Annotated in this window: 50 protein-coding genes and 1 pseudogene (1 of these 51 only partly in view); 24 read left to right on the top strand and 27 right to left on the bottom strand. The window is 66.2% G+C overall.

Going from position 1 to position 57,264, the window contains the following annotated elements:
- On the top strand, positions 1-528 hold the 3' end of the coding sequence (locus O9281_RS09980) for a PQQ-dependent dehydrogenase, methanol/ethanol family (RefSeq protein ID WP_298185156.1). It extends 1,572 nt beyond the left edge of the window; the window shows 528 of its 2,100 coding nt (coding positions 1,573-2,100); the start codon falls outside the window, past its left edge; its stop codon occupies positions 526-528.
- Positions 529-590: 62 nt separating this feature from the next.
- Here the strand turns inward: O9281_RS09980 and O9281_RS09975 are convergent, their stop codons facing one another.
- Positions 591-836 (bottom strand): DUF6356 family protein, encoded by a 246-nt coding sequence (locus O9281_RS09975; RefSeq protein ID WP_298185154.1) that lies wholly within the window; start codon positions 834-836, stop codon positions 591-593.
- A gap of 102 nt (positions 837-938) precedes the next feature.
- Between O9281_RS09975 and O9281_RS09970 the strand changes: the two genes are divergently transcribed.
- A complete protein-coding gene (locus tag O9281_RS09970; protein ID WP_298185151.1) occupies positions 939-1,415 on the top strand; it encodes an Lrp/AsnC family transcriptional regulator in 477 nt (158 codons plus the stop codon).
- Between the two features lie 6 nt (positions 1,416-1,421).
- On the opposite strand, the gene O9281_RS09965 is transcribed toward O9281_RS09970, so the two are convergent.
- From O9281_RS09965 to O9281_RS09935, 7 genes are all read right to left on the bottom strand, one after another.
- Positions 1,422-2,339, bottom strand: coding sequence for an alpha/beta hydrolase-fold protein (locus O9281_RS09965; protein ID WP_298185149.1), 918 nt, complete (start codon positions 2,337-2,339; stop codon positions 1,422-1,424).
- On the bottom strand, positions 2,339-4,387 hold the full coding sequence (locus O9281_RS09960; protein ID WP_298185147.1) for a glycoside hydrolase family 97 protein: 2,049 nt from the start codon (positions 4,385-4,387) through the stop codon (positions 2,339-2,341). Before O9281_RS09960 ends, O9281_RS09965 begins: the two co-directional genes overlap by 1 nt.
- A 1-nt stretch (position 4,388) precedes the next feature.
- Positions 4,389-6,026: an alpha-amylase family glycosyl hydrolase gene (locus O9281_RS09955; protein WP_298185145.1), complete on the bottom strand. Its 1,638-nt coding sequence runs from the start codon at positions 6,024-6,026 to the stop codon at positions 4,389-4,391.
- Positions 6,023-7,858 (bottom strand): alpha-amylase family glycosyl hydrolase, encoded by a 1,836-nt coding sequence (locus O9281_RS09950; protein WP_298185142.1) that lies wholly within the window; start codon positions 7,856-7,858, stop codon positions 6,023-6,025. Before O9281_RS09950 ends, O9281_RS09955 begins: the two co-directional genes overlap by 4 nt.
- A complete protein-coding gene (locus tag O9281_RS09945) occupies positions 7,855-9,378 on the bottom strand; it encodes a tryptophan halogenase family protein (protein ID WP_298185140.1) in 1,524 nt (507 codons plus the stop codon). The genes O9281_RS09950 and O9281_RS09945 overlap by 4 nt, the downstream gene beginning before the upstream one ends.
- A gap of 184 nt (positions 9,379-9,562) precedes the next feature.
- Positions 9,563-12,343, bottom strand: coding sequence for a TonB-dependent receptor (locus tag O9281_RS09940; RefSeq protein WP_298185139.1), 2,781 nt, complete (start codon positions 12,341-12,343; stop codon positions 9,563-9,565).
- Positions 12,344-12,597: 254 nt separating this feature from the next.
- Positions 12,598-13,074: a GFA family protein gene (locus tag O9281_RS09935; RefSeq protein ID WP_298185136.1), complete on the bottom strand. Its 477-nt coding sequence runs from the start codon at positions 13,072-13,074 to the stop codon at positions 12,598-12,600.
- 354 nt (positions 13,075-13,428) lie between these two features.
- Here O9281_RS09935 and O9281_RS09930 point away from each other — a divergent pair, with 354 nt between their 5' ends.
- Complete coding sequence (locus tag O9281_RS09930; RefSeq protein WP_298185134.1) at positions 13,429-14,463, top strand: LacI family DNA-binding transcriptional regulator; 1,035 nt, start codon at positions 13,429-13,431, stop codon at positions 14,461-14,463.
- A 92-nt stretch (positions 14,464-14,555) separates the two neighbouring features.
- A complete protein-coding gene (locus O9281_RS09925) occupies positions 14,556-16,046 on the top strand; it encodes an MFS transporter (RefSeq protein ID WP_298185131.1) in 1,491 nt (496 codons plus the stop codon).
- Here O9281_RS09925 and O9281_RS09920 read toward each other — a convergent pair.
- Positions 16,043-17,971 carry a TonB-dependent receptor gene (locus O9281_RS09920; RefSeq protein ID WP_298185130.1) on the bottom strand — a complete coding sequence of 643 codons (1,929 nt, stop codon included), beginning with the start codon at positions 17,969-17,971 and terminating at the stop codon, positions 16,043-16,045. The genes O9281_RS09925 and O9281_RS09920 overlap by 4 nt on opposite strands.
- A gap of 120 nt (positions 17,972-18,091) precedes the next feature.
- Between O9281_RS09920 and O9281_RS09915 the strand changes: the two genes are divergently transcribed.
- From O9281_RS09915 to O9281_RS09905, 3 genes are read left to right on the top strand one after another with little or no spacing between them, the layout of a single operon-like run.
- The gene (locus tag O9281_RS09915; protein WP_298185129.1) at positions 18,092-19,567 is read left to right on the top strand and encodes a glycosyltransferase family 39 protein; all 1,476 of its coding nucleotides are present in this window, start codon (positions 18,092-18,094) and stop codon (positions 19,565-19,567) included.
- A 36-nt stretch (positions 19,568-19,603) separates the two neighbouring features.
- Positions 19,604-19,966 carry a permease gene (locus O9281_RS09910; protein ID WP_298185127.1) on the top strand — a complete coding sequence of 121 codons (363 nt, stop codon included), beginning with the start codon at positions 19,604-19,606 and terminating at the stop codon, positions 19,964-19,966.
- A gap of 4 nt (positions 19,967-19,970) precedes the next feature.
- Positions 19,971-21,446 (top strand): UbiA family prenyltransferase, encoded by a 1,476-nt coding sequence (locus O9281_RS09905; RefSeq protein WP_298185126.1) that lies wholly within the window; start codon positions 19,971-19,973, stop codon positions 21,444-21,446.
- Here the strand turns inward: O9281_RS09905 and O9281_RS09900 are convergent.
- The 4 genes from O9281_RS09900 to O9281_RS09885 all read right to left on the bottom strand — a co-directional run bounded on the left by O9281_RS09900 (position 21,443) and on the right by O9281_RS09885 (position 25,949).
- Positions 21,443-22,000 (bottom strand): VOC family protein, encoded by a 558-nt coding sequence (locus O9281_RS09900; RefSeq protein ID WP_298185124.1) that lies wholly within the window; start codon positions 21,998-22,000, stop codon positions 21,443-21,445. The genes O9281_RS09905 and O9281_RS09900 overlap by 4 nt on opposite strands.
- Positions 21,997-23,085, bottom strand: coding sequence for a 4-hydroxyphenylpyruvate dioxygenase (hppD, locus tag O9281_RS09895; protein ID WP_298185123.1), 1,089 nt, complete (start codon positions 23,083-23,085; stop codon positions 21,997-21,999). The genes O9281_RS09900 and hppD overlap by 4 nt, the downstream gene beginning before the upstream one ends.
- 213 nt (positions 23,086-23,298) lie before the next feature.
- Positions 23,299-24,288, bottom strand: coding sequence for an agmatine deiminase family protein (locus O9281_RS09890; RefSeq protein ID WP_298185122.1), 990 nt, complete (start codon positions 24,286-24,288; stop codon positions 23,299-23,301).
- Positions 24,288-25,949, bottom strand: coding sequence for a M28 family metallopeptidase (locus O9281_RS09885; protein ID WP_298185120.1), 1,662 nt, complete (start codon positions 25,947-25,949; stop codon positions 24,288-24,290). Before O9281_RS09885 ends, O9281_RS09890 begins: the two co-directional genes overlap by 1 nt.
- Before the next feature lie 77 nt (positions 25,950-26,026).
- Here O9281_RS09885 and O9281_RS09880 point away from each other — a divergent pair, with 77 nt between their 5' ends.
- From O9281_RS09880 to O9281_RS09855, 6 genes are all read left to right on the top strand, one after another.
- Positions 26,027-28,738, top strand: coding sequence for a bifunctional [glutamine synthetase] adenylyltransferase/[glutamine synthetase]-adenylyl-L-tyrosine phosphorylase (locus O9281_RS09880; RefSeq protein WP_298185573.1), 2,712 nt, complete (start codon positions 26,027-26,029; stop codon positions 28,736-28,738).
- Positions 28,738-29,208 carry a peroxiredoxin gene (locus O9281_RS09875; RefSeq protein WP_298185119.1) on the top strand — a complete coding sequence of 157 codons (471 nt, stop codon included), beginning with the start codon at positions 28,738-28,740 and terminating at the stop codon, positions 29,206-29,208. Before O9281_RS09880 ends, O9281_RS09875 begins: the two co-directional genes overlap by 1 nt.
- Positions 29,209-29,218: 10 nt before the next feature.
- Positions 29,219-30,016, top strand: coding sequence for a ferritin-like domain-containing protein (locus tag O9281_RS09870; RefSeq protein WP_298185117.1), 798 nt, complete (start codon positions 29,219-29,221; stop codon positions 30,014-30,016).
- 145 nt (positions 30,017-30,161) lie between these two features.
- Positions 30,162-30,857, top strand: coding sequence for a M23 family metallopeptidase (locus O9281_RS09865; protein ID WP_298185114.1), 696 nt, complete (start codon positions 30,162-30,164; stop codon positions 30,855-30,857).
- A gap of 127 nt (positions 30,858-30,984) precedes the next feature.
- Positions 30,985-32,535, top strand: coding sequence for an acyl-CoA synthetase (locus O9281_RS09860; RefSeq protein ID WP_298185112.1), 1,551 nt, complete (start codon positions 30,985-30,987; stop codon positions 32,533-32,535).
- Positions 32,536-32,539: 4 nt separating this feature from the next.
- Positions 32,540-33,856: a cytochrome P450 gene (locus O9281_RS09855; protein WP_298185109.1), complete on the top strand. Its 1,317-nt coding sequence runs from the start codon at positions 32,540-32,542 to the stop codon at positions 33,854-33,856.
- 7 nt (positions 33,857-33,863) lie between these two features.
- Here the strand turns inward: O9281_RS09855 and O9281_RS09850 are convergent, their stop codons facing one another.
- From O9281_RS09850 to O9281_RS09840, 3 genes are all read right to left on the bottom strand, one after another.
- On the bottom strand, positions 33,864-34,307 hold the full coding sequence (locus tag O9281_RS09850) for a hypothetical protein (RefSeq protein ID WP_298185106.1): 444 nt from the start codon (positions 34,305-34,307) through the stop codon (positions 33,864-33,866).
- A 326-nt stretch (positions 34,308-34,633) separates the two neighbouring features.
- A complete protein-coding gene (locus O9281_RS09845; protein ID WP_298185103.1) occupies positions 34,634-35,191 on the bottom strand; it encodes a pseudouridine synthase in 558 nt (185 codons plus the stop codon).
- An 82-nt stretch (positions 35,192-35,273) separates the two neighbouring features.
- Entirely contained in the window at positions 35,274-36,176 is a 903-nt protein-coding gene (locus O9281_RS09840) for a carbon-nitrogen hydrolase family protein (protein WP_298185100.1), read from the bottom strand.
- Positions 36,177-36,385: 209 nt separating this feature from the next.
- Here O9281_RS09840 and O9281_RS09835 point away from each other — a divergent pair, with 209 nt between their 5' ends.
- The gene (locus O9281_RS09835) at positions 36,386-38,215 is read left to right on the top strand and encodes a DUF885 family protein (protein WP_298185098.1); all 1,830 of its coding nucleotides are present in this window, start codon (positions 36,386-36,388) and stop codon (positions 38,213-38,215) included.
- Positions 38,216-38,234: 19 nt separating this feature from the next.
- Positions 38,235-39,068, top strand: coding sequence for an alpha/beta hydrolase fold domain-containing protein (locus O9281_RS09830; RefSeq protein ID WP_298185096.1), 834 nt, complete (start codon positions 38,235-38,237; stop codon positions 39,066-39,068).
- A gap of 32 nt (positions 39,069-39,100) precedes the next feature.
- Here the strand turns inward: O9281_RS09830 and O9281_RS09825 are convergent, their stop codons facing one another.
- From O9281_RS09825 to O9281_RS09815, 3 genes are read right to left on the bottom strand one after another with little or no spacing between them, the layout of a single operon-like run.
- On the bottom strand, positions 39,101-39,967 hold the full coding sequence (locus O9281_RS09825; protein ID WP_298185093.1) for an alpha/beta fold hydrolase: 867 nt from the start codon (positions 39,965-39,967) through the stop codon (positions 39,101-39,103).
- A gap of 6 nt (positions 39,968-39,973) precedes the next feature.
- Complete coding sequence (locus O9281_RS09820; protein WP_298185091.1) at positions 39,974-40,453, bottom strand: 2,4'-dihydroxyacetophenone dioxygenase family protein; 480 nt, start codon at positions 40,451-40,453, stop codon at positions 39,974-39,976.
- A gap of 47 nt (positions 40,454-40,500) precedes the next feature.
- Positions 40,501-41,349 (bottom strand): TauD/TfdA family dioxygenase, encoded by an 849-nt coding sequence (locus tag O9281_RS09815; protein ID WP_298185088.1) that lies wholly within the window; start codon positions 41,347-41,349, stop codon positions 40,501-40,503.
- Positions 41,350-41,456: 107 nt separating this feature from the next.
- Between O9281_RS09815 and O9281_RS09810 the strand changes: the two genes are divergently transcribed.
- On the top strand, positions 41,457-42,500 hold the full coding sequence (locus O9281_RS09810; protein ID WP_298185086.1) for an AraC family transcriptional regulator: 1,044 nt from the start codon (positions 41,457-41,459) through the stop codon (positions 42,498-42,500).
- Here O9281_RS09810 and O9281_RS09805 read toward each other — a convergent pair.
- A complete protein-coding gene (locus O9281_RS09805) occupies positions 42,462-42,923 on the bottom strand; it encodes a tRNA (cytidine(34)-2'-O)-methyltransferase (RefSeq protein ID WP_298185083.1) in 462 nt (153 codons plus the stop codon). The two genes, O9281_RS09810 and O9281_RS09805, sit on opposite strands and share 39 nt — an antisense overlap.
- Before the next feature lie 20 nt (positions 42,924-42,943).
- Positions 42,944-43,837 (bottom strand): UTP--glucose-1-phosphate uridylyltransferase GalU, encoded by an 894-nt coding sequence (gene galU, locus O9281_RS09800; protein ID WP_298185080.1) that lies wholly within the window; start codon positions 43,835-43,837, stop codon positions 42,944-42,946.
- Positions 43,838-43,963: 126 nt separating this feature from the next.
- Between galU and murA the strand changes: the two genes are divergently transcribed.
- Both murA and chrA read left to right on the top strand, forming a co-directional pair.
- On the top strand, positions 43,964-45,247 hold the full coding sequence (gene murA / locus O9281_RS09795; protein WP_298185077.1) for a UDP-N-acetylglucosamine 1-carboxyvinyltransferase: 1,284 nt from the start codon (positions 43,964-43,966) through the stop codon (positions 45,245-45,247).
- A 114-nt stretch (positions 45,248-45,361) separates the two neighbouring features.
- Positions 45,362-46,681 carry a chromate efflux transporter gene (gene chrA / locus O9281_RS09790; RefSeq protein ID WP_298185076.1) on the top strand — a complete coding sequence of 440 codons (1,320 nt, stop codon included), beginning with the start codon at positions 45,362-45,364 and terminating at the stop codon, positions 46,679-46,681.
- Here chrA and O9281_RS09785 read toward each other — a convergent pair.
- On the bottom strand, positions 46,649-47,629 hold the full coding sequence (locus O9281_RS09785) for an acyltransferase (protein WP_298185073.1): 981 nt from the start codon (positions 47,627-47,629) through the stop codon (positions 46,649-46,651). The two genes, chrA and O9281_RS09785, sit on opposite strands and share 33 nt — an antisense overlap.
- A 28-nt stretch (positions 47,630-47,657) precedes the next feature.
- Complete coding sequence (locus O9281_RS09780) at positions 47,658-47,900, bottom strand: ribbon-helix-helix domain-containing protein (protein ID WP_298185072.1); 243 nt, start codon at positions 47,898-47,900, stop codon at positions 47,658-47,660.
- An 84-nt stretch (positions 47,901-47,984) separates the two neighbouring features.
- On the opposite strand from O9281_RS09780, the gene O9281_RS09775 reads away from it, so the two are divergent.
- Positions 47,985-48,752 (top strand): DUF4019 domain-containing protein, encoded by a 768-nt coding sequence (locus tag O9281_RS09775; protein WP_298185069.1) that lies wholly within the window; start codon positions 47,985-47,987, stop codon positions 48,750-48,752.
- 61 nt (positions 48,753-48,813) lie between these two features.
- Here O9281_RS09775 and O9281_RS09770 read toward each other — a convergent pair whose 3' ends face one another.
- From O9281_RS09770 to O9281_RS09760, 3 genes are all read right to left on the bottom strand, one after another.
- Positions 48,814-49,224: a hypothetical protein gene (locus tag O9281_RS09770; RefSeq protein ID WP_298185067.1), complete on the bottom strand. Its 411-nt coding sequence runs from the start codon at positions 49,222-49,224 to the stop codon at positions 48,814-48,816.
- An 8-nt stretch (positions 49,225-49,232) separates the two neighbouring features.
- Positions 49,233-49,955 carry an acetoacetyl-CoA reductase gene (phbB, locus tag O9281_RS09765; protein WP_298185064.1) on the bottom strand — a complete coding sequence of 241 codons (723 nt, stop codon included), beginning with the start codon at positions 49,953-49,955 and terminating at the stop codon, positions 49,233-49,235.
- Positions 49,956-50,052: 97 nt separating this feature from the next.
- On the bottom strand, positions 50,053-50,796 hold the full coding sequence (locus O9281_RS09760) for a hypothetical protein (protein ID WP_298185060.1): 744 nt from the start codon (positions 50,794-50,796) through the stop codon (positions 50,053-50,055).
- 328 nt (positions 50,797-51,124) lie between these two features.
- Between O9281_RS09760 and O9281_RS09755 the strand changes: the two genes are divergently transcribed.
- The 5 genes and pseudogenes from O9281_RS09755 to O9281_RS14645 form a co-directional block, all read left to right on the top strand.
- Positions 51,125-51,520 carry a DUF3576 domain-containing protein gene (locus O9281_RS09755; RefSeq protein ID WP_298185570.1) on the top strand — a complete coding sequence of 132 codons (396 nt, stop codon included), beginning with the start codon at positions 51,125-51,127 and terminating at the stop codon, positions 51,518-51,520.
- A gap of 54 nt (positions 51,521-51,574) precedes the next feature.
- Positions 51,575-54,106 (top strand): leucine--tRNA ligase, encoded by a 2,532-nt coding sequence (gene leuS / locus O9281_RS09750; RefSeq protein ID WP_298185057.1) that lies wholly within the window; start codon positions 51,575-51,577, stop codon positions 54,104-54,106.
- Positions 54,103-54,603, top strand: coding sequence for an LPS assembly lipoprotein LptE (gene lptE, locus O9281_RS09745; protein ID WP_298185055.1), 501 nt, complete (start codon positions 54,103-54,105; stop codon positions 54,601-54,603). Before leuS ends, lptE begins: the two co-directional genes overlap by 4 nt.
- Positions 54,600-55,631 carry a DNA polymerase III subunit delta gene (holA, locus tag O9281_RS09740; protein ID WP_298185053.1) on the top strand — a complete coding sequence of 344 codons (1,032 nt, stop codon included), beginning with the start codon at positions 54,600-54,602 and terminating at the stop codon, positions 55,629-55,631. The genes lptE and holA overlap by 4 nt, the downstream gene beginning before the upstream one ends.
- A gap of 58 nt (positions 55,632-55,689) precedes the next feature.
- A pseudogene (locus tag O9281_RS14645) lies at positions 55,690-56,736 on the top strand (sugar transferase); the annotation flags it as partial.
- Here the strand turns inward: O9281_RS14645 and O9281_RS09730 are convergent.
- Positions 56,637-57,264, bottom strand: a 628-nt coding sequence (locus O9281_RS09730; protein ID WP_298185050.1) for a 3-hydroxyacyl-CoA dehydrogenase family protein, incomplete at its 5' end; no start/stop codon positions are given. The pseudogene O9281_RS14645 and the gene O9281_RS09730 overlap by 100 nt on opposite strands.

Here is a 57,264-nt window from a genome sequence, read left to right as displayed (position 1 = left end):
AAGCTGTGGACCTTCAACGCCCAGACCGGGATCGTGGCCCCGGCCTCGACCTTCCGGGTCAAGGGCCAGCAATATGTTGCGGTCCTCGCCGGCTGGGGTGGCGCCTGGCCGATCACCGCCGGCTACCTGTCCGAGCCCAACGGGCCGATCCGCAACCAGTCGCGTCTGCTGGTGTTCAAGCTGGGCGGCACGGCCAAGCTGCCCGACATGGATTCGGCTGCTCCGCCGCCACTCGATCCGCCCCCGTCGACCGGCACTCCGGCCCAGATCGCCGAAGGGCAGAAGCAGTTCGGCCAGTTCTGCGCGGTCTGCCACGGCGATGCGGCGATCGGCACCTCGCTCACCCGCGACCTGCGCCGCGCCGGTTCGCTGGGCGATGCCAAGATGTGGAACGACATCGTGATCGGCGGCGCGCTGAGCGCCAACGGCATGGTCAGCTGGAAGAACGAGCTGACCCCGCAGCAGTCCGAAGCGATCCGGCTCTACGTGATCAAGCGCGCCCACGAGGACAAGGCGCTGGGCAATTGATCGCCACGCCGCAAGGCTGAAACAAGGAACCGGTCCGGCCCAGCGCCGGGCCGGTTTTTTGTTCAGATCACGAAATCGAGGATCGCCGGCATCTGCTTGGTGCGGCGGTTTTCAACCATGCGTTCGTGCAGGGTGGAAATCTGCGCAGAGCCGGTCTTCACGAACAGAAACGGGAAAATGCCGTGAAGCAGGCAGGCGAACCCGCCCAGGATCATCCGGGCGCCAAAGCCCGTCGCCATGACCAGGTGCTCGCCATAGGTCTCGCCGACGCTGGCGGGGTGCTCGGTGAACAGTTCCTTCAATGCCATGGGATCGCCCTCCTTGTTGACGCAAGGATATGACGGTTACGATGCAAATTCATCACCCTTTTTATAGCCTAAAACCACATTATGTGATATTTCATCCCATCTATGGGCGATATTCTGCAACTTGATGCGATAGATTGGGCGATCCTCGGGGTCTTGCAGGCCGATGCCTCGCTGGCGGTGCAAGACGTGGGCGACCGGGTTGGCCTGTCGAGCAATGCCTGCTGGCGGCGGATCCGGCGGCTGGAGGACAGCGGGATCATTGCCCGCCGGGTGGCGCTGGTCGATCCGGCCAAGCTGGGCCTGGCAACCACGGTCTTCGTCTCGATCCGCACCAACCGGCACGATCCAAGCTGGCTGGAGGCCTTCTCACGCGGGGTGGCGGCCATCGACGAGATCGTCGAATGCCACCGCATGGCCGGCGATGTCGATTACCTGCTCAAGCTGGTGGTGCGCGATATCGCCCATTACGACCGGATCTATCGCAAGCTGATCGCCGCAATCCCCGATCTGGCCGATGTCAGTTCCGCCTTCTCGATGGAGCGGATGAAGGCGACCACCGCCCTGCCCCGCCCGACCTGAGCTGCGCTAGCGCTGCTTCGCCAGCAGCCAGCCGAACACTTCGGGCAGGCGCCGCGCCCAGGCGTTTTCCTCGTGCTCGGCCCCTTCGTAGACCCGGCTTTCCCAGTCGGTGCCCTTCTCCCAGCCGCGCGCCGCGATCCGCGCGTCGATCGCCTGCTGATAGGGCGCATAGAAGGCATCGAGCGTGGCCGTGCCGTGATCGAGCCACAACCGCCGCCCGACCGGACGGCCGAGCCGCTGGTCGAACCAGCTCTCCCACAGGCGGATCAGCTCGGGGTTCGCCTCGCCCACCACGCGCGGATCGGCGGCGGGCCAGTGCGAGGACACGCAGCCCGCCCGGCCATAGACCTCCGGCCGCTCCAGAAAGGCATAGCAGCTCATCAGCCCGCCCATGCTCGATCCGACAATTGCCGTCTCGTCGCGCCCCGGCCGGGTGCGGAAGCTGACATCGACCCATTGCTTGAGCGGGCCTGCCAGCCAGTCGAGGTAAGCCTTGCTCACCACCGGCCCCTCGATCATCGCGTCCATCGTCGCGCGCGGGGTGCCGCTGGCCGCCTGGTAGACCGACTGCGGCAGGTACTGGCGATAGCGGTCCCGGCCCAGGGCCCAGACGCCAACGATGATGTGCGGCTCCACCTGGCCGCTGCGCATCGCCGCCAGCATCGCCTTGTCGGCTGCCCAGACCTTGTTGAAATTGCTCTTGGCCGGATCGAACAGGTTGTGCCCGTCATGCATGTAGAGCACCGGGTAACGGCGATTGTCCCGGTCATAGCCCGGCGGCAGCCAGATCGAGAGCCGCTGCACCGGAAGGCCAGCCGCCTCGACCCGCTCGTACTCCAGGAACCGCCCGGCATCCTCGGCCGCCAGCGCCGGAGCGGCCAGCAGCGCGCCGATCAGCGCCAGCAGGCCGCCCAGCAGCCGCATCACTTCACCGGCACAAGGCGGATCGCAAAGCCGCCGCCCGGTGCGATCTTCAGGCTGAGGCTGTCGGCGCTGGTCAGCACCTTGTTCTCGATCACGATCGAGTGGCGCTTGTCGGTGCGGTAATCGGCATCGTCGCCATCGCGATAGATTTCGGCCCGATAGCGCTTGCCGGGGGTCAGGAAGTCGAGCTTGAAGGACAGGCTGCGGGCTTCCTCATCGCCCACCGCGCCGACATACCAGCCCTCGCCGCCGCGCTCCTTGCGGGCGATGGTGACATAGTCGCCGATCTCGCCATTGAGCACGCGGGTATCCTGCCAGTCGGTCGGCACATCGCGGATGAACTTCATCGGCGCGGGATACTTGGCATAGTTCTCGGGCGTATCGGCCACCATCTGCACCGGCGAATAGATCACCACGTAAAGCGCCAGCTGCTTGGCAATGGTCGAAAGGATCGCGCTGCCGCGTTCACCCTCAAGGCTGAGAATGCCGGGGGTGAAATCCATCGGCCCTTCGAGCATCCGGGTGAAGACGATGTTGGCTTCATGCTCGGGCGGGTTCTTGCCGCCCCAGGCATTGTACTCCATCCCGCGCATCCCCTCGCGCGCGACCCAGTTGGGATAGGTCCGGTGCAGGCCCGTGCCCTTGACTGGTTCGTGGCTGTCAAAGGCAATCCGGTGCTTGTAGGCGGTCTCGGCCACGCGGACGAAGTGGTTGGTCATCCACTGGCTCTCAAGCCATTCGCGATACTTGGTCCCATCGGGATCGACCCGCTCAAGCTGCCCGGCGTCAGTCACATAACCGGTCTTGACCACCATCATCCCGTACTTGGCGGCGAAGGCAAAGCTGCGGTCCAGCTGGTTTTCGTAATGGGTTACCGCCCCGCCCGTCTCGTGGTGGCCAACCAGCCGGACGCCCTTCTTCTTCGCATAGGCGGCCAGCATGGCGATATCGAAGTCCTCGGTCGGCTTGGTGAAGTCCATGTCACAGCCATTGCCGAACCAGTCACCATCCCAGCCCACGTTCCAGCCTTCGACCAGCACATCGGGGATGCCATTGGCAGCGGCGAAATCGATGTAGCGCTTGACGTTCGCGTTGGTCGCGCCGTGCTTCGGCCCGCGCGCCCATGACCATTCGCCCTTGATCATGTTCCACCACACCCCGGCAAACTTGCCCGGCTTGAACCAGCTCATGTCACCCAGCTTGTTGGGTTCGTTGAGGTTCAGCATCAGGTGGCTGTGATAGATGCCGGGGGCATCGTCGGCGATGATCAGGGTGCGCCAGGGGGTGGACCAGGCGCCGGTCTTCTGCACCTTGGGCTCGCCCGCGCCGGGGGTCAGGTTGGCGCGCAGCGTGGTGCCTTCGGTACGGGTCACATTCATGCCCGCATAGTCGACCAGCGCCGCCTCGTGCAGCGCGACATGGGTACCATCGGCCAGCCTGATCGTGATCGGCGTCGCGGCGGTCGAAACCGCGGAGAGCCCGGTCTTGTTGTAGAGATACTCCTCGCGGTTCCACAGATAGGCCGGCTTCCACCAGGCCGTGCCATCCTGGGCGAAGGCGAACTCGGTCAGCTCGTCGGCCACCCTGGTCTTCGCCATGTTCGGCTGCTGCGGGAACTCGTAGCGGAAGCCGAGACCGTCCTCATAGAGCCGAAAGGTGACGGTAAAGACCCGCGCCAGCGCGGTCGTCTCCTTCAGGTGGACCTTGAATTCGCGATAGCGGTTGCGGATCTGCGCCCATTCGCCCCAGGGCTGGGTCCAGGTCTCGTCGAAATCGCGCTGCTCGGTGCTGGTGATGGTCAGGCGGCGGTCGATCTTGGCGACATCGGTGAACAGGAAGCCCAGCCGCGACGGCGCGATGATCGCCTTGCCCTTGCGGGTCACGGCATAGGCCGCGCGGCCATCGCCATCGATCGAGACCGCAACGCTGACCGCGCCATCGGGCGAGGTGGCCGTGACCGGCGGGGATTGCTGCGCCAGTGCCGGCACGGCGGCCAGGGCCAGGCCCAGGCCCAGCCCCAGGCCCAGCGCGAGATGCAAAGATTTCATGTCAGGTCGTCTCCCGGACCAGGATGGCGGCGAAGGCAGGCAGGCGGCCAGGCTCTGCCCCGTTCACCGCGAAGATAGTCTCGCCGGTGGTCGCCAGGCCCTGTGGCCAGGCCGCTTCCGCCGCCGAAAGGTTGAACATGGCGATCAGGCTTTCCCCCTCTGCCACGCGGCGCAGCACCAGCCGACTCTCGTCAGCCAGCACCACTTCGCAGGCCCCGCTCCGCAGCGCCGGATGCGCCTTGCGCAGCGCGATCAGCTGGCGGGTGAGGTTGAGGAGCGAGGCCGGATCGGCTTCCTGCCGATCAATCGCGCGGGCCATGTTTTCCTCGCCCAGCGGCAGCCATGGCGCGCTGCTGGCGGTAAACCCGCCCTGCTCGCTCTGCGCCTGCCACGGCAGCGGGGTGCGCGCGCCATCGCGGGCCAGGGTCAGCGGCCAGTTGGCAATCGCTTCGGGATCCTGGAGCTGTTCGAAGGGAATTTCGACCTGGGTCAGCCCCAGCTCCTCACCCTGGTAGACGATGATGTTTCCGCGCAGCGCCGCCAGCAGCACGGCCTTGAGCCGGGCAAAGGCTTCCCGGTGCTCAGGGGCGCACCAGCGCGACAGCGCGCGCGGCGCATCGTGGTTTTCGAAGGCCCAGCTGGGCCAGCCGATGCCCGGCGCGTCAGGCCACTGGCCCAGCGCCCGCTTGACGACCTCCGGGGTCAGCCGGTCAGCATAGAGGAAATCGAAGCCATAGGCGCTGTTCAGCCGGGCATCGCCGCTGGTGAACAGCTTCATCTCGCGGTCGGCATCCTTGCCGCCCACTTCGGCAACGGTGAAGATCCCGTCATAGCTGTCGGTCAGCGCGCGGATCCGCTCGATGAAGGCCGGGATGTCGGCGTGCGACTGGTTGTAGAGCCGCTGCTGGAAATCGAACGGGCGGGTGCGCGGCTTGCCATCGGGCTGGGCCGGCGGATTATCGCGCAGCTGCGGATCGTGCATGGCGAAGTTCAGCGCATCGAGCCGGAAGCCATCGACCCCCCGATCCAACCAGAACCGCGCCACGTCCAGCAGGGCATCCTGCACCGCGGGCAGGTGGCAGTTGAGCTGCGGCTGGCTGGAAAGGAAATTGTGCAGGTAATACTGCCCGCGCCGCGCGTCCCAGGTCCAGGCCGGGCCGCCGAAGACCGATTGCCAGTTGGTGGGCGGCGAACCATCGGCCTTGGGATCGGCCCAGACATACCAGTCCGCCTTCGGATTATCCCGGCTGGCGCGGCTTTCGACGAACCAGGCATGCTGATCGGACGTGTGCGAATAGACCTGGTCGATCGTCACCCGCAGGCCCAGCGCATGGGCACGGGCCACCAGGGCATCGAAATCGGCGAGCGTGCCGAAGATCGGATCGACCCCGCAATAATCGGCCACGTCATAGCCGAAATCGGCCATCGGCGAGGTGAAGAACGGCGAAATCCAGATCGCATCGACCCCGAGGCTGGCGACATAGTCCAGTCGCTGGGTGATCCCCGGCAGGTCACCAATGCCATCGCCATTGGCATCGCGGAAGCTGCGCGGATAGATCTGGTAGATCGCCGCGCCGCGCCACCATTCCTGGCCGACACGCTCAAGGCCGGAAGCGGCAGTCCGGGTCAGGCGGTTCATTTCGATCTCACATTCCATTCTTTGGCGGCGCAGACGGCATAGCCCAGCGGCGGCAGAGTGATGGTCAGGCTGCCGGGTGCATCGGCGGCGAGCGCGCATTGCCCGGCCAGCGGGCTGAAGGTCAGGCTGCGCGGCTCGATCGCGATCCGCTGGGTGACGGGCTGGTTCGAGGTGTTGAAGGCCACCACCACTTCCTGCCCGGTTTCCGGATCGATCCGCGAGACGGCGTAAAGCCCCGGCTTGTCCGAGAAGGCGCGGCTGATTGTCGCCCCGGCATAAAGCGCGGGGGTGGCCTTGCGGACTTCGGCGAGGGTCGCGATCTGGCGATAGAGCGGGTGGCCCCGATCGAAGTTCGCTTGCGCGGTGGTGGCATCGGTGCCGATCAGGTCGTTGTCGTTGTAGACCGCGACCTTCGAAGGGAACATGTTCTCGCGCGCCAGCTGGTCGTTGCCGTCCGAAACGAAGCCCTGCTCGTCCCCGTAATAGATCACCGGCACGCCGCGCAGGGTCATCAGCATGGCATGGCCCAGCATGGTCCGCGCCAGCAGCTCGTCCTGCGAAATGCCGGGGTTGGCCTGCTTCACGAACATCGAGAAGCGGCCGAAATCGTGATTGCCGAGGAACGTCGGCAGGTTGAGCGCGCCCGCCTCACCACCCTGGTAGAGCGCGTCATCCTCGAACAGGCGGGCCAGCACGTCGGTTCCGGCCTTGCCCGATACGACCCGCTGCGCGGCAGCGGCGAAGGCCATGTCGAGGTTGGAAGGCAGGTCCGCGATCCGGGTCCAGCGCGCCAGCAGCGCGGGATCGACATCCTGCGTCGCCACTTCGCCGAAGATGTGGAAGTTGGGGATGCCCTTGTCCTTCGCCACCTTGAGCATGGCCGGCACGAAAGCGCGCCAGAATTCGGGGTTCACATGCTTGGCGGTGTCGATCCGGAAGCCGTCGATGCCGAAGCGTTCGATCCAGCTGGCATAGATTTCGATCATGCCCGAAATCACGCGCGGATGCTGGGTCGCCAGGTCATCCAGCCCCACGAAATCGCCATAAACCGCGCTTTCGCCGACCCAGTGCGTATCGCCGCGGTTGTGGTAGTAGATCGGATCGTTGAGCCAGGCCGGGACTTTCACGGTCTCCTCGCCCTTGGGGACATAGGGGGTATAGGCCCAGGTCGGATCGGTCAGCTTCGCCCAGTTATCAGGATGCGGATCGCTGTCGCCGTTGAAGCCCGGATTGATCGGCGCGCCCGTCACCCCGCCGCGCCGCGAATAGGGATAGTTCGCGTTGTCACGATAGCGATAGCCGTTGGCATCGCCATCGCGGTAACGGATCACATCGGCCGTGTGGTTGGCGATGATGTCCATGTAGACTTTCATGCCGCGCGCATGGGCGGCATCGACGAAGGCCTTGAAATCATCGTTGGTGCCGAAATGCGGATCGACCTGGGTGAAGTCGGTCACCCAGTAGCCATGATAGCCCGCGCTTTCATCGCCCTTCGGCCCCTGGACCGGCTTGTTCTTGAAGATCGGGGCGAACCAGATCGCGGTCGCGCCCAGGCCCTGGATATAGTCAAGCCGCGCGGTCAGTCCTTTCAGGTCGCCGCCGTGATAGAAGCCCTTGTGGGTGGGATCGAAGCCGTGCTGCAGCCGGTCACCCTTGATCCCGCCGGTATCGTTCTTCGGATCGCCGTTTTCGAACCGGTCGGGCAGAACGAAGTAGACGATCTCCTCGTTCGGCGCGCGGGCGCGCAGATCGGCCTTGGGATCGGATGCCTGGGCCGCCAGCGGAGCGCATAGCGCCAGTGCGGCAAGCGAAGTGGCAAGCGAACGGATCATGCGGCGGCTCCAGTTGCGGCGGCTCCAGTTGCGGCAGGCGGCGCTGTCACCAGCGCGGCAAGGTAATCGATATGCTGCGGCAGCGGGCGGACCAGGTCGATCGCGCCCCGTTCAACGCCTTCGAGGAACCGGCCAAGGTCGGCCTCGCTCAGGGCGTCGGCGATCGGGTTCCAACTGGCCGGTTCCAGCCCTTGGCCCGCCATGACCTGCAGCCAGCCAACCTCGGTGAACAGCTCGTCAGCGCTGGGCTGGATCACGCAGGCCGCCTGGAATTCCTCGATCCGGGCCTTGAGGCTGTCGGGGATTTCCATGTTGCGGCAGTGATCCCAGAACGGTTCGCCATGCCGCTGGTTGGCCCAGTAATGCAGGATCAGGAAATCGCGGATCCGCTCGAATTCAAGGGCCGCGCGGCGGTTGAAGCCATCGCGCACGGCATCGTCCACCGGCCCGCCGGGCAGCACGGTCAGGAAGCGGGTGATCGTGGACTGGATCAGGTGGATCGAGGTGGACTCAAGCGGCTCCATGAAGCCACTCGACAGCCCCACGGCCAGCACATTGCGGTCCCAGAACTTGCGGCGGCGGCCCGTGACGAAGCGCAGCGGGCGCGGATCGGCCTGGGCGGGGGCATCGAGGTTGGCGAGCAGCGTAGCGGTCGCCTCGTCGTCGGAAATGAACTCGCTGCAATAGACATGGCCATTGCCGATCCGGTGCTGGAGCGGGATGCGCCATTGCCACCCGGCAGTCCGGGCGGTGGAGCGGGTATAGGGCGTGAAGTCTCCCGCCGCGGCGCAAGGCACGGCCACGGCCCGGTCGCATAGCAGCCAGTGGCGCCAGTCCTCGTAGCCCGCGCCCAATTCCTGTTCGATCAGCAGGCCGCGAAAGCCCGAGCAGTCGATGAAGAAATCGCCCGCGATTGCGCGCCCATCATCGGTCCGCACGGCGGCGATATCGCCGTTCTCCGCGCGCTCGACGCTGGCAATGGTGCCTTCATGGCGGATCACCCCACGCGCTTCGGCGTAGCGACGCAGGTAGGCGGCATAGAGCCCGGCGTCGAAATGATAGGCATAGGGCATCGCCCCGCCACCCGCCGGCTGGCCCATCCGACCAGTGCGGGCGGCCAGTTCGTTGGGGGAATAGTGCGCCAGCGGCTTGGCCAGGCCCAGCTTGCGCCCCCGCGCCCAGTAATGGCGGAACGGCAGCAGCCCTAGCTGGCGGCCGACCTCGCCAAAGGCATGCATGTAGGAATGACCCGGCTTCAGCCAGCCGGCAAATTCGATCCCCAGCTTGAACGAGCCCATCGTCTCGCGCAGGAATTCGCCTTCATCGAGACCGAGCGCCTCGTTGAACAGCATGATCGCCGGGATCGTTGCCTCGCCCACGCCGACCGTGCCGATGGCCTCGCTTTCGATCAGGGTGATGCGGTGCCCCGGCGGGGCAAAGCGGGCCAGGGCGGCGGCGCTCATCCACCCGGCGGTTCCGCCGCCGACGATCACGATGTGGAATTGCCGATCCACCTGCATGTGCCATCTCCGCGCGCCAACCATTCGCGCGATATCAGTACCCGGCCAAACTCGCCAATCAGGCGGGGATCGACGGAGTTCCGGCAGTGCGAACCATCACCGGAACCCCGTGTCCCCCCTCATGGACTTGTCAACTTGCCTGTCAGGCATGGCCGACCGGATTGCGCCGGCCGGCCAGGGCTGATCAGAACTTGTAGATGAAGCCAGCCAGGAAGCGGCTACCATAGGTCTGGTAGTCGATGACCTGGCGCGCATCGCCCGGGTTGCTGGTGACGAACGGCTCGTTGGTCAGGTTCTGGCCCTGGATGTAGAGCGAGAGCCCCTCCAGCGCGCTGCCTTCCTGGAAGTCATAACCGATCTGCGCGTCGAAGATCGTTTCCGGTGCGGCCCGGCGACGGACGCGGTTGGCCGCGAAGCCCGAGACTTCACCCACGAAGGTCGACCGGTACCGGATCGAGCCGCGGACGTTGAAGCCATTCTTTTCGAAGAACAGGGTGCCGTTGGCGACCCACTTCGAATAGCCCGGCAGGTCTTCCGCCGGCGCGCCCGGATTCGGCTTGATCTTGGTTTCGGTGTAGGAAACACCGCCGGTGATACCGAAGCCCGACAGCGCCTGGCTGAAGGTTTCGAACGGCAGGGTCCCGGCCAGTTCAAGACCATAGAGCTCGCCGCCCTTGCCGTTGATCGGGACATTCAGCACCGCATTGGGCGAGATCGTCACGTTGGCCTGGTTCGGCGGGGTCAGCACCAGGTCCGAGGTGGGGATCACCACGTCCTGGTTGTACACGTAGCTCTTCAGGTCCTTGTAGAACAGCTGCAGCGCGATGTAACCCTTTGTACCGAAGTACTTTTCGAAGGTCAGATCGATCGCGTTGGCGCGCCAGGGGCGCAGCGCCGGATTGCCCGAACCACCCGTCACGTTGGCAATGAAGTTGCCCGGAACGGTGGGGTTGGGGGTGATGGTATACCCGAAGCTCAACGAGTTCTTCATGTCGTCCATGCGCGGACGAATGATCTGACGGCCCGCTGCGAAACGGATTACCAGGTCGCTCGGGAAGCGCAGCGACAGGTTCAGGCTGGGCAGCACGTCGGTGTAGCGGTTGGTATCCGACTGGGTGCGTGCACCGATGTTGGGCGCGCCGTTCGGCAGGGTGCCAAGGAACACCGCAGAGGCCCCGACCGACTGCTGTTCGGTGAAGTTGGCCTGGACGCCGATGTTGCCGGTCAGGTCAGCCGAACCGAGCGTGCCCTTGAGGTTGGCCTGGATGTACGGGGTGAAGATCTTTTCCTTCACCGAATAGCTCTTCACCACCACGTCGCCATAGGCGTTAGGCACCAGCTTGTAGATCCCGGCATCGAGCAGGGCAAGCGGGTTGTAGCTGATCATCGGACCAAGGCCGAGGAACGACAGGTTGGTGGTGCCAAGCCGGAACTGGCTGGGCACGGCCACGCTGGTGGTGCCATTGGTATTGGCGGTCAGGCCCAGGAAGTATTCATCCGGCACCAGCGCCTTGGAACGGTCGGTGTAGTTGCCGCCCAGCTGGACGCTGGAGATGAACCCGTCGAGTTCCTTCGAGACTTCGGCGCGGATCTGCCAGATCTCGTCCTTGATGATCCGGTCGTTGTAATAGCCGTCCTGGCCGCCGACGATCGAGGTGCCGTTCGGCGCGATCTGGGTGCCGCCCCAGCCCTGCGGGCTGGTCAGCAGGATCAGGTTGTAATCGCTGTAGTTCAGCGTCGGCGCAAAGACGGTGCCATTGGTCCCGCTGGTGAAGCGGATCGTGTCGGTGGCGCCCAGCGCCCCGCGACCGGTGCCCGAATAGCTCTCGATGTTCAGCTCGTTGCGGTCGGTCTTCGAGTAGGACAGGTCGAGCAGGGCGTTCCAGCCATCGTCGCCTTCGTACTTGTTGTTCCAGCCGAAGCTGTAGAGCTTGGCATTGCGCTGGAACACGTCGTTGCGGACCACGCCCTTGACGCCGTTGAACTGGCCGGCGGTGACGAAGCCGCCGCTGCGGGTGGTGTTCGAAAGCGTCGCGGCCGACCAGTAGAGCGGCAATTCGATGCCGCGCTTGATCTGGTCATCCTTGAAATCGGTGTAGAAGGCGTCGAGCGTGGTGGTGAAGTTGGCCGAAGGCTTCCACTGCAGCGTGCCGTTGAGGCCCAGGCGGGTCAGCTGGGTGCTGGTGGCATAGGACTTCGAGCCGCCGATCACGGCCGAACCGGCATCGCTGGGATAGCCCCAGGCGTTGAACTCCTGGATGTGATAGGGCTCGTCGACATAGGACACGCCCAGCGCGATCCCCACGGTGTCGTCGGCGAACTGATCGACATAGAGCGCATTGGCGCGATAGCCGAAGTCCTTCGAGCCGGCGTTCAGCTTGCCGAGATCGGCATAGGAGCCGCGGGCACCGATGGTGATGATCTGCTTGCCGGCATCAAGCGGCCGGATCGTGCGCATGTCGACCGTGCCCGACAGGCCCTGGCCGATCAGCGAGGCCATCGGCGACTTGAAGACGTTGACCTGGCTGACGACTTCCGAGGGATACTGGTCGTATTCGACGGCGCGATTGTCACCGGTCGAGGTCTGTTCGCGACCATTGAGCAGGGTGGTCGAGAAGTCCGGGGCAAAACCACGGATCGAGATCGAGTTCGAGCGGCCCGACAGGCGCTGCGAAGTAAGGCCCGGCAGACGCGCGATCGATTCGGCGATCGAGGCATCGGGCAGCTTGCCGATGTCTTCGGCCGCGATCGATTCGACGATCACTTCCGAGGTCTTCTTCTTGTTGACGGCGGTTTCCAGCGAGGCGCGGAAACCGGTCACGACGATCGCGCCATCGGCAACAGCGGCTTCATCCTGCGGCGCGGCGTCCTGTGCGTTGGCGGTGCCGGAAACGGCGATGGTGGAAATTGCCAGTGCGATGGCCGAAACCCCACGGCCACCAGCGAAACGGGTGCGAAGTGCCACGATTCTCTCTCCCTAAACCACTCCGGCAGGTCCAGTCCCCCCGGCGTTTGCCCCTTCAGAATCGGGATGCAGCAAGCACTCCCAGCTCCTGTGGAGCGCCTCAGATACGGGCGCAGGGCCGCTTGCAGGAAGATGGCATACGTATACGCATTGTATGCAGAGGTCGTACCGTGGCCTGCAGGCCACAGTCACTAAGGTGCAGTATAGTATTGCTTTAAAATGTATTTATTGAGATATCTGAGGAGCACCAACAGCTATTGCCGGGGCACTTTCGCGCCCGCTTCGGGCAGGATCATCCAGTCCTGCGCCGATTGGGTCCACAGATGGACCGTCGGGGCCAGGCCCGAAGTATCATCGAGCGTACCCGCCTTGATGAAGGTCATGCCCTGGGCATCCATCGCCAGGATCACGCTGATCAGCGGAGAGCCGCACTGACCGCAGAACTGGCGCTCCAGCGCATTGCCGCTGTCCCCGGCATCGGTGTAGCTCGTGAGCTCGCCGGTCAGTTCCAGGTCAGCCTTGCGGACCATGGCGATCACGGAAATCGCCGAGCCGGATTGCTTCTGGCAATGGGTACACTGGCAGGTCATCACCTGCAGCGGGGGCCAGGCCACCTTGTAGCGGACCTGCCCGCACAGACACCCGCCTTCGCGCTGCTCTTCGCTCATCCCCAGCCCTCCCTCGCCCGCCCCAACCGGGGTGCGGCCAATGCTCTCGGGCGCAGATGGCACGATCCGCCCGCCGGATGTCAAGCAATCGCCGCAGCGACCGGCAGCATGCAGAGTTCTGATCGGGAGAGCGCCCTGGGTCCCGATCGCAGCGAAGCAGTTTGTAGCCCGGGGTGGCTGGGTTGGGCCGCTCTGCTGCGATCGGGCAGTCTGGGTGACTGACCGGCGTTCGAGTGGTTGGTCCCGAAGCCGGCATGGCTGAACTAGGCTCTTCTTTCGCATCCCGAAAGCTACGGCAATGTACCGGTGCCTGATTGCAACTGATCGAGGCCCAGTTGGCGATTGCCGCTGGCCAGTGCGGCGGCTATCCTGCGCGCCGATCCCGGATCTCAAAGCATAACGGGGCGGGGAGAGAACATGGGCCGCAAGCCGTCGAACAAGCCGACGAGCTTTGATATCGCTTACTTGGCCGGGGTTTCGCAACCCACAGTCAGCCGGGCGCTGCGTGGCTCGCGCTCGGTCAGCCTGGCCACGCGCCAGCGGATCGAGCAGATCGCCCGCGAGCTGAACTATTCGGTCGACAAGAACGCGTCCTCGCTGCGCTCACAGCGGTCCAACACCATCGCCCTGTTGTTCTTCGAAGACCCGACGCCCGACGGGGCCAATATCAACCCGTTCTTCCTGGCCATGCTGGGCGCGATCACGCGGGCCACGGCCAACCGCGGGCTGGACCTGCTGATCTCGTTCCAGAAGATGGAGGATGACTGGCACACCCGCTACCAGGACAGCCACCGCGCCGACGGGCTGATCCTGCTCGGTTATGGCGATTACACGCTGTACGAGCAGCGGCTGAACGACCTGGTCGCGGCGGGCACCCAGTTCGTGCGCTGGGGTTCGGTCCGCGATGACAATATCGGCACCACCGTGGGGTCCGGCAATGTCGCCGCCGGGCGACTGGCGGGCGAACACCTGCTGGGCCTGGGGAGGCAACGGATCGCCTTCCTGGGCCAGGCGGACGAACACTATCCCGAATTCGCCGACCGCTATCACGGGTTGAACGAGGCCCTGGCGGCGGTCGGCATTGCCGCCGATCCGGCCTTGCAGGCCGATGCCCTGAGCAGCGAGGAACAGGGCCGCGCCGCGCTGCGCCGCCTGCTTGAGCGCGGGGCGGAATTCGACGCCGTGTTTGCCGCCAGCGACCTGATCGCGATCGGCGCGATGCGCGCCCTGGCCGAGGCCGGACGCTCGGTGCCGGGCGACGTGGCTGTCGTCGGCTTTGACGATATCCCCGCCGCCAGCCTGACCAGCCCGCCGCTGACCACCGTGCAGCAGGACCTCGTTGCGGCCGGGGAACTGCTGGTCGAAACGCTGGCCGAGCAGATCGAGGGCCGCGACAGCCGCAACCGCCGCCTGGCCCCCAAGCTGATCGTGCGGGCCAGCACCACCGGCTAGGCCGCGCCCGCGTTACGTATTCGTATGCGGCTTGCCTGCCCGCGCCGACCATGCCAGCCCTGATGGGATAAAGACGGGGAGAGAGGCGCGCCATGGAAAAACCGCGGCAGAACTGGGCCGGGCTGTTCAACATCAGCTTCGGTTTCTTCGGCATCCAGATCGGCTTCGCGTTGCAGAACGCGAACATGAGCCGCATTTTCCAGACCCTGGGCAGCGCAATCGACGACCTGCCCTGGCTGTGGGCCGCAGCTCCGCTGACCGGGCTGTTGGTCCAGCCGATCATCGGCCACCTGTCCGACCGGACCTGGCTGGGGCGGCTCGGGCGGCGGCGGCCGTATTTCGTGCTGGGGGCGGTCCTCGCGGGTCTCTCGCTGTTCGCCATGCCGCTGTCCGATGCGCTGCTGATCGCCGCGCTGTTGCTGTGGGTGCTGGACGCCAGCCTCAACATCTCGATGGAGCCGTTCCGGGCCTTCGTGGGCGACATGCTGCGCAAGGACCAGCACACCGCAGGCTATGCCGTGCAGACCGCATTCATCGGCGCGGGCGCGGTGGTGGGTTCTCTGTTCCCGCCGTTCATGGAATGGCTGGGCGTGTCCAATGTCGCACCGCCGGGGGAAATCCCCGATACGGTGCGCTATGCCTTCTGGTGCGGCGGGCTGGCGCTGGTGGTGGCGGTGATGTGGACCGTGGTGACCACGCATGAATACTCGCCAGAGGAAATGCGCGCTTTTGGCGATAGTGCCGAGGCTGCGGCCCAGCCCGCCACCGATCTGGCCACGCGCAGCAGCAGCGGTCCGTTTTGGTGGATCGCGGCCGGCGGCATGCTGGCGCTGGCGACCGAGGAATGGGGGCTGGAGAAGGAGATCTACCTCCTGGCCCTCTTGCTGATCGGCTATGGCCTGATCAGCCATATTGCCATCCGCCTGGCCCGGGCCGGACGCAGTGCCAACATGCTGACCAGCATCGTCGGCGACTTCTCCGGCATGCCCGACATCATGAAGCGGCTGGCCCTGGTCCAGTTCTTCAGCTGGTCGGCGCTGTTCATCATGTGGATCAACACCACCGCCATCGTCGCCCAGCGCTATTTCGGTTCGACCGATCCGGCCAGCGCCGAATTCCAGGCTGGCGGGAACTGGGTGGGCTGGCTGTTCGCGGTCTACAACGGGGTGGCGGCGATCGCGGCCCTGACCCTCCTGCCGCTGCTCTCGCGCCGGTTCGGCAAGGTGCGCACCCACGTGTTCGGCCTGCTCTGCGGAGCGGCGGGCTATGCCAGCTTCTTCTTCATGCCCAGCGCCGAGTGGCTGATCGTCAGCGAGATCGGCGTGGGCATCGCCTGGGCATCGATCCTGGCCATGCCCTATGCGATCCTGGCAAGCAGCCTGCCGCAGGCCAAGCTCGGCATCTTCATGGGGCTGTTCAACGTCTTCGTGGTGGTCCCGCAATTGCTGGTCGCCACGGTCATGGGTTCGATCATGAAGGCCTTCTTCCCTGATCAGCCGATCTGGACCATGGCCTTTGCCGCTGGGGCGCTGGTGCTGGCGGCTGCGGCAATGTTGCGCGTGAAAGTGCCGGGCGAGGTTTAGAAATCCGCCACCAGTTGGAGCGTGACCGTGCGCGGGTTGGAATAGGTGAAGCCGCCCGATGCGTTCACGTTCCAGCCGTATTCGTTGAACGCATTGAGCAGCACCGGGCGTAGCAGCCAGGTGCCGCCGGCCGCCTTGAAGCGATAGCGCGCGCCGAGATTGAGCGTCGCGCGCGGCGGCGCGACTAGCGTGTTGGCGGCATTGCCCATCCGGCTCGACACGCTTTCCACCGTGGCATCGAACGACAACGCCCCGCGCCCCGCATCCAGACGCCAGTCGAGCGTGGCGATCGAGCGGCGGCGGATCTGGCCGACCGGGCGCGGGCCGATCAGGCCGCTGTCGATCGCTTCGCCGCTGATCCGCGGATCGAGGAACATCGAGCCGCCGACGATGGTCAGCCCCGGCGCAAGCTGGCCGGTCAGTGACACCTCGATCCCGCGATTGGTCAGCGTGCCAAGCTGGCGATAGCGCAGCGCCGGATCGAGATTATAGTAGGGCTTGCGGATCGAGAAGGCCCCGGCGATCATCGTCAAGCGCGGGGTGATCGCCCAGCGCGCGCCGGCCTCGACCTGGCTCGTGCGGATCGCCGGCGGCGCTTCTGACCGGTTGGTGGCAATATCGGGGGCCACCAGGGCTTCCTCCTGCCCGCGCGTGTACCCGGCATAGACCGACAGCCCGCGCGCGACATGGACCGACCCCGCCACGTTCAGCAGCAGCGGATTGTCGCGCGTGACCGGATCGGACAGCGCCGCATCGGCAAAGTCCAGCGCCTTGCGGTAACGGCTTTTCGAGATCCCGACATCAAGGCTGAAGCGCTGCGGCGCGACCATCGACCAGGCCAAGCCGCCGGTAATCTGGCGCACCTCGTCGCGGTTCTTCGCGCCCTGGATCCAGACCGGTTCGGCGCGCAGATCGGGGCGCAGGATGGTCGAGGTCCCAAGCGTGAGGACGCGGCCTCCGCCGAATTCGCGGTTGCGCGAACGCCCCCGCACACTGGCCACGAGCCGATGGTTGACCGTGGTGCCAATCCATTCCTTGACCAGCCGCGCCTCGCCCGACCACGAGCCATCGTAATTGTCGCGCTCGGCAATGATCCGGCGCGTGGCAACCGAACCATCGGCGGCCACGCCCCGCATCAGGTCGGCATAGACGCTGTGCTGATCGCGGGCGGAATAGAACAGCCCGGCTTCCAGCTTGAGGCCCAGCAACGGCGTTTTGACGATCGCCCCGCCGGTCCACAGGTCCTGATTTCGCCCGGCCCAGGGCTGGCTTAGATCGATCCCGCGCTCGATCCTGGGGGGCGGGCTGGTGCCGTCCGGATAGTAGATCGGCCGCAGTTCGTCCGAGCGGTAAATGAAGTCGCCGACGAACAGCAGCACCTCGGTCTCCGCCTGCGGACGCCATGCCGCGGTCAGGCCGACGGGCCGATAAAGGCTTTGCCCGCCCTCGAAGCGGGTGGCGTTGCGGAACCCGATGCCGCCGGAAATCCCGAACGAGCCATCGCCGAACGGCTGCTTGAACTCGACCGAACCGCCCGGCCCGATCGAGAAGGACGAACCGTATTCCAGGTTCACGCTGTAACTGGCGTCCTTGCCCGGCTTGGTCAGGCTGTAATCGACCAGCCCGGTCGGCGCGGGGAACGGATAACGCAGCGCCGCAGCCCCGACCCGAATCGTGCTGCCATCGATGATCCGCGTCGAAATCCGGTCGACCTGGTCGAAGTAGAGCCCCTCGAGCCGGGCATTGCCAGCATCGACCGGGTTGAACCCGCGCACCTCTTCGCTGTTGTAAAGCCCGGTCTTTTCATTGCCGACCGACCGTCCGAAGGCATCGCTTGACTGGGTCGCCGCATTCTCGCCCGCGCGCTGGGCAAGGGCCGGGGTCGAACCCAGCAGAATGGCCGCGATTGGGCCAGAAAGGGACAAGACTGAGCAGCGCACTGACGCGCACTTAGAGATATTCGCCGGATCGAAAAGCCCAAACCGATTCCGGCGCGGGTCCGGACATGCCTGATGCGGTTGCGGCCTTGTCAATGCTCACCGGGCTTGCCATCCATCGCCCTGACCCTGCCCGGAGCCGCCGTGCCGACCGATCCGCCTGCCCAGCTGCTGCCCCGGACCGCCCCGCGCCTGCTGCGGCTGGCCGATGGCGTGCTGCTGGGCGGGCTGGCGCTGATCACCCTGGCGGCAACCGCGGTGCTGACCGTTGCACTGTACGAACGCTTCAATGCCTTCTCGCTCGCCGCGCTGGTGGTCTGGCTGCTGGCCATGACGCTGATCGCGCGCCAGGCCGTAGCCGGGCGGATCGACTGGCGGGCCTTGTTCGCCCTGGTCCTGCTCTCGCTGCTGATGCGCTGGTGGTCGGTGCAACTGACCATGGAGGTCGAACTGCGCGTCGATCCCATGAATTACACCAACCTGGCCACGGCGGTGCTGGATGGGCGCGGGCTGATCGTCGACGACGTGCAATATGGCCGCGATCTGCGCGCCTATTTCCCGCCGCTCTATCCGCTGCTGCTGGCGGGGTGGTGGGCCCTGTTCGGCGTTTCCGCCTGGGCAACGCTGGCGATGAACACCCTAACCGATGCGATCGCCGCCTGGGCCCTTGCCGACACGGGACGGCGACTGGGCAACCGGGCGGCAGGACTGCTGGCGGGGCTGGCCTATTTCGCCTGGCCGGCCTTTGCCCTGGGGGCTGGCCTGCCGCAGAAGGAGGCGCTGACCGTCCTGCTGGGCGTATTGCTGCTGCGCGGGCTGGTGATCTGGCTCAATGCCGATGCGGCCGGCGCGCGGCGCTGGCGGCATGGGCTGTGGCTGGGGCTGTGGTGGGGAATGCTGGCGCTGACCCAGGCCGGGCTGGCGGTCGCGCCGGCTTTCATCGCGCTGGTGCTGATCTGGCAGCGCGGCTTTGCGGCCACGCTGCGACTGGGCTTGACCGCCCTGCCCGCGCTGCTGGCCGTGCTGCTGCCGTGGTGGCTGCGCAACTGGCTGGTCTTCGGCGCTTTCGTGCCGCTGACCACGGCTTCGGGCTTCATGGCCAATTCGGCGCTGGTCCACATCCGCGCGCCATTCCCGCCCGGCATCTTCGACCTGCCCGAGCCGGAACGGTCAAAGGTGATGGGCGAACTGGCACGCGGCATCCTGCTTGGGAACCCGGTCTGCGCGGCGGGGGAATATGCCCGCTCGATGGCCAGGGGCTTCGCCTTTGAAGAGGCCTCGCTGGCCCGCTATCGCCACACCGTGCCCGCCATCAGCGCAGACAACCACGCCCGGCTGGAAGTAATGCTGCAGGGCAGCTGGGCCACATTGCTGGCATCCGCCACGCTGGCTACCTGGGCCCGGCTGCGGCGCGGCCTGACCGATCCCGTCGCGCTCTATACCCTGGCGCTGCTCGCGGCGATCGGCCTGACCAACGTGTGGTTCGAATTCGGCGAGCGCCACCGCCTGATCCTGACCCCGTTCCTGCTGCTCCTGGCTGCGGGCTTCTGGACCGGCTGGCTGAAGCGAAAAGCACAGCGTTAACGCGGTCTTGACCAGCGCGGGGCTATGCCTGCGGCCATGTCGCTCCGCCTGTTCCTGCTGATCCTCGCCTCGGTCGCGCTCTCCGCGCTGGCCCAGCTTGCGCTCAAGACCGGGACGACCGCGGCTGCGCGCAGCCGGGGCGTGGGCGGGGAGCTGCTGGCGCTGGCCCAGTCCCCCTTCGTGATCGGGGGCCTTGCGCTCTATGCGCTGGGTGCAGTGGTGTGGCTGTTCGTGCTGGCCCGTGCGCCGCTGTCGCTGGCCTATCCCTTTGTCGGGCTGGGCTTCATCTTCACCATGCTGGCTGGCGCGCTGGTGCTGGGCGAACAGGTTACCCCGGTCCGGATTGCCGGCACGTTGCTGATCGCGGCGGGCTGCGTGCTGGTGGCGCGTTCGGCCTGATCCGATGACCGTGCACCAGCCCATCAGCGCTGCTAGGCGCGCTGCCCCGGCCCAGCCGGTTCCGCTGTTCATCGATGTCGACGGTACGCTGTTGCGGGCGGATATCAGCCTCGAAAGCTTCGTCCGCGTCGCCCGCTCGGGCCTGTTGCTGGCCCTGCGGCTGATCCTGGCCCTGCTTCAAGGCCGGGCCGCAGCCAAGACCTTTGCCGCCCGGCACGATCCCGTCCGGCCCGATCGCCTGCCCTTTCGTGCCGAAGTTCTGGACCTGATTGCCGCGGCGAAGGCCGAAGGCCGCCCGGTGATCCTGGCCAGCGCCAGCCATTGGCGCCCGGTTGCGGCCATCGCCCGCCATCTGGGCCTGACCGATCCGGTGATCGCCAGCACGCGCCGCCACAACCTGAAAGGCCGGGCCAAGCTTTCGGCGATCCGTGCGCGGATCGGTAACGAAGCACCATTCGACTATGTGGGCGATAGCGCCGCTGACCGCCCGCTGTGGGCCGCTGCCCGGCAGGGCTGGACGCTGGGCCTGTTGCCCGATGATGGCAGCGCCGCGCGGCTCGGCCCGCCCCCGCCCGGCCAGTTCGGCACCCTGGTAAAGGCGCTGCGCCCGCACCAGTGGGCCAAGAACGCGCTGGTGCTGGTCCCGCTGCTGATGTCCGGGCAGTTCCTCGATCCCGTGCTGGTCGCCAAGGCTGTCGTTGCCGCAGTAGCCATGTCGGCCATCGCCTCGGCGATCTACCTGATCAACGATCTGCTCGATATCGATGCCGATCGCATGCATCGCACCAAGCGCCTGCGCCCGCTGGCCCATGGCGATCTTTCGATCCCGGCAGCGCTGGGCTGGTCGGTGGTGCTGGGCCTGGGCGGGCTGGCAGCGGGCTGGCTGACCGGCGGCGCAACGCTGACCGGCTGGCTGCTGGCCTATGTCGCCCTGTCGCTGGCCTATTCGTTGCGCCTGAAGGCGGCGATGGTGGCCGATGCCATTGCGCTGGCCATGCTCTATACCATCCGGATCTGGATCGGCGGGGCGGCCGTGGGCGTGGCGATCAGCTATTGGCTGGCGCTGTTCTCGATCTTCCTGTTCCTGAGCCTGGCTTACCTGAAGCGTTATATCGAGATCCAGGGCAGCACCGATCCCGCCCAGCTGGTCAAGGGGCGTGGCTATGTCGGCGGCGATCTCGATCTGGTCATGGCCTCGGGCGTGGCCGCGGGGATGGTGGCGATCCTGGTCCTGGCCCTGTTCGCCCATGACCCGGCGACGATGCAGAACTATGCCGCGCCCGACCTGCTCATGCTGGCCTGCCTGCCGCTGCTCTACTGGCTGAACCGCGTCTGGCTGATGGCCCGGCGCGGCGAGGTGGAGGGCGATCCGGTAGCCTTCGCGATCCGCGACCGGCGCAGCCTGGCGCTGGGCGCCATGATTGGCGCGATCTTCCTTGCCGCGCTGGTCGGCCCGGAACCGCTGCTCGAACGGATTTAGGAGTCGCCGCGCTCGGCCGGGTCCTCGTGGAGCCAGGCGGCATGGCGCGGGGCGCGCTTCGTTTCGGCCCAGTCATGCAGCATGGCCGGAGCCACTGCGGCAAGCTCGGCATACTGATCGGGCGTGCCGATATCGCAGGCCAGCTCCAGCCGGTGGCCGTTGGGATCGAAGAAATAGATCGAGCGGAAGATGCCGTGATAGGTCGGCCCCAGCACTTCGATCCCCAGGCTTTCGATATGGGCCTTGGCCGCCAGCAGCGCGTCCAGATCGGCCACCTTGAAGGCCAGGTGCTGGACCCAGGCCGGGGTAGCGGGATCCTTGCCCATTTCCGGCTGGTTCGGCAGCTCGAAGAAGGCCAGGACATTGCCGCCCCCGCAATCGAGGAACACGTGCATGTAGGGATCGAATTCCCCGGTCGAGGGCACATGGTCCTCGGCAAAGGCCGTGGTGTAACGCATGCCGAGCACGCGCTGGTACCATTCCACCGTCTCCTTCGCGTCGCGGCAGCGATAGGCGACGTGGTGGATGCGTTCGAGCTTTGGCACGGCGGTCATTCGGCGGCTCCTTCAACCTGCAGCGCGCCGCGGCGGATCTGGTCGGCCTCGATCGACTTGAACAGGGCGGTGAAGTTGCCCTCACCAAAGCCCTCGTCCTTCTTGCGCTGGATGAATTCGAAGAACACCGGCCCGATCATGGTCTGGCTGAAGATCTGCAGCAGCAGGCGCGGATCGTTGTTCTCGGTCGAGCCATCGAGCAGGATGCCGCGCGATTGCAGCTCGCCGACCGGCTCGCCGTGACCGGGCAGGCGCTCGTCGAGCATCTCGTAATAGGTCGCCGGCGGTGCGGGCGCGAAGGGCGTGCCCAGGGCCTTGAGCCGGTCCCAGACGGCGTAAAGATCGTCGCAGGCAAAGGCGATGTGCTGGATCCCCTCGCCGTTGTAGGCGCGCAGGTATTCCTCGATCTGGCCGCCGCCCCCGGCGCCTTCCTCGTTCAGCGGAATGCGGATCTTGCCATCGGGCGCGGTCATCGCCTTGCTGGTGAGGCCGGTATATTCGCCCTTGATGTCGAAATAGCGGATCTCGCGGAAACCGGCGATCCGCTCATAGAACGAGGCCCAGTGGGCCATGCGCCCGCCATAGACGTTGTGGGTCAGGTGATCGATCAGCTGAAGGCCCGTGCCGACCGGGTGGCGATCGACGCCGGGGTGGTAGACAAAGTCGATGTCATAGATCGACAGGTCTTCCCCATAGCGGTCGATCAGGTAGATCATGGAGCCGCCGATGCCGCGGAAAGCGGGCAGGCGCAGTTCCATAACCCCGGTGCGACTTTCGACCGGCTCGGCCCCGCGCTCGATCGCCTCGGCATAGGCCTTGGCTGCATCGCGCACCCGCCAGCCCATCCCGCAGGCCGAAGGACCGTGTTCCTGGGCAAAGTACCAGGCCGGGCTCTTCGGCTCGTAGTTGGCGATCAGGTTGATGTCGCCCTGGCGCCACAGCGTCACGTCCTTGGACCGGTGGCGGGCGATCTCGGTAAAGCCCATCGCGGCAAAGACCGGCTCCAGCACGCCCTTTTCCGGCGCGCAGAATTCGACGAATTCGAACCCGTCGAGGCCCAGCGGGTTTTCGAAAAGGTCGGCCATGGGCAGCAAGCTCCTGTCGCGGATTTCAGTTTCAGTTGAAACTAAATCCGCAAGGGTCAGGAGTCAAGGATTCGCGGGCTCCCCCCCAACACTCCGTTCGCCCTGAGCTTGTCGAAGGGCCGTCCTCTTCTTGCGGGCGCGGTGACATGTTCAAGAAGAAGAGCGGTGCTTCGACAAGCTCAGCACGAACGGGGCAGGTGAGGTTGATTTCAATCAGAACCGGGGCATCTGCTGGCTGGCGCAGTGGAACGAGCCGCCACCCGCCAGCACGGCATCGGCCAGCACGCCAACCACGGCACGATCCGGGAACAGCGCCTGGATCGCCGCGACGCCGTCCTCGTCATGGCGGGTACCATAGGTCGGGACGACCACGACATTGCTGGTCACGGCAAAGTTCATGTAGCTCGCCGGTTCGATCCGCCCGCCCTCGCTCTCCACGCGGCCGGGCGACGGCACTTCGGCCACCTTGAGGCCAAAGGCTTCGGCCCGCACCTTTGCGTCGGCATAGATCGCCGCGTTCGGGTCATCCGCCCCGGTAGCGCGCGGCACGGCCAGTACGCCCGGCGCCACGAACCGCGCGAGGTTATCGACATGGCCGTCGGTGTGATCGTTGATCAGCCCATCGCCCAGCCACAGCACCCGGGTGAAGCCCAGGTCGCGGGCCAGCCGCGCCTCGAGATCGGCGCGCGACAAGGCAGGGTTGCGGTTGGGGTTCAAGAGGCACTGCTCGGTCGTGGCGACAAGGCCCGTGCCATCGCAATCGAGCGCGCCACCTTCCAGCACCCAGTCGGCACCGGCCACCGGCAACCCGGCGCTTTCCGCCAGTTCCGCGCCGATTTCCTGATCGCCCTCCATCAGGTACTTGCCGCCCCAGCCATTGAAGCCGAACCGCTGGCCGAGCGGCTGGCCATCGCGCTGCACCACCAGCGGCCCGGTATCGCGCAGCCAGACATCGCCATAGCGCCGCACTTCGAGCTTCACCGCCGCGCTGCACAGCGCCGCCGCCCGCGCCCGGTTCGCCTCGTCGCGGACGATCAGCCGCACTTCCTGGCCGCTCTCGGCCACGACATTGGCAAACTGCGCGATCTGCTCCTGCGCGCGCTCAAGAAAGCCCGGCCATTCGACCGGATCGTGCGGAAAGCCGATCCAGATCCAGTCCTGCGGGTGCCATTCGGGCGGCATCCAGACGGACGGCTGGTCCATCACTTGGCGCCCTTCCTGCTGGCATCGCGCACGGCGCGGAACTCGTCGGTCGGGTGCCAGTTCGGCCAATCCTTGCCCATCGCCAGGCTGCGGCCGAGGCGGAAGAACAGTTCGCCGTCCTGCAGGATGCCCGACCAGTCCCACTTGCCGTCGTACTCGTCCTTGGGGCCGTGATAGGCTGCCACGTTATAGCGCTCGGCCGCCGCTTCCCCGGCCGCCTTGCCGCCCTGCACCCAGTCGTTGCCGCGCGCCACGTTGAACATCGGCACCCCGCGCTTGGCGAAGCTGAAGTGGTCCGAGCGATAGTAATAGCCCTTCTCGACATCGCTCTCGGGTGCCTGGACCAGCCCCATCGCCCTGGTCGCGGCAGCGAGGTAGCGGGTCAGCTCGCTCTTGTCGCCGCCGACCACCTGGAAATCACGCGCCGCGCTGCCGGGCGAGATCGCGTCCATGTTCACCCCGCCCACGGTCCGGGCCAGCGGATAGACCGGGTTGGCGGCATAGTATTCGCTGCCCAGCAGGCCCGATTCCTCCAGCGTAACGGCCAGGAACACCTGACTGCGATCGGTCGGGCCGGCCTTCACATTGGCTTCGGCAATCGCGGCGAGCATGGCCGTGCCGGTGGCATTGTCGACCGCGCCGTTGCAGATGTCATCACCATCGGCCGCCGCCTTGCACCGCCCCAGGTGATCCCAGTGCGCGGTGTAGAGCACGTATTCGTCGGGCCGCTTCTTGCCCGGCAGGATCCCGATCACGTTCTTTGACATGGCCGTGCGCATGGTGTTGTCAAAGGCCAGGCTCGCCTTCAGCCCCAGCGGCACGGGCTTGAACCCGCGCGCCTTGGCGGCCTGGGTCAACCGGCCCAGGTCCTGTCCGGCGGCGGCCAGGATGCGTTCGGCCACACCCTTCTGCACCCAGCCGTTGGCCTCGGTCTGGTCCATGCCCTTGTTGGCGCGCTGGACGAAGTACTGCGGCCCGGTCCACGAGCTTTCGACCACGTTCCAGCCATAGGCCGCCGGGAAGGTGTCGTGGACGATCAGCGCGCCGCGTGCGCCCTGCCGGGCGGCTTCCTCGAACTTGTAGGTCCAGCGGCCGTAATAGGTCATCCGGCGGCCCTTGAAGATGCCGTCCTCGTTGGCGGCATCAAAATCCGGGTCGTTGACCAGGATCACCGCGATCTTGCCCTTCATGTCGACGCCGGCATAGTCGTTCCAGCCGAGTTCCGGGGCGTTGATGCCATAGCCGACGAAGACCAGCTCGGCGTCGGCAATCTCGGTCCGCCCGACGTGGCGATAGGAACCGGCGACGAAATCCTTGCCCGGCGCGAACAGCATCGTTCCGCCCGCCCCCCCGGTGACAGCCAGCCCCGCCACATTGGTCGCGGCGATTTCCACGGTCGGCACGTCCTGCGTCCATGAACCCTTGTTCCCGGGCTGAAGGCCCGCCGCCTTGAAGCACTCGATCAGGTAGGCCACGGTCTTGTCTTCGCCCGCTGTCCCCGGCGCGCGGCCCTCGAATGCATCGGACGACAGCGTCCGGACCATCTCCTCCAGCACCGGCTGGCTGAGCGGCACCGGCTGGACCGCCGGCACCGGCGCAGGCCTGGCGTGCAGGGCAGTCGGCACCGCCAGGGCGGCAAGCAGGAGCGGGCGCAGCTTCATGGGCGGTGTCACCTTTCGCAAGTTCTGGTCGGCCCGCCGATTGACAGAGCCGCGCCCCCTTCGCAAGCACGGGCATGATGAATGCCGACTGGACCTCAGCCCTGGCGCGCGCCCGTGCCCATGCCCCCTACCTGGCGCAGGGGCTGGAGCGGCTGCCGGCGCTGGCCGAACTGCTGGCGAGCGGCGATGGCGAAGCCGCGCTGGCCTCGGCCAAGGAAGCGGGTGAAGGCGCGCCCACCATCGGCTCTGCGCTGCGGCGCGAGAAGCAGGCACTGGCCCTTGCCCTCGCGGTGGGGGACCTGGCCGGAGCCTTCCCCCTGCTCCGCGTCACCGGCGAGCTTTCCGCCTTTGCCGACCGCGCGCTTGATGCTGCGATTGCCGAAGCGATCCGTCGCCGCGTCCCCGATGCGGAGCCGGCCGGGTTCCTCGCCCTCGCGCTCGGCAAACATGGCGCGCGCGAACTGAACTACAGCTCGGACATCGACCCCATCCTGCTTTACGACCCCACCCTGCTGCCCCGACGCGAACGCGACGAGCCGGGCGAGGCTGCCCAGCGCGTGGCGCGTAGCCTGATGGAACTGATGAGCCACGTCGATCACGAGGGCTATGTCTTCCGGGTCGACCTGCGGCTGCGCCCGGCCAGCGAGGTCAGCCCGCTGGCGATCCCGATCGATGCCGCGCTGACCCATTACGAAAGCTCGGCCCTCGCCTGGGAACGGGCCGCCTTCATCCGTGCGCGGGCCTGCGCCGGGGATATCGCGGCGGGGGAAGCCTTCCTTGCCGCGATCCGGCCCTTTGTCTGGCGCAAGAGCCTCGATTTCGGGGCGATTGCCGAAGTCGGTCGGCTGACCGGTCGGATCAGGGCCAACCATCATGGCCCCAAGGCGCCTGGCCCCGGCTTCGACCTGAAGAAGGGACGCGGCGGAATCCGCGAGGTCGAATTCTTCGCCCAGATTCACCAGCTGATCCACGGCGGCCGCAATCCCTCGATCCGCCTGCGCGGCACCCGGGCCAGCCTGGATGCCCTTGCCGCAGCCGGGATCATCGCAGGCGAAGACGCCGTGCTGCTTGGCGACAGCTATGACCGGCTGCGGGTGCTGGAGCACCGCTTGCAGATGGTAGCCGACCAGCAGACCCACAGTCTCCCGCTGGATCCGGCCGCGCTCGACAATGTCGCCCGGCTCGACGGTCTGGCCGATGGTGCGGCGCTGGTGGCGGAACTGGCCGGGATCACCGAGGCGGTCGGCCAGCGCTATGACCGGCTGGTGGCCGAACATGCCGGCGAAGAGACCAGCGTTGCCGTCTCCGCTCCGCGCAGTGGTGCCGCCCTGGCCGCCGAGATCGAACGACTGGGCTTTCCCGAACCCGAAGTGCTGGCCGCCCGGATCGAAGGCTGGCGCAGCGGCAAGCTCAGGGTGCTGCGCAGCGAGGCGGCCCGCGCCGCCTTCGATGCCGTCCAGCCGCGTCTGCTGGCTGCCTTTGCCGCCGCGCCCGAACCGCTCCACGCGCTGCTCAGGTGGGAGCAACTGCTCACCAACTTGCCCAGCGCGGTCAATCTGTTCCGGCTGCTCGAAGCCCGGCCTGGCCTGGCCGATCTGGTCGCGCGGGTGCTGTGCCTGGCCCCGCCGCTGGCCGACGCGCTGGCACAGCGAGCCGATCTGCTCGATCCGCTGATCGATGCCAGCGCCTTCGATCTGCCCGGAGAAGTGTTCGATCTTGTCGAAGTCATGGCTAGGGGCGAAGCTGACGATGATTACGAGGCGCTGCTCGGCCGGGTGCGGCGCAAGGTCGGCGAATTGCGCTTTGCGCTGGGCGTCCAATTGATCGAGGGCAGCACCGATCCGCTGGAAATTGCCGCCGCGCTTGCCCGCGTGGCCGAAGCCGCGCTGGCTGTGCTGGCCGCCGCCACAATTGCCGAATTCGAGCGCGTCCACGGCCGAGTGCCGGGCTGCGCCCTGGTTATCATGGGCCTCGGTCGGTTCGGCGGCGGGGCGCTGACCCATGCCTCGGACCTCGACATCGTGTTCCTGTTCAGCGGCGATCACGGCGCGGAATCCGATAGCGGCCGCCCGCTAGGGGCGACGCTCTACTTCAACCGTCTGGCCCAGCGGGTCAGCGCGGCACTGTCCGTTCCCACGGCCGAGGGCGCGCTTTACGAGGTCGATACCCGGCTGCGCCCGTCCGGCGCGCAGGGGCCACTCGCGGTCAGCCTCGATAGCTTCGCCCGCTACCAGCGCGAAAACGCCTGGACCTGGGAACACATGGCGCTGACCCGCGCCCGCCCGTTGTTCGGGCCAGGAACGGCGCAGGACGAACTGCGCACGATCGTCCGGGCCGAACTGACCCGCCCGCGCGATCCTGCCAAGCTGCGCGAGGATGTGCTGGCGATGCGCGCCGAAATGGCCCGCCACAAGCCCGCGAAAGGCCCGCTTGACGTGAAGCTGCTGCGCGGCGGGCTGGTCGACCTCGAATTCGTGATCCATTATCTCCAATTGCGCGAGGGGAGAGGGCTAACCCCCGCGCTGTCCGAAGCGCTGGTAGGGCTCGCCGATGCGGGCCTTGTCCCGTCTTCGCTGAGCGAGGCCTATCGCCTAATGGGCCGGTTGCTGGTAGCCGCGCGGCTGCTTGCGCCCGAAGGCCGGGAACCACCGCAGGCGGCGCGGGCAGTGCTCGCCCGGGCCTGCGGCTGCGCAGACTGGAACGGCTTGCTGGCGGCACTGGCCACGGCGCGACAGACGGTTGCGGCAACCTGGTCGGCCACCTTTGAACAGGAACTGGAGATCGATTGATGAGCACGATTGCCCCCGGCGCAAGCCTGCCCGACATTGCCCTGACCCGCCCCGATGGCAGCGCCGTGCGCCCGTCGGACTATGGCGGGCAGAAGCTGGTTCTGTTCTTCTATCCCAAGGATGATACCCCCGGCTGCACCACCGAAAACCTCGACTTCTCGGCGCTTTCCGCCGATTTCGCGGCGGCAGGGACGGCGCTGCTGGGGATCAGCAAGGACCCGCCGAAGAAGCACGAGAAGTTCATCGCCAAGCACGGCCTGACCGCCCCGCTTGCCAGCGATCCGGAAGACGGCGGCCTGTCGGACGCGCTGGGGTTCTGGACCGAAAAGTCGATGTATGGCCGCAGCTACATGGGCATGGTCCGCTCGACCGTGCTGGTCGGCGCCGATGGCAAGGTGGCGCAGGTGTGGAGCCCGGTGAAGGTCAAGGGCCACGCCGCCGAAGTGCTGGCCGCCGCCCAGGCACTCTGACCCCGCAGCCATGCCGTCCGTCGCCAGCGCGATCCGCGCCGCCCTGCTGACCGCCGATCCCACCGCCAAGGCCTTTGCCGCGCGCGGCGTCGCGCGGGACTGGGCGGCAGGGCGGCTGGACTTCGCCTTCGACTGCGCCATGCCCGATCGCCCGGCCAGGCCCGATCTGCCCGAGCTGCCGCCGCCGAATCGGATGCCCAAGCGCGGCAAGGGCGGGTCGGAGCGGGCCCGGATCGCGCTGTGGCATTCGCTGGCGCATATCGAATTCGTGGCAATCGACCTGGCGCTCGACATGGCGGGGCGATTCGGTGCGGCGATGGGTCGACAGTTCGTGTCGGACTTCCTCGCGGTCGCGGCGGACGAAGCGATGCATTTCGGTCTGCTGGCGCGGCGGCTGCGCAGCCTTGGCTCGTTCTATGGCGCGCTGCCGGCCCACGACGGGCTGTGGGATGCCGCCCATGCCACCCGCCACGATGTCGCCGCCCGACTCGCCGTCGTGCCGATGGTGCTCGAGGCGCGCGGGCTGGACGTGACGCCGCACACGCTCGAGCGGGTCCGGGCAGCCGGTGACGAAACCGGCGCGCGGGTCCTTGAACGAATCCTTGACGACGAAATCGCCCACGTTCGATTCGGCGCAACGCATTTCGGCGCAGTTGCGGCCGCCCGGGGCGAATCCGCAGAAATCCTATGGAAATCGCTCGTCGCCACGTATTTTCGCGGAGCTGTTAAGCCACCGTTCAACGACTCGGCGCGTCAGGCAGCCGGTTTACCGCGCTCTTTCTATGCAGGGGTTGCGGCCCCGGCCTGACCCGGCTTTAACCACCCCAACGAGACGGCGGGGGGTCCGACCATCTCACAAAATCGGGTTGCAGGCCGCCACGGCAGGCAATGAAAGACAGGGGTTCGGACGGGTTCCGGCAAGGAATTCCGCCCACGGGTGTTAGGGTTTGTAAGTGGTCGCCAACGTGTTTTTTGCCCAGGTTCGCAAGGTAATCGGCGCTCTCGCCGTGGTCGCGGGCCTCGGTCTTGCCACTCCGGCAGTCGCCAGCTCCAGCAGCGCCGCAGATATCGCCGCCCCGCTGCGTGAAGCCCAGGCCGCCAAGGCCGGCACGCGCGGCGATGATGAGTTCCGCCGCCTGTTCGCCAGCTGGAATGGCACCACCGCGGCTCCCGCCACCCGTACTCGCACCGTTTCGATCCCGTCGCGCATGCCGCTGGATGGCGCCTCGCTGACCAGCGGCTTCGGCATGCGCACCCACCCGGTGCTGGGCGGCCGCCGCGCGCACAAGGGAATTGACCTGGCTGCGCCGACTGGCACCCCGATCTATGCCAGCGCCGATGGCGTGGTGACCCGGGCTGATTGGTTCAGCGGCTATGGCCTGTTCATCTCGCTCGATCATGGCGCCTCGCTGGAGACCCGTTATGGCCATATGTCGCGCCTTAACGTGGCCGAGGGGCAGGAAGTGAAGAAGGGTGACCTGATCGGTTATGTCGGCTCGACCGGCCGCTCGACCGGTCCGCACCTCCACTATGAAGTCCGCATCGCCGGCATGGCGGTCAACCCGGTGCCCTACATGCAGGGCGACTCATGGCTCGGCACTCTGGCCGCGAATGACCGCGGCGTTTCGGCCAAGGGCGGCAGCAAGTAAGCCGCTGCCAATTGCCTAGAAAGCGAAGGCGACGGGCAACCGTCGCCTTTTTCTTTGCCCCCGTTTAATCGATCGGTTAAAAGCACCGGCGGATGGTCAGAACCCACCGTTGGAGAGCGATTCACCGATGCACCCCTATATCCACGCGCAGAACAATCCCGATCGCCCCGCCATCATCATGGCGGGCAGCGGAGAGACCATCACCTTTGCCGAGCTTGATCGCCGCTCGAACCAGGTGGCACAGTTGCTTCGCGCACGCGGGATACAGATCGGCGATACCGTGGCGCTGTGCATGGAGAACCATCCCTGGTTCTTCTGCCTGACCTGGGGCTTCCAGCGCGCGGGCGTGCACTATGTCGGCATCTCCAGCCGCCTGACCCCGCCGGAAATCGCCTATATACTCGAGGACAGCGGGGCGAAGCTGCTGTTCGGCTCGGCCTATCTGGCCCCGACGCTGGACGAGGTGGCCAAGCTTGCGCCGAATGTGCCACAGCTGCGCATGGACACGCCGGGCGAGCTTTCGGCCGAGGCGGCCCTTGCGGCCATGCCCGACACCCCGATTGCCGACCAGCGCGCCGGGGTGGACATGCTCTATTCCTCGGGCACCACTGGTCGCCCCAAGGGCGTGAAGATCCCGCTGCCCGAGGATCCGGCGATCGACCAGGCCAATGCGCTGGTTGGTCTCACCATGATGGCCTTCGGGATCAAGCCGGATTCGGTCTATCTATCGCCCGCCCCGCTTTATCACGCCGCGCCGCTGCGCTGGTCGATGACGATTCAGAAGCTGGGCGGCACGGTAGTGGTCATGGAGAAGTTCGATCCCGAGGCCGCGCTGGCCGCGATCGAGAAGTACAAGATCACCGACAGCCAGTTCGTGCCGACCCATTTCGTCCGCATGCTCAAGCTGCCGGAAGAGGTTCGCAGCAAGTACGACGTTTCCACCCTCAAGTGCGCGATCCACGCCGCCGCTCCCTGCCCCGTGCCGGTCAAGCGGGCGATGATCGACTGGTGGGGTCCGGTGATCTACGAATACTATGCCGGGACCGAGGGCAACGGGTTCACCTTCGTCACCAGCCAGGAATGGCTGACCAAGCCGGGTACGGTCGGCAAGGCGCTGACCGGGATCATCCGCGTTTGCGACGAGAACGGCGACGAATTGCCGCGCGGCACCGAAGGTCAGATCTTCTTCGAGCCGACCGAAGGCATGGTCCCCTTCGAGTATCACAACGACCCGCAAAAGACCGCCGATGCACGCAACAAGCATGGCTGGTCGAGCCTGGGCGATGTCGGCTACCAGGACGAGGACGGCTACCTGTTCCTGACCGACCGCAAGAGCTTCATGATCATCTCGGGCGGGGTGAACATCTACCCGCAGGAGATCGAGAACCTGCTGGTCACCCACCCCAAGGTGGCCGATGCCGCTGTGATCGGCGCGCCCGATCCGGAAATGGGCGAAAAGGTGGTCGCGGTGATCCAGCCGCTCGACATGAGCGAGGCTGGCGAAGCCCTGGCGGACGAAATCCGCGAGTACCTCTCGGGCCAGCTCAGCCGCGTGAAGATGCCGCGCCAGATCGACTTCCGCGAGCAGCTGCCGCGCGAACTGACCGGCAAGCTCTACAAGCGGCTGCTGCGCGATGAATACAAGGCGGCTTACGAAGCCGCGCAGGCGAAGGGCTGATCGCATGACCGGACCCGTGGCCAGCCCCGCCGATGCCCTGGCGGTGATCGATCCCAAGTCCTACGCCAACTGGACAACGGCGCTGGACCTGTTTGACCGGCTGCGGGCAGAAACGCCCGTAGTCCGGATCGAAAGCCCCAGCGACATCCCGGCTGGGCAACAGCACGAGCCGTTCTGGCTGGTCACCCGCTATGATGACGTGATGCGGATCAGCAAGGATAACGCGACCTTCCTGAACGCGCCGCGGCCGGTGGTCTTCACCAACAAGGCCGGTGAGGCCCTGGCCCGCGAGGTAACCGCCAAGCAGGGCGATGAAAGCCTCAACCTGGTTTCCTCGCTCGTCGCGCTCGATGCGCCCAAGCATCCCAAGCTGCGGCGGCTGACCCAGGACTGGTTCATGCCCAAGAACCTGCGCACACTGGAGGGCCGCATCCGCGAATTGGCCAAGGCCACGGTCGAGCGGTTCATTGCCGCCGGGCCGGAAGCGGATTTCGTCACGCACGTCGCCGCGCCTTACCCGCTGCACGTGGTGATGCAGATTCTCGGCGTGCCTGAAGAAGACGAGCCCAAGATGCTGTTCCTGACCCAGCAGATGTTCGGCGGGCAGGACGAAGACCTCAACAAAAGCGGCATGGCCGACCTGACGCCCGAGATGATCAGCCAGATCGTATTCGGCGCCGTGGCCGAGTTCGAGACCTATTTCGAAGGCCTCGCCGCCCAGCGTCGCGCCAACCCGACTGACGATGTCGCCACGATCCTGGCCACGGCCGAAGTCGATGGCCAGCCGCTCTCGGCGCGGGACCGGGCGGGTTACTACATCATCACCGCCAGCGCCGGGCACGATACCACCAGCGCCAGCACCGCTGGAGCCATGCTGGCCCTCGCGCAGGACCCGGAGCAGTTCGCCAAGGTCAAGGCCGACCGCAGCCTCTTGCCAAATATCGTCGAGGAGGCGATCCGGTGGACCACACCGGTGCAGCACTTCATGCGCATGGCGAACGAGGACGTGGAGCTATCGGGCGTCAAGATCGCCAAGGGCGACTGGCTGATGATCAACTATGTCGCGGCCAATCACGACCCCGAACAGTTTGACAACCCGCGCAAGTTCGACGTGACCCGCGACCAGACCCGCCACCTGGCCTTCGGCGCCGGTGCGCACCAGTGCCTGGGCCTGCACCTGGCTCGGCTGGAAATGCGGCTGCTGTTCGAAGCCCTGCTGGACCGGCTGGACAGCATCGAGCTGGCGGGTGAACCGCGCCGGGCGAAAAGCACTTTCGTGGGCGGGCTGAAGACCCTGCCGCTGCGCTTTACCGCCAGCTAGCGGCGGATCAGCCCCAGGCCTGCCAGGCGGCGTGCAGCAGCACGGCCCAGCCGACCAGGATCAGGGTCGAACTGACCGCGCCCAGGCCGGACGCGAACCGCTGGAGCGGGCCACCGGCCATGGCAAAGGCATCGATCCCGAAGGCGCGGAAGACATAGGGCAGCGGGTTGAGCCAGCCGCCAATGATGATCGCCCAGACCACCCATGGCGCGGGCGAAAGCGCAAAGGCCACGATCAGGCCGGCCGCCATCGCCTGCATCAGCCCCAGCATGATCCAGTCAAGATGGGCCGCGCCCAGCTGGCGGAAGTTCAGCCCCTTGGCCCATTTGCGACCCCAGGGCTGCATCGGCACGAGCATGCCCACACCGATCAGCGACGAAAAGAACAGCGAGGCCGATCCCGAAAAGACCAGCAGACGCGCAAACTCGGCCGAAACTTGTACCGTTTCCACAGCAGCCCTCCGCAACCGAATCGGTTGAGGCCTCGGCTTGCCTGTTGGATCGCGCGAAGGCCAGATAGGCAGCTCCGTCCGCGATGCACCGGTACAGGATAGGTCAGGCGGCGATCCGCTCCGGCAGCACTGCGGGGCTAACCCGGGGCTGAGCGAGGTCCGACTGAGGCGCAAGCGGGAGGGCTTGTGCGGCCGGCGGCAAGGGGTCTGGCGAAGCTGCGTAAGCCCCCCAGCCAGCGGGGATGCCGGGAACGGTGGCGAGCCAGCCGATCCAATCGAACTTGGGCTTTTCCTGGTCCATGCGCGATTGTTCGCACGGCTCTGTTTCAGGGGTGTGACGAGTCCACCTCGCGCCACTCTCCCGGCGCCAGACCGTCCAGCGTCCAGTCCCCCACGGCCCAGCGCACCAGCCGCAGCGTCGGGTGGCCGACGGCGGCGGTCATGCGGCGGACCTGGCGATTGCGCCCTTCGGTGATCGTCAGCCGCAGCCAGCAATCGGGGACCGACTTCCTGAACCGCACTGGCGGATCACGCGACCATAGCGCGGGCGGATCGATCCGTTCGGCCAGGGCGGGCCGGGTCAACCCGTCGTTCAGCCGAACGCCTGAACGCAGCGCCGCCAGCGCCTCTTCCCCCACCTCACCCTCAACCTGGACCAGGTAGGTCTTGGGCAGCTTGAACTTCGGATCGGCAATCCGCGCCTGCAGACGGCCATCGTCGGTCAGCAGCAGTAGCCCCTCGCTGTCGCGATCCAGTCGGCCAGCGGGATAGACCCCGGGCCGGTCGATATAGTCCGACAGCGTCGCCCGCCCCGATCCGGTCGTACCGGCATCGGTGAACTGCGACAGCACGTTCATCGGCTTGTTGAACAGGATCAGCGCCATGCCCACCCAGCCTGAAGCGCCATGGGATCAAGCGCAAGCGCGATCGGCGGAAAAGCGGCGGGTTGCTGCGGATAGGCCGGGATCAGGCCGGTGTGCCGAACACATCGGGCCGGGCATAGTGGCCCGTGATATCGAGATCGAAGCGCGCGCGCACCACGTCGGCCGGATCGACCTCGGCCACCACCAGGCCTTCCTCGCCATAGAGCGGACCAGCCAGCACTTCGCCCAGCGGGGAGACGATGCAGCTGCCGCCGCGCAGCATCGGCGCGTCCTCGGCCCGGTCGCGCAGCGTGACGGGCTGGCCCAGCGCCTCGGTCGCGGCGGGCTGGTACTGGCAGGCCGTGACCACGAAGCTGCGCAATTCATAGGCAATGTGGCGCATCGAGATATGCCACATGTCGCGATCGTCCACGGTCGGCGCGCACCACAGGGTCACGCCCTTGGCATGCAGCGACTGGCGCAGGCCGGGCATATAGTTTTCCCAGCAGATCGCCGCCCCGGCCAGTCCCGCCCGGGTCGACAGGGTTGGCAGCACCTTGCCATCGCCCTGCCCCCAGACCAGCCGTTCGGCCGCAGTGGGCATCAGCTTGCGATGGCGGGCGACCAGCTGGCCGTCATCCCCGATCAGCAGCGCGACACAATAAAGCGTGCCGCCGGCCCGCTCGATCGCGCCCACGACCATGGCCGTACCCGTCCGCCGGGCGAGGTCGCACAGCGCCGCCACTTCCGGCCCGTCAAGGTCGATCGCCTGTTCCCAATAGGCCAGGAACGCCTCGCGCCCCGGCTGGGTCCGATAGCCGACACGCGTACCGAAATCGGCCCCGCGCGGGTAACCGCCCAGCAGCGCCTCGGGCATGACCAGCAGGTCAAGCCGGGCCTCGGCAATCTCGGCCTCGCGCGCCAGGATCTGCGCCAGCGTGGCTGCGGTCCCTTCGGGGGATGAGCCGATCTGCAATGCGCCCAGCCGGGCCTTGGTAACGGTCATGGCTTTGGCTCGATCATGCTGGCTTCCCGAATTTTCGTGATCGTGCAGAGCGTTAGGTCCAGAGTCAAGCCGGTCACGCGCGGCCCCCGGCCTGGCGAAATCCCCCGGTGCGCTCGGCAATCAGATCGACGAATGACACTAAAGGCGGGCTTCACCCGGCGCAACCGGCACCCTATGGCACCACCCATTACAGGAGGATTTTCCCGACCATGCGCAAGCTTACCGCCAGCCTCGCCTTTGCCGCCCTGACGCTGACCGTGCCCACCGGTCTCGCCGCGCAATCGGCCCCGCCGCCGCTTTCGTCGATGGCCAATGCCGACGCTGCGCTCACCCGCTTCCTCGACGCGGAGTTTGCCGAATACCTCAAGACCCAGCCGCAGCTGGCCACGCGCCTCGGCAGCAAGGTCGGCGGGGACAAGTGGAACGACATCAGCGATGCCGCGGCCGAGGCCGAAGTCAACTGGCGGCGCGCCAGCGTGGTCCGGATGAAGGCGCAGTTCGACCGGACGAAGCTGTCCCCTGAAGCGCAGTTCAACTATGATATCTGGGCGCTGGAGGCCGATCGCGCCGCCCTGCGCAATGCCAACCGGCTGCAGCGCCCGCCGTTCTATTCGCGGCTCTATTCGCTGCACAGCCAGCTGCCGGACTTCCTGGTCAACACCCACAGCGTGGCCGACAAGGTCGATCTGCAGAACTACATCGCCCGGTTGCGCGGAATGCCGGCCGTGCTTGACCAGGCGATCGAGCGGACCCGCGCCAGCGAAGCCGCCGGGGTGCGTGTGCCGCGCTTCCAGCTGGAGACGATTATCGCGGGCAGTGCCCGGCTGACCAGCGGCGCGCCCTATGGCACCGGCGCCGATGCGGCGCTGTGGGCTGATGTCCAGGCCAAGACCGCTGCGCTGGTCAAGGCCCGCAAGCTGACCAGGGCCGAAGCCGACACCATGCTGGCCGAAGCCCGCGCCGCAATCCTTGACCTGAAGCCGGCCTATGACCGGGTGATCGACTGGGCCAAGGCCAGTCTTCCCACCGCGCCGAGCGACCGGGTTGGCGCGCTGACCCTGCCCGGCGGGGCCGAGTACTATGCCAACGAGCTGAAGCTCAACACCACGACCGACCTGACCGCCGATCAGATTCACGAGATCGGCCTCAAGGAAGTGGCCCGGATCGAGGCCGAGCAGGATGCCCTGGCCCGCCAGGCCGGGTTCAAGGACCGCCACGAATTCTACAACGATCGCGCCCGCCGCTTCCCGCCGCGCCCCTATGACGATGCCGCCCGGGCCGAATACCTGAAGACGGCGAACGATTTCGTCGCGCGCACCCGCACGCTGCTGCCCGGCTGGTTCGGCACCCTGCCCGCCTATGGCATCGAAGTGGTGCGCGAACCGGCCTTTTCCGAGGTTCCGGGCGGCGCGGCACACGCCTCTGCGCCCAGCCCCGACGGCAAGCGCCCGGCGCGGACCTATGTCCACCTGGTCGGCAACACCCCCGATCCGGCCGCGCTTTACACGCTGATGTGCCACGAGGCCGTCCCCGGCCACAACATGCAGGGCGATATCCAGGTGCGCCAGCAGGGCGGGCCGAAGTTCCGCGCGGTCACCGGCTATGTCGCCTTTGGCGAAGGCTGGGCGCTCTATGCCGAGGCGGTCTGCAAGGAAATGGGCGCCTATCCGGATGTGGCGGCCGACTTCTTCCGCCTCGATGCCGAACTGTTCCGCGCCGCGCGGCTGGTGGTCGATACCGGCATCCATGCCAAGGGCTGGACCGAACAGGGCGCCACCATTTACATGCACGTCACCGGCCGCCAGCCGCTGCAGCGCGCCCATTCCGAAGTGCGCCGCTACATCACGCTGCCCGGCCAGGCGACCGGCTACAAGATCGGCATGATCAAGATCATGGAGCTGCGCCAGCGGGCCGAGCAGAAGCTTGGCGCGAAGTTCGACATCAAGGGTTTCCACGACCTGCTGATTGCCTCGGGCAGCCAGCCGCTCTCGATCCTCGAACGGCGGGTGGATGAGTGGATCGCGGCGCGGGCCGGGTAAGGCGAAGGCCCCCTGTCCGGTGACCCAGGCCGACATCAGCACCGCCAACCAGTTCGAATATATCGACGGGCAGCTCCGCCCGTCGCAGGCCGCACTGTTTGAGCACTTCGCGGCAGAGAGCGAACTGGCCGTGCGCAGCGGGGAGCCGGCGCTGGACCTGGCCTATGGCCCGCACCCGCGCCAGACACTGGACCTGTTCCGCACGACCCAGCCGTGGCGCGGGGTCGTGGCCTATTTCCACGCCGGCTACTGGCAATCGCGCGACAAGAGCGGCTTCCGCTTCCTGGCCCCGCCGCTCGTGGCAGATGGCTTCGACGTGGCGGTGATCAACTATCCGCTCAGCCCCGAGCTGGGCGTGATGGCGATTGTCGCGGCAGCCGCCGCCGCGCTTCCCCTGCTGGCCGAACTGACCGATAGCGCCCCGCTGATCCTGGTCGGCCACTCGGCCGGCGCCCAGATCGCAGTGGAACTCGCCATGTCGAAACCGCCGGTCAGCGCCCCGATCGGCGGGATTGTGTCGATCAGCGGTGTGTTCGACCTGGAGCCGCTGCTCGACACGTCGGTCAACGCCAAGCTGGGGCTCGATCCGGCGACAGCGCGGGCGGCTTCACCGATCCACCGCGTGGTTTCCGGGGCGCCGCACACCCTGTTCGCGGTCGGCGCGCTGGAAACGCGGGCCTTTCAGGACCAGACTGCGCGTATGGCCGCTGCGTGGGCTGAGGCCGGGAATGGGGCGGTCCAGCTGACGGTTCCGGACGCCGATCACTTCTCGATCCTGACCGACCTCTGCCGCGAAGGCGGGGTGCTGCGCGAGGCGATCGCAACCTTCGACCTGCCTCCTTCGGCAAGCTGACGAGAGAGCCGCTCGCGATACCTGGGTCCGGCTCAGGCGGATAGGCCGCCAAGAAAGCGCAGCACTTCGCTGGCAACGAAGTCCGGTCTTTCCTCCGGAATCCAGTGGCCGCAGTTTTCGGCGACACCGCCCGTCACATCATTGGCCACCCGCGCCCAGCTTTCCAGCGCAGTCAGACCGCGCCCGCGCGTGGCCGGATCGCCGCCATAGATCAGCAGCGGCATGGCCAGCCGCTGCCCGCCCTCGCGAAAGGCGGTCACGGCGGCGATGTCCAGCGGCACGGCCCGGTAATAGTTGAAACCGGCGGTCATGGCTCCGGGCTGCGAATAGGCCCGGACATATTCGGCCTGGGCCTGCTCCGAAATCGCATCGGGGCTGGCGCCGGCGAAGCGGTAGAAGAAGCGCAGGTAGGCGTCCTCGCGCCCCTCGGTCAGGACTTCGGGCAGGCCAGGCATGGCATGAAAACCGAAGTGCCAGCGCCCGTGATGCTCGATCGGCCCGCCATCGCCCAGCACCGGGGCATCGAACACGGCCATGGCGCGTACCCGCTGCGGAAATTGCGCGGCCAGGAAGAAGGCCACCGGCCCGCCCCAGTCATGCGCGATGACGGCGAACCGGTCATGCCCCAAAGTGGTCATCAGTTCGGCCATGTCACGGGCGATGGTCGCCTTGTCATAGCCATCGATCGGCCGACTCGAATCCCCCAGGCCCGTCAGATCCGGGGTGATCACGCGATAGCCGGCATCGGCAAGCAGCGGGATCACGTCGCGCCACATGAACCACGTCTGCGGCCAGCCGTGGAGCAGCAGCAGCGGCGCGCCGTCAGCCGGCCCGGCGCTCACGCAGTGCAGCGTGGCGCGCGAGACCGGGACCATGGCATGTTCGAACCGCGCGGGCATGGCGGATCAGTTGCCCGACTGGCTGGTAACGTCGACCGGCTCAATCCCGACGGCGGTGCAGTAATCGGCATAGCGCTTCAGCATGGTGCGCCAGTTCTCGACCGCGATGATGTTGTCGTTCTCGTCAAGCAGGTTCCAGTCACCGACGATGATGTTGAGCGCGATCACCTCGGCCTCTGGCAAGGCGACCGGGGTATGCGACGAGGCCGCCGTTTCGAACACCATCGAACCCGGTCCGGCCACCCAGTCATGTTCGAGGTACCGCCAGCGCCCGGCCACCGTGTAGACGTGGACCGTGCCGGCATGATGGTGCTTGGGCAACGCCATCCCTGCCGGCAGCTTGAGTAGCGTGGTCCATTCGCCGTTGATCGGATTGATCTTGATCAGCTTCAGGAACACCTCGTCCGAATAGGGGGTGAAGGGGATCCACGGCAGGGCATCGACGTCGACCAGGGCGGTCCCGACAGAGTCGGCAAAGAAGGTCACTGGCATTCTCCCGGTTGTGTTGTGCTTTGGTCAGTTCGGATCGCCGGTCAGAACGGTCGGTCACCGATGATTGTCGCGCGGTTCATCCGGCGCACGCAGGGCGAATAGTCCATGACCGCATAGTGCTGGGTGCAGCGGTTATCCCAGATCGCCACGCTGTTCGGCGTCCAGCGCCAGCGCACCTGATATTCGGGGATCGCCGCCTGGCTGGTCAGGTAGCGCAGCAGTTCGCCCGAACCATTGGTGAAATCCTGCCCCACCCGCACCCGGCTCGCCGTGTGGTAATTGGTGAAGTGGGTGGTGAAGGCATTGACGAACAGCGACTTCTTGCCCGTGACCGGATGGGTGCGGACCACCGGATGCTCCGGATCGGGGAAGCGCTCCTTCATCGCCAGCCGCTCGTCGATCGGCTTGGCCGCCATGAAGCTGGCCTCCATCGAATGGCGGGCGCGCAGATCGGCGATCTCTTCCTTGATGTGATCGGGCAGGCGCTCATAGGCCAGTTCCATGTTGGCCCACATGGTGTCGCCCCCAACCGGCGGGCGCTCGACGCAGCGCAGCACCGCGCCCATCGGGGGAATCTCCCGCCAGGTGGCGTCGTTGTGCCAAGCATTCTCATAGCGTTCCGGCGGGCTTTCCGGGCTTTTCCAGATGTGGATGATGCCCGGCTCGCCATCGGCACTGTTGGCCAGCGGGTGATCTTCCAGATCGCCGAACTGGCGGGCAACCCCAGCGTGTTCGGCATCGGTCATGTCCTGATCGCGGAAGAACAGCACCTTGTACTGCAGCAGCAGCGCGTTGATCTCGCCGGCAAGGTCGGCATTGCGCCCGACCTCGGCCAACCGGATATCGCTGATTTCGGCGCCTAGCGCGCAGGTAAGCGGTTCAATCTTCATGGGGCCTCTCCCAAGCCTTCGTTCTGTGGGGCCACTTCTACCGCTCGACCCGGCCTCACTCGCTATCATTTCGTGACAAACGATAGATAGTTTGCGACAATGCTTGAATGACCTCGGCCACCCGCGTCCGCGCCACGGCTTTGCTCGATCTGCCTGCCGTGATCACGGCGGCGGGTGGCGATCCCTATCCCGCGCTGCGCCAGGCGGGGATCGATCCGGCGATCCTGGCCCGCGCCGATCTGACCATCCCTGCCGAGAGCGTCGCCTGGCTGCTCGATGGCCTGGCCGAACGCCACGGCATCCCCGATCTGGGCCTGCGGATCGCCACGCACCGGCGGCTGGCCAACATCGGTGTGGCGGGACTCGTGCTGGGCCAGCAGGCCACAGTCCGCGACGCGCTGGCAATGGTCGAGCGATACCGCCACCTGATGAGCGATTCGCTAAGCCTGCACGTGAGCGAAACCGATGGCATGGCCACAGCGATGCTGGGACTGGCGATCGGCGCGGGCGCGCCGCAGCGCCAGTCGTGCGAGCTGGGGCTGGCAGCCTTCGTGCACCTGTTCCGCCTGCTGCTGGGCGAAAGCTGGCACCCGGAGACGGTGCTCTTCACCCACTCCGCCCCCCAAGGCACCACGCTGCACCGGCGGTTCTTCGGCTGTCCGGTACAATTCGACAGCACCTTCGACGGCTTCGAATTTCCCGGCCTCTACCTCGACCGGATCAACCCCGAAGCCGATGCCACCGTGGCCGGTTATGCCGCCAGCCTGCTCGATGCCTTGCCGGGGCAGGAAACCGGCGCAGTCGCGACAGTCGTCACCCGGCTGGTCCATGCCCTGCTGCCGATGGGCAATGCCTCGCTGGCCAATGTTGCCCGCGCCATGGGCCGCAACCTGCGAACCCTGCAACGCGAGCTGGCAGTGCAAGGGCTGGAATTTCGGACGATCCTCGCCACGGCCCGCGACGACCTCGCCCAGACCTATCTGCGCGATCCCGCGCTGACCATCGATGCCATCTCCGAACGGCTGGGCTATGCCTCCAGCACCGCCTTCATCCGGGCCTTTCGCGCGCGGCAGGGCATGACGCCGGGGCAGGCGCGGGAACGCGCCGCATGCTTACAAAGCCATACCCGGCAGCCCGCCCGTCTGCCTTAACGCCTCCCCCAGCGCGAGGGCGGCAGAGGTCGCGAGGTTGAGCGAGCGCACCTCGGCCCGCATCGGCAGGCGCACCTTTTCATCGGCCAGGGCGGCTACTTCCGGCGGCACCCCGGCGCTTTCCTTGCCGAACAGCAGGACATCGTCCGGGCGATAGGCAAAGCCATAGGCGTCAAAGCTGGCCTTGGTGGTGAAGAGCACCAGTCGGCTTTGCCCCAGCGTGGCGCGGAAGGCTGCAAAGCTCGCGTGGCGGGTGACCTTCACATGATCGATATAGTCCATCGCCGCGCGGCGGACGCGGCGATCGTCCCAGGTGAAGCCCATCGGCTCGATCAGGTCCACGGCTGCGCCCAGGCAGGCACCAAGGCGCAGCACGGCACCGACATTGCCGGCGATTTCTGGTTCGAACAGGGCGATCCGCATCAGAGGTGCCTTGGCAGTGGCTAGCCCAGCAGACGCCGCATCGTGGCGCGCACTTCGTCGGCCATGTCCTCACGCTCCAGCGCCGAGGCCAGGGTCGCCTCGACAAAGCCGGTCTTGCTGCCGCAGTCGAAGCGGCGGCCCGCGAAAGTCACGGCGTGGAACGGCTGCTGGCCGATCATCTGGGCCATGGCATCGGTCAGCTGGATTTCGCCGCCCGCGCCCTTTTCCTGCCCTTCCAGCACGCGCATGACCTCGGGCTGGAGGATGTAACGGCCCGAAATGATCAGGTTGCTGGGCGCATCCTCGCGCTTGGGCTTTTCGACCAGGCCGGTCACCTCGGTCACCTGGTTACCGACCTTGGCCCCGGGGGCGATCACACCATAAGACGACACTTCCTCTTCCGGCACTTCCAGCACCGAAATCAGGTTGCCGCCATGCTCGTTATAGGCCTCGACCATCTGCTTCATGCAGCCGGTCGAGCCCTTGTTGGCGATCATCAGTTCGTCCGGCAGGAAGATCGCGAAAGGTTCATCACCAACGATCGCGCGGGCGCACCAGATCGCGTGGCCCAGGCCCAGCGGCACCTGCTGGCGGACGGTGACCAGGTTGCCGGGCTGAATCCGGGTAGGTTCCAGCACGGCGAGCGATTTGTCGCGCCCGGCCATGGTGGTTTCCAGTTCGAAGGCCATGTCGAAATGTTCGACAATCGCGGTCTTGCCACGGCCGGTCACGAAGATCAGCTGCTCGATCCCCGCCTCGCGCGCTTCATCGACCGCATACTGGATCAACGGGCGGTCGATGATTGGCAACATTTCCTTGGGGATTGCCTTGGTGGCGGGCAGGAAGCGGGTGCCAAGCCCGGCGACCGGAAACACGGCCTTCTTGATCGGCTTACGCGGCAAAGTGCTGGTCATGGCGAGCGGATTATCCTGTTCGTGTTGCAGCTGCGTTAAGGCCAGCGGAGGGGTTCTGGCAACGGGGTTGTGCATAGGGTTGCGGGATGCTTGCCGCTTGCACAAATCCGACTAAATCAGGCGGTCATGGATAAAATCATCATCGAGGGCGGCAAGCGCCTTTCCGGCACGATCCCGATTTCGGGGGCGAAGAATTCGGCGCTGACGCTGCTGCCCTGCGCGCTTTTGACCGACGAGCCGCTGACGCTGCGCAACCTGCCGCGGCTGGCCGATATCGACGGGTTCCAGCACCTGCTGAACCAGTTCGGCATTTCCACCACCATCGCCGGTTCGCGGCCCGAGGATTTCGGCCGGGTAATGACGCTGGAAGCGCCGCGGATCACATCGTCCGTCGCGCCCTATGAGCTGGTGCGCAAGATGCGTGCCTCGATCCTGGTGCTGGGGCCGATGCTGGCCCGGATGGGCGAAGCGACTGTCTCGCTGCCCGGCGGCTGCGCGATCGGCAACCGCCCGATCGACCTGCACCTCAAGGTGCTGGAAGCGATGGGCGCGACGATCGAGCTGGCGGCCGGCTATGTGAAGGCGATGGCCCCCGATGGCGGCTTGCCGGGCGGGCGTTATTCCTTCCCGGTCGTCTCCGTCGGCGCGACCGAGAACGCGCTGATGGCCGCAGTGCTCTGCACCGGCAAGACCGTGCTGCACAACGCCGCGCGCGAACCGGAAATCGTCGACCTGTGCAAGCTGCTGGTGGCGATGGGCGCGCAGATCGAAGGGATTGGCAGCAGCGACCTCACGATCCACGGCGTCCCCCGCCTCCACGGCGCGACCTATCGCGTGATGAGCGACCGGATCGAGGCTGGCTCCTATGCCTGTGCCGCCGCGATCACAGGGGGCGAGGTGTTCCTCAAGCACGCCGTGGCCGAGGAGATGGACGCGACGATCCAGGCGCTGCGCGATGCCGGGGTGCAGGTCGAACCCAAGTCGGATGGCATCCGGGTCTGGCGTGACGGGCCGATGAAGGCCGTCACGCTGGCAACAGCCCCTTACCCGGGCTTTGCCACCGACATGCAGGCCCAGTTGATGGCCATGCTGTGCCTGGCTGAGGGCAGTTCAGTGCTAACGGAGACCATCTTCGAGAACCGTTACATGCACGTACCCGAGCTCAACCGGATGGGCGCGCATATCGAGACCAAGGGCCGTACCGCCGTGGTTCATGGCGTGAAGAAGCTGACCGGGGCCGAAGTCATGGCCACCGACCTGCGCGCCTCGATGAGCCTGGTGATCGCGGGGCTTGCGGCAGAAGGCGAAACCCAGGTTCACCGCCTCTACCACCTCGATCGCGGCTACGAACGGCTGGAGGAAAAGCTGGCCCTGGTCGGCGCGCAGATCGAGCGGGTTGGCGGGGATTGATCGACGCGAGCCAGCCCGCTATCTGCTGAAAAACCGGGACAAAGCAACCTCCCGGTCAGGCGCTCAGCGCCCAAGCGTTGCCTTGAACGTCCGCCATTGCGCGGATGCTGAGGCATGGAGTTTGGCGTGACCGCATCCCCCCCGACCTTTTCCGAACTTATCCGCACCTTTGCCCGGATCGGCTGCCTGAGCTTTGGCGGCCCGGCGGGGCAGATCGCGCTGATGCACCGCGAAGTGGTGGAAGAACGCGGCTGGGTCAGCGAGGAGCAGTACCTCCACGCCCTCAATTTCTGCCATTTTCTGCCGGGGCCGGAAGCCCAGCAACTGGCCACCTGGATCGGCTGGAAACTGCACGGCTGGCGCGGCGGGCTGGCAGCGGGGCTGCTGTTCGTCGTGCCCGGCGCGCTGGTAATCCTGGCCCTGTCAGTGCTTTACGCCTTCGCGGCAAGGCTGGGCTGGTTCGCTGCATTGTTCCTGGGGATCAAGGCGGCAGTGCTGGCGATCGTGGTGCAGGCCCTGCTGCGGATTGCGGGACGCGCGCTGGGTACCCGCTTCAAGCAAGCTCTGGCGCTGGCCGCATTCCTGGCCCTGGCCGTCTTTTCCCTGCCCTTTCCGCTGGTGGTGCTGGGCGCTGGGGTGCTGGGCTTTGCCGTGGCGGCGCTGCGGCCTGACTGGCTGGCGTTAAAGCCTTCCACTTCCGCCCAGCCCTTGCCGCCGCGCCCCTGGGCGGCCAGCCTGCGGGCCGCGCTGATCTGGGGCGCGATCTGGGGCGCACCCATGGCGCTGGTCCTCGCCACCGTGGGTCAGGACCACGTGCTGTGGCAAATCGGCGCCTTCTTCTCGCAGCTGGCGGTCGTGACCTTCGGCGGGGCCTATGCGGTACTGGCCTATATGGCGCAGGAGGCTGTCAGCGGGTTCGGCTGGCTCTCGACCGGTGAAATGGCTGATGGGCTGGGCCTCGCGGAAACGACGCCAGGCCCGCTGATCCTGGTCACGCAGTTCGTCGGCTACCTCGCCGCCTTCCGCGCGCCGGAGCCATTCACGCCGCTGGTCGCCGGTCTGCTGGGTGCTGGCCTGACCACCTGGGTGACCTTTGCGCCCTGCTTCCTGTGGATCTTCACCTTTGCGCCCTGGATCGAGCGACTGGAGCAGGCAGTCAGGTTGAAAGGCGCACTCGCTGCCATTACCGCAGCGGTGGTCGGCGTCATCGCCAGCCTCGCCATCTGGTTCGGCGGCCATGTGCTGTTCCGCCAGTTCGATTCCGGGCAGGCAGCCGATCTGCCCTTCAACCTGCCGGTCTGGGAGAGCTTCGACTGGCAGGCCGCCCTGCTCGCCGGGTTGAGCGCCATACTCCTGTTTGCCCTGAAATGGGGCGTGGTGCGGGTTCTGGGGCTGGCCGCACTAGGTGGAATCGCCCTGCACCTTATCGCCTGAGCCGCGCCGTTCGACGCGGGTCGCCAATCGCCGCCCAAGTCGCATGCCTGGCAACTCCACCCAGCGCGTCATGGCCCAGGCTCCTGCCACGGAAACTACGAAGCCCGCGACCTTCCAAGGGATGCTGCCGGCGGCGCGATCTCCCAATGCGATCAGCACTGGAGCATGGAGCATGTAGATCGAGAACGAGATCGCCCCGGCAAACTGGAACGGTGGCAAAGCGAACAAGCCATCGCGGCGCGCACCGCCAATGATCGCCAGCGCCGCCAGCCAGGGCGTCAGCGCCGCCACCAGTGGCCAACGCGCCGCCAGCGCCATGACTGCCAGCAAGGCTGCAACCACCAAAGGTACCGGGATCGACCGCGGCTTGACGAAGGCCAGGCAGGCCCCGGCAGCCAGTCCCGCCGCAGCCCGCCAACCGCCAAGCATATGCCCTTCGGCCACCCCCACAGCCAGGCCCGAATGCACCACAAGCGCAATGGGGAGCACGACACGCCAGGGCAGCGACACGTAAGGTGCAAGGAGCACTGCCAGAACCGGAAGGTAAAGTTCCCAGCAAATCGACCAGGCCAGATAATTTGCCGTATCCAGGCCAAAGAGCGGCGGGGCCTTGATCAATTCGCTGATCGAAGTAACCAGGTGCGGATCGGCCAGCCAGACCAGCGCCAAGGTGAACAGATAGACCGGAGCCAGCCGCCAGACGCGCTTGACCGCAAAGGCAGTCGGACTTCCGTGAGCTGACTTTACCAGCACAAATCCGCTGAGCAGGAAGAACACGTCGACGCTCAGCGAAAGGACCATCCCGGGCCAACCGGTCAGGCGTTCGATCAGGCCATTGACCCCGAAATGCAGCAGGACCACCGCAAAGGCCAGCAGCCCGCGAATCCCGTCAAGCTCGTGATAATGGCGGCGACCGAAAGTAGCTTCGCGGTCATGCGAGATGGTCATGGCGTGGCTTCTCGCACGAAACCGGCGATCAGGGCAAACGCCGCGCCAGCCAGCCGACGAGCCAGACTCGTACCGCCCCCGCCAGCCCCGGCGGCACCTCTGCGCGGATCCGCTCCGCATCGATCCGGGCAACCAGGGCATTGATCGGCACGCCCTCGGTCGCCGCAGCCTGCTTGAGCAGCTCCCAGAACAATGGCTCCAGGCTGATCGAGGTCTTGTGTCCGGCGATCTCGACCGAGCGCTTGATCGGCGGATGGAACGGCGTGGTCATGGCGCGATCTAGCCTGAGCAGGGAGCCACAACCTACGAAAAATTTGGGGTGGCCGCTGAACGGCCCTCACCCTAGACCGAACCGATGACCCAGCCCCATCAATCCCTGACCGAGAAGGAGAAGGAAACGCTGCGCCTGCTCCTGCAGGGCTACGAAGTCAAAAGCATGGCGCGGCACCTGGGGCTTTCGGTCCATACGATTAACGAGCGGCTGCGCGATGCGCGGCGCAAGCTGGGAACTTCCTCCAGCCGCGAAGCCGCCCGGCTGCTGCGCGAGGCCGAGGCACAGGACCCCGAATTGCTGGGGGACAAGCCTTTGGGGGATGCGCCGGACAGCGCTGCGGCTCCACCACAGCTCCAGCCAGCTCAAGGCCGAGGCTCGACCCGCCGCGCCGGCTGGATTGTTGGAGGATCTGTCATGTCTCTCAGCCTAGCCCTCATCGCCTTGTTGTCGATGTCGGGACCGAACCTTGCTCCAAGCGTACCGTTTACCACGGCCACAGCGGTCTCTCCCACTCCGGCGGCCGAAGCTGCCGCCATCGACGCGGCGCAGCAGTTTCTGGCGCTGGTCGACCGCAACGATTGGTCCGCAAGCTGGCAAGCGACCCACAAGTCGTTCCAGTTGCTCAATTCGGTCGAATGGTGGAGCGCCGGCTCGGCGAAGCTGCGCGGCGAGTTGGGAACGATCCAGTCGCGCGAATTGGTGACAGTTAATTTCCGGCCGGCCCCGCCGAACGGCTATTGGACCATCACCTTCAAGGCCCAATACAGCAAGAAGGGCTATGTGACGGAAACGCTCTCACTGGCGTCGGAGAATCATGGCTGGCGTGTCGCCGCCTTTACGGTCGATTGAACCGATCCAAGGGCCGGCCCATCAAGGCCGGCCCAAGATCTCGGCATCACACGGTCGCGTACTAAGGGTCCAGGTCGAATACGACTTCCCCAAGACCCGACAAGCGTGCACGCAAGTTCTTGTCGTCTCTGTACCAGGCGACGGTGATCAGCAGCGCGGAACGCGGAAACTGCTCGTAGAACACATCTTCATCACGCTCATCGGTGTTGGGGTGGATAAACACCGAGTGATACTCGGACGTTGCCGCGCCCCGCCAAAGCGGACTTCCGTAGTAAGAGCTTTCATGGCTGGTCAGCTTGTTGCGCAAGGAATGCTCCAACCTGCCCCGCGCTGCCGCACAAGCGCGCGCGTAGGATGGCCTGTCCTGCTCGTTGATGCCATGATCAAGCCAGGCGAGCGTCAGATAGCCATCCGGTGCCCGCAATTCCCTTCGCCCCGCTAGGCGGCGGCGCAACCACGCGAGAACAGCCATCGCTGGGCTCAGTACATGTGCTGCCCGCCGTTGATCGACATGGTCGAACCGGTCACGAACCCGCCGTTCTCGCTGGTCAGAAAGGCCACCCCGCGGGCGATCTCTTCGGCATGGCCAAGCCGCCCGACCGGGATCTTGGCAATGATCTTTTCCAGCACGGGAGCGGGCACGGCCGCGACCATATCCGTGTCGATATAGCCCGGAGCGATGGCGTTGACCGTCACGCCGAACTTGGCGCCTTCCTGCGCCAGCGCCTTGGTGAAACCGTGAATGCCAGACTTGGCCGCGGCATAGTTGACCTGGCCATATTGCCCGGCCTGGCCATTGATCGAACCGATATTGACGATCCGCCCCCAGCCGCGCTCGCGCATGCCGGGGAACGTGGCCTTGGCCATGTTGAAGCAGCCGCCCAGGTTGATCCGCAGCACTTCGTTCCAGTCCTCGAAGGTCATCCGGTGGAGCGTGCCATCGCGGGTGATCCCGGCGTTGTTGATGACGATGTCGATCGGGCCGTGATCGGCCTCGACCTGCGCGCAGCCGGCCAGTGTCGCCTCATGATCGCCCACGTCCCAGCGATAGGCCGGAATGCCGGTGGCGGCAGTGAAGGCCTTGGCCTTCTCCTCGTTGCCCGCATAGTTCGCGATTACCGTATGACCCTGGCGCTTCAGCCGCTGGCAGATCGCTTCGCCAATACCGCGCGTGCCACCGGTAACTACTGCAACTCGGCCCATTTCATTGCTCCTTCAACGGATTCCGTAAGGGCAGGTGTACGCAGCACCGCCCACGGCGGCAAGCACACTGCATACGTAAAATGAGACAAGCGCCGGATCAGAATTTGAGCTGGGTGCCGACGTAAACCGCCTGGTTATCCTTACGTCCGTCGCTCAGCGGAGCCAGCCGGTCACGATCCGATGTGGAGCGCACACCAGCCGTTACGTTGAGGTTGCGGGTCAGGCGGTAAGACCCGCCAAGATCCACCACTTCATCGGCCTGCCCCTGCAAGGTGCGCGGCGCGCGTCCGGCTTGCTCACGTTCGTCAAGCGCGATGCGCGGGCTGAACCGTGAAGGCGCGCCCTTTGGCCCTGGGCTGGGGGCAAAGCTTCTGAGATCGGGCATTTGCGCGTCGGTGCGCGGCAGGACGCCCGGGGCGAAGCCCTTGTAGCCGCGCGAGCCGCCAAGGTTGTAAGCCGTGGGAGCAATGCCGAAGCTGCTCGCTGCATCATCAGCCGCAGCACCGGGCGACTGTGCCCCGCGCCCGGCCGCACCGCGCACCGCAAGACTAACCGATCGATCCAGCCGACTGGGTGAGGCGCCGGGGGTGAAGCGGAAGGTCTGCCCCTTGCCCAGGGCGCGCACCGAAATCGAACGAGCCAGGCGCGGATCGACCTGCGCCGGCTGGAACCCGGCCTCTGGCTCAACCTCGGCAACGCGGACAAGCCCGGCAGGCCCGAACCCCGTCGCGAAGGCCAGCACCGCGCTCGGCAAGGCCAGCAGGGCGACCGCACCGCCCAGCAACAGCGCGGCCGTGGCGCTGTTGCGCCGCTTGCCGATACTGCCAGCCTGCACTGTCATGATCCTGCCTCGCTCCTGCGCTGCGGTGTCCGGGACTCGGAGGTATAATCGCGCGGATTGCCAAGAGTTCCAAGCGCAATCTGCGGTTCAACGGCTGAATTCGGGCTTAACGTCGCTCGCCCGATCGGTTGTATTCAGCCGCTATTCACGGCGCTGTCGGCCAATGGGCTTGCTGCTCTGGCCGCCTTGGCTATAGAGGCAGCGCATGAATAGCGCGTGGCCCCATCGGCTTCGCGCCAGCGACAGGATCCGGATTAGCACGATGACTGGCACCACTTCTTTCGGCCGCACCACCAAGTTCCGCTTCGGCCGCGCTGCCCTCGTCGCGATGACGGCCCTGGCGCTGGCTAGCTGCGGAAATAGGGACCGGCCCAAGGCCGACCTCGCCGCCTCGCAGATCACCACGATCGGGGTGAACAGCTACCTGTGGCGCGCCAGCCTTGAAGCGCTGAGCTTCATGCCCCTGCTGCAGACCGACAGCAACGGGGGCGTGATCGTGACCGATTGGTACGCGAACCCGAACAATGCGGGTGAACGGATGAAGGTTACCGTCACCATCCTGGACCAGGATCTGCGCGCCGATGCCCTGCGCGTGGCGGCCAGCCGCCAGGTCAGCCAGAACGGCGTGTGGGTCGATGCCCCGGTCCAGGCCGCCACGGTCCAGAAGCTGGAAGACGTGATCCTGACCAAGGCCCGTGACCTGCGCCGCAACGCGGTTCAGTAACTCCGGGGCGAGCAGCCCCTCGACAAGCCCGATTGAGCGGCTAGAGGGGCGAACATGACTGCAGACCGTTTCGATCCGGCCAGCGCCGAGCCGCGCTGGCAAGCCGCGTGGGATGAACGCCAGACCTTCCGCGCCGAAAATGGCAGCGCGAAGCCGCGCTCCTATGTGCTCGAGATGTTTCCCTATCCCTCGGGCCGCATCCACATCGGCCACGTCCGCAATTACACGATGGGCGATGTCATCGCCCGGACCAAGCGGATGCAGGGTTTCGAAGTGCTGCACCCGATGGGCTGGGACGCCTTCGGCATGCCCGCAGAAAACGCGGCCATGGAAAAGGGCGTCCATCCCGGCGGCTGGACCCGCGACAATATCGCCAACATGAAGGCGCAGTTGAAGCGGCTGGGCTTCGCGCTCGACTGGAGCCGCGAACTCGCCACCTGCGAGCCGGACTATTACGGCCATGAGCAGGCGCTGTTCCTCGACCTCTATGCGGCGGGCCTCGTCTATCGCAAGGAATCGGCGGTCAACTGGGATCCGGTCGATATGACCGTGCTGGCCAACGAACAGGTGATCGACGGGCGCGGCTGGCGCTCGGGTGCCGTGGTCGAGAAGCGCAAGCTCAACCAGTGGTTCCTCAAGATCACCCAGTTTGCCGACGACCTGCTGACGGGCCTGGGCGAGCTGAAGGACTGGCCGGAAAAGGTCCGGCTGATGCAGGAAAACTGGATCGGCAAGAGCCAGGGCCTGCGCTGCACCTTCCGCTTCGTCGACAGTGCCGACGGGATCGAGGTCTATACCACTCGGCCCGATACCATGTTCGGCGCCAGCTTCGTGGCGATCGCGGCGGATCACCCGTTTGCGCAGTCCGTTGCTGCCAACTCGCCGGAGCTCCAGGCCTTTATCGCCGAATGCAAGCAGGGCGGCACCACCGCAGCCGAGCTGGAAACGGCCGAGAAGAAGGGCTTCTTCACTGGCTATTCAGTGGAGCACCCGCTCAAGAAGTCCTGGCACTTGCCGGTCTATGTCGCGAACTTCGTGCTGATGGATTACGGCACGGGCGCGGTGTTCGGCTGCCCGGCGCACGACCAGCGCGACCTGGACTTTGCCCGCAAGTATGAACTGCCGGTAACCCGCGTGGTCAGCGATGGCGATGTCACCCATGCCGAGTTCGAAGGCGACGAGGCCTATACCGGCCCCGGCCGGATCGTGAATTCGGAATGGCTCGACGGGATGGGCGTGGGCGAGGCCAAGGCCGCCGTCATCGCCAAGGCCGCCCACGAAGGCTGGGGCCAGGGCGAAACGCAATACCGCCTGCGCGACTGGGGCGTTTCGCGCCAGCGTTACTGGGGCACGCCGATCCCCTTCATTCATTGTGGCAGCTGCGGCGTGGTGCCGGTGCCCAAGGACCAGCTGCCGGTCACCCTGCCCGAGGATGTCAGCTTTGACGTGCCCGGCAACCCGCTGCTGCGTCACCCGACCTGGAAGCATGTCGATTGCCCGAACTGCGGCCAGCCGGCCGAGCGCGAGACCGACACGCTCGATACCTTCGTCGATAGCTCGTGGTATTTCCTGCGGTTCGCCAGCCAGCCAGGCGACAAGCCGTTCGATCCCGAGGTGATCCGCCAGTGGCTGCCGGTCGAGCAGTACATCGGCGGGATCGAGCACGCGATCCTCCACCTGCTCTATGCCCGTTTCTGGACCCGCGCCCTCGCCCACATCGGGCTGATCGACGTGCAGGAGCCCTTCGCCAGCCTGTTCACGCAAGGCATGGTCACTCACGAGACCTATTCGCGGATCGATCCCGTCAATGGCCAGCCGGTCTATTACAACCCTGCCGAGGTTGAGCGGTCGGGCGAAGGGGCCACGCTCAAGGTCGATGGCCAGCCGGTCGAGATCGGCCGGGTCATCAAGATGTCGAAGAGCAAGAAGAACGTGGTCGATCCCGACGACTTGCTCGCCCAGTATGGGGCCGACGCGATCCGCTGGTTCATGCTGTCCGACAGCCCGCCCGAGCGCGACCTGCCTTGGTCGGAGGCGGGAATCGAAGGCTGCGCGCGGTTCGTCCAGCGGCTGTGGCGCCTGTTCGGGCAATACGATGCGGCCGCCACCGGTGAGGACAAGGTGCTGGAGCGCAAGACGCACCAGACTGTCCATGCCATCACCCAGGATATTGCCGCCCTTGGCTTCAACAAGGCCGTAGCCCGCATTTACGAGCTGACCGGGGCAACCGAGAAGGCTGCGCCCAGCGCCAGCCGCTCGGCCGCGATCCGCACGATCCTGCTGCTGGTTGCGCCGATGATGCCGCACCTGGCCGAGGAAGCCTGGGCCAACATGGGCGAAGCCGGGCTGGTTGCCGACGCGGCCTGGCCAGCTGTCGATCCGGCCCTGCTGGTCGAGGACGAAGTAACCATCGCGATCCAGGTGCTCGGCAAGCTGCGCGATACGGTCACCGTAGCCAAGGGCCTGCCGCGCGAGGAACTGGAGGCGCTTGCACTGGCCAGCGACAAGGTGCAGCGTGCGCTGGATGGCAAGCCGGTAAAGAAGGTGATCGTGGTGCCTGATCGTCTGGTCAATCTCGTCGCATGAAGCATCTGGCGGTTCTTGCGGCGGCGCTGCTGCTCTCGGCCTGCGGGCTTTCGCCCATGTATGCCGGTGGCGCCAGCGGCCAGGTGGCGCAGGGGCTGTCCGCCATTGATGTCCCCGCGATCGAGGGACGCGCTGGCTGGCTGGTCCGCAACGCGCTGACCGACCGGCTTGGGGCCGCCGGGCGCACCACCCCGCGCTATCGGCTCGATGTGCGACTGGATGACAGGCTCGAAGGCTTGGGTCTTCTCTCCGACGACACGATCGGCCGCGAACGGCGCACCCTGCGGGCGCGCTACCAGCTGGTTGACCTGGCTACCGGGGCGATCGTGCTGGATGCCACGGCCGGATCGGATGCCGGGATCGACGTGGTCAGCTCCGAATATGCAACCATCGCCGCCGAACAGACCGCGCTGGAGAACCTGGCCAAGGTCGTGGCCGACCGGATCGTGACCCGCGTGGCCTTGCAGCTGCGCGGCGAAGCGCCCGGCGGCCAGTGAAGGCCACCCAGAAAGACTTCAAGTCGATCGCCCCGCGCGCCGTGCGCGAGGCACGGGTGTTCTTCCTGTGCGGGCCGGATGAAGCCGGGATCCAGGATGCTGCCAATCTGCTGGTCAGCCTCCTGCCCGATCCGGGCGAGCGCGTGGAATTGTCGGGGGCTGACCTGCGCAAGGACCCGGTGCGGCTGGGGGACGAGGCGCGATCGACTTCGCTGTTCGGCGGCAGCCGTCACATCTGGGTCAGGGCGAGCGGCGAGGAGGCGCATGATGCGCTCGCGACCCTCGTCAGCGGGGAAGCCGAACCCTGTCCGGTGCTGGTCCTCGCTGCCAATGCGACCGACAAGTCGCGCAGCGCCAAGTTGCTGGCGGGGCGGTCGGATGCACTGGTGGCGATGTTTTATCCGCCCGATTTCCGCGACGTGGTGAGCGCTGTGCGCAACATGGCGGATGGCGCGGGCGTCAAGCTGGGCGGGGACCTCGCTGACCGGATTGCCCGCGCCGCGGCGATGGACACCCGCATTGCCCGCGCCGAGATCGAGAAGCTGGCGCTCTACCTTGATGCCAGCCCGCAGGCACCGCGTGCGGCCGATGCCGCCGCGCTCGAAGCGATTGGCGCGCGAACCGAGGACGATGGGCTCATGCCACTGGTCAATGCCGTCCTGTCGGGACAGGTTGATCGCTTGCCCAGGGAACTGCAGCGGATGCGTGAGCTGGGCCTCAATCCGGTTGGCCTGTTGCTGGCGATCGAACGGCGGGCGGCGCACCTGGCGCAACTGGCCGCGAAAGTCGGGCCACGCGGCGACATCGGCGCGCTGATCGATGCCGAGGCCGGGGCGCGGCGGATCTTCTGGAAGGACAAGGGTGATTACAACGTCCAGTTGCGCAAATGGCGCGGGCCACGGCTGGCGCGGCTGGTTGACCGCTTGATGCAATTGCACCGGGCGCTGTTGGCCAACAGCCAGCAGGCCGAATTGCTGCTGGCCCAGGAACTGACCGAAATCGCCGGTTTCATTGCGCGACGAAAATAGTCATGACGCGCCACTATACTCTTTATCAGCCGAACTCATGATTCGAACCCGATAGACCATGGCAGCAGCATTCACGAAAACGGTTGAGGATTACGGCGGTCTGGCACCTTCGCTGGAGCGCCGACGACTGCAGATTTACGGTGCTCAGCTGCTGATCGATGGGACCATGCTGCTGCTCGGCTTCGCTTTTGCCGCGTGGTTCTATCTCGGCGATCCGTTTGCTGAAACGATCTGGGGCGTCGCGCAATTGCTGCTGCCGCTGTTCTGGACAGTCGCGATCCTTAACCAGACCTATTCCGTGCCGGCGCTGGTTTCCGGCGAGTACGGGATGCAGCGGGCAATCATGGCACTTTCGATCGCCACTCTGCTGGTGGTGCTGATCCTGTTCCTGGCCCGCTCGAGCCTGCAACTTTCGCGCGTTGGCTTCACGCTTAGCATTGTCAGTACCTTGTTGTTGCAGCTCTGGGCGCGGTTCAATCTGCAACCGGCAATCCGGCAGCGGGTGGGTGAGCGCGCGGTCAACCTGCTGATCATCGATGATGGCGGGCCGACCCTAAATGCTGGCGCGTGCTATCGGATCAGCGCGAGCACGGCGGGCCTGGTGCCAGACCTGCACGACCCGCAGATGCTCAACCGGCTTGGCATGCTGATCGGCAACATGGACCGGGTGATCGTCTCCTGCCCGCCCGAACGGCGCGCCGCCTGGGCCATGGTGCTGAAAGGTGGGCAAATGCGCGGTGAGATTGTCGATACCGAGGTCGATTCGCTGGGCATCCTGGGTACCACCCGCGATGAGGGGATCGGCAAGCTGATCGTAGCTTCCGGGCCGCTCGGCCTGCGTTCGCGCCTGCTCAAGCGGGCTCTTGACCTGGCGATTGCCGTACCGGCGCTTGTCGCCCTGGCCATACCACTGATCCTGATCGCAGTCCTGATCCGGCTAGAGGATGGTGGCCCGGCCCTGTTCAAGCAGCCACGGGTCGGACGCAACAACCGGTTCTTCTCGATCTACAAGTTCCGGACCATGCGGGCTGCCGCAACCGATCTGGCCGGCAAGCGCTCGGCGGCACGCGATGATGACCGGATCACCCGGATCGGTGCCTTCCTGCGCCGGACTTCGATCGACGAAGTGCCGCAGCTGCTCAACGTGTTGAAAGGCGACATGAGCCGCGGCGCGGGGCGGTACTTGCTGTCGCCGGTGGTGTTGTAGAGCACCTTGACGATGTCGAGGCAGGTATCGAGCCCGACGAAATCCGCCAGCTCCAGCGGCCCCATCGGGTGGTTGAGGCCGAGGCGACAGCCCTTGTCGATATCGGGGATGCTGGCCGTGCCCTGGCCCAGCACGAAGACCGCCTCGTTGATCATCGGCAGAAGGATGCGGTTGACCACGAAGCCCGGCTCGTCCTCGGCCAGCACCACCTGCTTGCTCAGCCCTTCGGCGAAGGCGCGGGTGCGGGCGACGGTTTCCTTGGAGGTCGCAAGACCCGGGATCACTTCGATCAGCCCCATCACCGGAACCGGATTGAAGAAGTGCAGGCCGATGAACCGCGCCGGATCGGGCGAGCTGACCGCCATGCGGGTGATCGGGATCGAGCTGGTGTTCGAGGCCATGATCGCATCGGCGCCCAGCACCTTG

Origin of the sequence: Novosphingobium sp. (assembly GCF_027531025.1) — a bacterium.
GTDB lineage: Bacteria > Pseudomonadota > Alphaproteobacteria > Sphingomonadales > Sphingomonadaceae > Novosphingobium.
The sequence above is the reverse complement of the archived record's forward strand: the minus strand, read 5'-3'. Positions and strand labels throughout refer to the sequence as shown.

Excerpts from the sequence above, each read along its gene's own strand:
- leuS (WP_298185057.1), top strand. The coding sequence starts at position 51,575 with ATGACTGCAGACCGTTTCGATCCGGCCAGCGCCGAGCCGCGCTGGCAA.
- chrA (WP_298185076.1), top strand. The coding sequence starts at position 45,362 with ATGGAGTTTGGCGTGACCGCATCCCCCCCGACCTTTTCCGAACTTATC.
- O9281_RS09975 (WP_298185154.1), bottom strand. The coding sequence starts at position 836 with ATGGCATTGAAGGAACTGTTCACCGAGCACCCCGCCAGCGTCGGCGAG.
- O9281_RS09755 (WP_298185570.1), top strand. The coding sequence starts at position 51,125 with ATGACGGCCCTGGCGCTGGCTAGCTGCGGAAATAGGGACCGGCCCAAG.
- galU (WP_298185080.1), bottom strand. The coding sequence starts at position 43,837 with ATGACCAGCACTTTGCCGCGTAAGCCGATCAAGAAGGCCGTGTTTCCG.
- O9281_RS09855 (WP_298185109.1), top strand. The coding sequence starts at position 32,540 with ATGACCGGACCCGTGGCCAGCCCCGCCGATGCCCTGGCGGTGATCGAT.
- O9281_RS09930 (WP_298185134.1), top strand. The coding sequence starts at position 13,429 with ATGGGCCGCAAGCCGTCGAACAAGCCGACGAGCTTTGATATCGCTTAC.
- O9281_RS09955 (WP_298185145.1), bottom strand. The coding sequence starts at position 6,026 with ATGAACCGCCTGACCCGGACTGCCGCTTCCGGCCTTGAGCGTGTCGGC.
- O9281_RS09825 (WP_298185093.1), bottom strand. The coding sequence starts at position 39,967 with ATGCCCGCGCGGTTCGAACATGCCATGGTCCCGGTCTCGCGCGCCACG.
- O9281_RS09965 (WP_298185149.1), bottom strand. The coding sequence starts at position 2,339 with ATGCGGCTGCTGGGCGGCCTGCTGGCGCTGATCGGCGCGCTGCTGGCC.
- O9281_RS09970 (WP_298185151.1), top strand. The coding sequence starts at position 939 with ATGGGCGATATTCTGCAACTTGATGCGATAGATTGGGCGATCCTCGGG.
- O9281_RS09890 (WP_298185122.1), bottom strand. The coding sequence starts at position 24,288 with ATGGACCAGCCGTCCGTCTGGATGCCGCCCGAATGGCACCCGCAGGAC.
- hppD (WP_298185123.1), bottom strand. The coding sequence starts at position 23,085 with ATGGCCGACCTTTTCGAAAACCCGCTGGGCCTCGACGGGTTCGAATTC.
- O9281_RS09815 (WP_298185088.1), bottom strand. The coding sequence starts at position 41,349 with ATGAAGATTGAACCGCTTACCTGCGCGCTAGGCGCCGAAATCAGCGAT.
- O9281_RS09785 (WP_298185073.1), bottom strand. The coding sequence starts at position 47,629 with ATGACCATCTCGCATGACCGCGAAGCTACTTTCGGTCGCCGCCATTAT.
- O9281_RS09760 (WP_298185060.1), bottom strand. The coding sequence starts at position 50,796 with ATGACAGTGCAGGCTGGCAGTATCGGCAAGCGGCGCAACAGCGCCACG.
- O9281_RS09845 (WP_298185103.1), bottom strand. The coding sequence starts at position 35,191 with ATGGCGCTGATCCTGTTCAACAAGCCGATGAACGTGCTGTCGCAGTTC.
- O9281_RS09875 (WP_298185119.1), top strand. The coding sequence starts at position 28,738 with ATGAGCACGATTGCCCCCGGCGCAAGCCTGCCCGACATTGCCCTGACC.
- O9281_RS09880 (WP_298185573.1), top strand. The coding sequence starts at position 26,027 with ATGAATGCCGACTGGACCTCAGCCCTGGCGCGCGCCCGTGCCCATGCC.
- O9281_RS09805 (WP_298185083.1), bottom strand. The coding sequence starts at position 42,923 with ATGCGGATCGCCCTGTTCGAACCAGAAATCGCCGGCAATGTCGGTGCC.
- O9281_RS09780 (WP_298185072.1), bottom strand. The coding sequence starts at position 47,900 with ATGACCACGCCGTTCCATCCGCCGATCAAGCGCTCGGTCGAGATCGCC.
- O9281_RS09960 (WP_298185147.1), bottom strand. The coding sequence starts at position 4,387 with ATGAAATCTTTGCATCTCGCGCTGGGCCTGGGGCTGGGCCTGGGCCTG.
- O9281_RS09950 (WP_298185142.1), bottom strand. The coding sequence starts at position 7,858 with ATGATCCGTTCGCTTGCCACTTCGCTTGCCGCACTGGCGCTATGCGCT.
- O9281_RS09900 (WP_298185124.1), bottom strand. The coding sequence starts at position 22,000 with ATGACCGCCGTGCCAAAGCTCGAACGCATCCACCACGTCGCCTATCGC.
- O9281_RS09860 (WP_298185112.1), top strand. The coding sequence starts at position 30,985 with ATGCACCCCTATATCCACGCGCAGAACAATCCCGATCGCCCCGCCATC.
- O9281_RS09925 (WP_298185131.1), top strand. The coding sequence starts at position 14,556 with ATGGAAAAACCGCGGCAGAACTGGGCCGGGCTGTTCAACATCAGCTTC.
- O9281_RS09770 (WP_298185067.1), bottom strand. The coding sequence starts at position 49,224 with ATGGCTGTTCTCGCGTGGTTGCGCCGCCGCCTAGCGGGGCGAAGGGAA.
- O9281_RS09835 (WP_298185098.1), top strand. The coding sequence starts at position 36,386 with ATGCGCAAGCTTACCGCCAGCCTCGCCTTTGCCGCCCTGACGCTGACC.
- phbB (WP_298185064.1), bottom strand. The coding sequence starts at position 49,955 with ATGGGCCGAGTTGCAGTAGTTACCGGTGGCACGCGCGGTATTGGCGAA.
- O9281_RS09905 (WP_298185126.1), top strand. The coding sequence starts at position 19,971 with ATGACCGTGCACCAGCCCATCAGCGCTGCTAGGCGCGCTGCCCCGGCC.
- lptE (WP_298185055.1), top strand. The coding sequence starts at position 54,103 with ATGAAGCATCTGGCGGTTCTTGCGGCGGCGCTGCTGCTCTCGGCCTGC.
- O9281_RS09810 (WP_298185086.1), top strand. The coding sequence starts at position 41,457 with ATGACCTCGGCCACCCGCGTCCGCGCCACGGCTTTGCTCGATCTGCCT.
- O9281_RS09870 (WP_298185117.1), top strand. The coding sequence starts at position 29,219 with ATGCCGTCCGTCGCCAGCGCGATCCGCGCCGCCCTGCTGACCGCCGAT.
- O9281_RS09840 (WP_298185100.1), bottom strand. The coding sequence starts at position 36,176 with ATGACCGTTACCAAGGCCCGGCTGGGCGCATTGCAGATCGGCTCATCC.
- murA (WP_298185077.1), top strand. The coding sequence starts at position 43,964 with ATGGATAAAATCATCATCGAGGGCGGCAAGCGCCTTTCCGGCACGATC.
- O9281_RS09775 (WP_298185069.1), top strand. The coding sequence starts at position 47,985 with ATGACCCAGCCCCATCAATCCCTGACCGAGAAGGAGAAGGAAACGCTG.
- O9281_RS09945 (WP_298185140.1), bottom strand. The coding sequence starts at position 9,378 with ATGCAGGTGGATCGGCAATTCCACATCGTGATCGTCGGCGGCGGAACC.
- O9281_RS09910 (WP_298185127.1), top strand. The coding sequence starts at position 19,604 with ATGTCGCTCCGCCTGTTCCTGCTGATCCTCGCCTCGGTCGCGCTCTCC.
- O9281_RS09885 (WP_298185120.1), bottom strand. The coding sequence starts at position 25,949 with ATGAAGCTGCGCCCGCTCCTGCTTGCCGCCCTGGCGGTGCCGACTGCC.